Raw genomic sequence first — 57671 nt, 5'->3', positions numbered from 1 at the left:
ATCTATCCGCTGCTGTCGAACGCGCCGGGACTGGCGAAGACCCTGGGCTTCCCGTATTTCCCGATCACGCCGCTGTTCCCCTGGTTCGGCGTGCTCGGCATGATCCCGCTGCCGAGCAAGTGGATCATCGAGTTCGGCGAGGCGATCACGACCGACGAGCTGGGCGCACACGCGGCGGATGACCCCATGACGGTGTTCCAGATCACCGACCAGGTGAGGTTGACGATCCAGAACCGGCTGTACGCGTTGTTGGCGCAGCGTCCGGGGGTTTTTCTGTAGGGCGTGGGGTGGGTGTCCGGGAGCTTCGGTTTGCGGCTGGGACTGTGTGCATTGCGCCGCTCCGCGACGCGATCGGCCTCGCGCGCACGATCCGGTGTCTTCGGACACTCTTCGCGACGCGGCCAGGCGTGGATTCGAAGCCTGCGGTTCGTCGGTAGGCCGCGCCGCTCATCGGCCCTCCAGTCACCGGGCGCGCGAGTCCAGGCGGGGCTGGCCGGAACGTTCTCCGAGCGAGCGCCAGCGAGACGAGGAGCTGGGCCCTCCCGCGTTTGAGTCCCGAAAGGTTGTTTGAGGCTGTTCGAACCGACTCAAACCACCTTTCGGGACTCAAACCGCTGATGGGGCTGGTGTTGGCGAACGCTCCTGCAGTTCGAGTGCCGAAGTTGCGTTGGAGAGGGGTGCACCGTTCGCGAGGACAACTAGCACTCGCCAACTGCAGGACGGTTCGCCAACGGCCTGCGGGGCCGTCATTCGGGGCCGTCATTCGCCTGACGGCCGCGTACGCGTGTGGCACCCTGCATGCAGGCCGTCATCGGTACGCGGGGCCGCCATGTCGATGACGGCCTGGATTGACGGCCTGTGGGGCTCCTCGTCTCGCTGGCGCTCGCTCGGAGAACGTTCCGAGTCGATCTTCCTCGTCTCGCTGGTGGCTTCGACTCCTTCGTCGCTCAGCCGGCGTGGGGTCGTTCCTTGGCTCGCTGGTGGCTTCGACTCCTTCGTCGCTCAGCCGGCGTGGGCTCGGAAGGCCGAGGGTGGGGTGGGGTCCGGAGTTCGGTGAAGCGGCGTAAAGACGCCGCCGCCAAACGGGACCAAAGAACATTCGGCTCGGCGTCCAGCCGCAAACCGAAGCTCCCGGACCCCACCCCGCCCGCCACCCAAGAAAACCCCTACACCCGCGCCCGAAGAGCCCCCAACGCCAGCCCTCCCAGTGCCACCGCCGCGATCAACCGCCTCCGCCGCCCCGCTCCACGGAAGTCGTGCACCTCCCACCCGCGTTCCTCCGCGATCTCGCGCAGGTGGTGGTCGGGGTTGACCACGTGCGGGTGGCCCACCATCTCCAGCATCGGCAGGTCGTTGCACGAATCGCTGTACGCGTGGCACTGCGCCAGGTCATAGCCCTGCTCGCGGGCCACCGCCGCCACCTTCCGCGCCTTCGCCGGACCGTGCAGCAGCCCGTCGACCAGCCTCCCCGTGTAGGTCCCGTCGCGCTTCTCCGCCTGCGTCCCGAAGCCTCCGGTCAGCCCCAGGTGGGCCGCGGCCGCGTCGGCGATCTCGGTCGGCGCCGCGGTCATCAGCCACACCGGCACCCCGACGCGCAGGTGGCCGTCGGCGAGGGCGCGCGTCTGGGGCCAGATGCGGCCGGCGATGGACCGGTGATAGATCTCTGTGACGTCGTGGGCCAGTTCGTCGACGCCGCGGCCGGCGATGATGCCGAGGATGGTCTCGCGGGCCTCGACGATGTGGCCCTCGTGTTCCTTGCCGGACGCCCGGAAGATCGCCTCGAGCCACAACGCCCGCACGATGACGCGCAGGCGGAAATAGTGCCGGGCGTACAACCCCTTGCCCAGCTGGATCATCGACGTGCCGCGCACCAGCGTGTTGTCGAGGTCGAAGAAGGCCGCCGTGCCGGGGTCAGCGGGCGGCTCGGAATGCATGGAATCCACCCTAGGGCACCGCGCCCGGGAACCCCTGTGTAAAAGTGAGGGCATGGCCCCTGACCACCTCAACCTCGCCGAAGCCATCCGGCGCCACGCCACCGAGCGGCCCGACGCCGTCGCGCTCGTCGAGCGAGGGGAGGCGCGCCGCCAGGTCACGTGGGCCGAGTTCGACGCCATGGTCGATGAGTCCGCCGCCGCGTACGCAGCGCTGGGCCTGCGGGCCGGCCAGCGCCTGGGGGTCGTCATGACCAACACCATCGAAGGGGCCGTCGCCTGGTTCGCCGGGCTCCGCGGCGGCGTCGTCATCGTGCCGGTGAACCCCGGCCTCACCGACCCGGAGATCGCCCGCGCCCTCGCGCACGCCGGCGCCGGGGCCGCCCTGTGCGACGACGACCGGCCGCTGGGTGACGGCGTACGCCGGGTCGTGCTGCACGGCCACCGTGACCTAGCCGGACCGACGCGTGTGGAGTCGGTTCCCGACCCGGAGAGCCTCGCGGCGATCGTCTACACGTCGGGCAGCCAAGGCGAGCCGCGCGGGGCGATGCTGACGCAACGGGCCCTGCTGGCCTATTGCGATGCGGCCGCCGAGGCCGGCGTCTCGACCCCCGACTCGATCGCGCTCGGCATGTTGCCGCTGTTCCACGCCTATGGGCTCAACGCCGTGCTCGGGTCGGCGGTCCACGCCGGGGCCACGACCGTCCTGGTCGAGGGGATGCCCGACGACATCTGCCAGCAGATCTTCGACGAGCGCATCTCCCACCTGCCGGTGACCCCGTCGGTGCTCTATCGCCTCGTCCAGGACGACGGGCTGACCGCAGCGGCCGGGTCGCTGCGGCTGGTCAGCTCGGGTGCGGCCCCGATGCCGGCGGTGCTGGGGGAGCGATTCACCCAGCTCACCGGCCGCCGGGTCGAGCAGGGCTATGGCCTGACCGAGGCCTCGCCCGGCGTCACCACCACCGTTGGCCACGAGCTCCGCGGTCCCGGCCACGTCGGGCGGCCCCTGCCGTGCGTCGAGGTGCGTACGGCAGGCGGGGAGCGCAGCGAGCCCGGTGCGCTGTCCGTGCGGGGCGCCAACCTGTTCTCCGGCTATTGGCCCGACGGTGCAGGCGGGCCCGACGCCGAGGGCTGGTTCCCCACCGGCGACATCGGCTATCTCCACGGCGACGACCTGTTCCTCGTCGACCGCGAGCGCGAGATCGTCATCGTGTCGGGCTTCAACGTCTTCCCCAGCGAGGTCGAGGAGGTGCTCGAACAGCACGACTCCGTGGACGCCGCCGCGGTGATCGGCCAGCCCGACGAGCACACCGGCGAGCGCGTCGTCGCGTTCGTCCAGGGGAAGAAGGTCCAGCTCGCCGGCGTACGCGCCCACGCGCGCGCCCACCTGGCGCGCTACAAGGTGCCGAGTGAGTTCGTGGTGCTGAAGTCGCTGCCGCGCACGCCGACCGGCAAGGTCCGCAAGGGCGCCCTGCGGGACATGCTCGACCGGGTGGAGGAGGAGTCGTGACCCAGAACCGCGTACGCGTCCTCACGCGACCCGGCTGCCACCTGTGCGTCGACGCACTCGACACGGTCACGCGCGTGTGCGGAGAGCTGGGCGTGGGCTGGGAGGAGGTCGACATCGACCTCGACCCCGCCCTGCGGGAGCTCTACACCGACCAGGTGCCGGTGACGTTCGTCGATGGCTACCAGCACGATTTCTGGCGCGTCGACGAGACGCGCCTGCGCGCCGCGCTCGCGGGCTGACCGGCCTGTCACGTTCGTCACATCGCTTGTGCACGGATTCACAAGCGGCCTAGTCTGCTGGTGACCAGAGTGTGGACCACACGGTGACCAGTGGGGAGGCGAGCCTCGTGGAGGGCGAAGCGCTGCGCCGCACCGGAATCCCGACAGCCACGGTCGCCCGTCTCTCGTCCTATCTGGGCGTGCTGAACGCGCTGGCCGCCCAGGGCGTCACCACCATCTCGTCCGGCGAGCTCGCCGAGGCGGCGGGCGTGAACCCGGCCCAGCTCCGCAAGGACCTGTCCCACCTGGGCTCCTACGGCATCCGTGGTGTGGGCTACGAGGTGGCGTACCTCCGCTTCCAGCTCGACCAGCACATCGGCTCGGCCGAGCACTGGCCCGTGATCATCGTCGGCGTCGGCAACCTCGGCCGCGCGCTGGTCAACCACGCGGGCTTCGCCGCCCGCGGCTTCCGCGTCACCGCGCTGTTCGACGACGCGCCCGGGCTGCTCGGGCGCGAGGTCGAGGGCGTACGCATCCACGCGATCGCCGACATCGATGCGGTCGTCGCCGATCCCGACGCCACGATCGGCGTCATCGCGACCCCCGCCACGGCCGCGCAGGACGTGGCCGAGCGCCTCGTCGCGGCCGGCATCCGCTGCCTGTTGAACTTCGCGCCGATCAACCTCGTCGTCCCCGATGACGTGACGGTGAGGAAGGTCGACCTTGGCTCGGAGCTGCAGATCCTCGCGTACCATCGGCAGTTGTCGCTGGCCGACGAGATCCGCTCGGACCCCGAGCGGCCGGATCCTGTTCGCCGGGACCCGGTCCCCGGCTGACCGGAGCATTACCCGCACCATCCCCGAGCACCACCCGTACCACCCGAGAGAAGGCCGCAAGTCGTGAGCATCCTGGTCGTGAGCGTCTCCCACAAGACGGCCCCCATGGACCTGCTGTCCCGCCTGACCCTCGACCCCGCCGGCGTCGCCAAGTTCGTGGGCGCGCTCGTCGCCGACGAGCACGTCGAGGAGGCGGTGGTGCTGTCGACCTGCAACCGCACCGAGGTGTACGCGGCCGTCACCCGCTTCCACGGCGGGCTCGCCGCCACGACCGACGGGCTGGCGACCGCGACCGGCGTCGGCCTCGACGTGGTGCAGGACTCGTGTGCGGTCTTCTATGACGAGGCCGCGGTCAGCCACTGCTTCTCGGTCACCTCGGGCCTCGACTCGATGGTCGCGGGCGAACACCAGATCCTCGGCCAGGTGCGCTCGGCGCTCGCCGCGGCCCAGGCCGAGGGGACCGTCGGCACGGCCTTGAACTCCCTGTTCCAGCAGGCCCTGCGCGTCGGCAAGCGCGTCCACTCCGAGACGTCGGCGGGCTCGGCCGGCCGGTCGCTCGTGACCGCCAGCCTCGACCTGCTCGACCGGCTCGACCGCCGGGTCGAGGGCCGCCGTGTCCTCATCGTCGGCGCCGGCTCGATGGCCGCGCTGGCCGCCCACACCGTCGCCGACCGCGGCGGCGACCTCACCCTGGTCAACCGCACGTTCGAGCGCGCCGACCACCTCGCCAGGGCCGTCGGCGGCCGCGCCCGCACGCTCGTCGAGCTCGACGACGCGCTGGCCCACGCCGACGTGCTGATCACCTGCACGGGCGCGCGCGGGCTCGTCATCGGCCCCGATCGCCTGGCGGGTACGCCGGTGCGCGGCGTCATCGACCTCGCCCTGCCCGCCGACGTGGCCGACGAGGTCGGCGACCTCGACGGCGTCGAGCTGGTCAACCTCGGCCGCCTCCAGACCGAGGGCGGCTTCGACGCCGCCGGCTCGCACGAGCTCGGCGCGGCCCACGAGCTGGTCGGCGGCGAGGTCAAGGACTTCCTCGGCCTGCGGCGCGCGGCCCAGGTCGCGCCGACCGTCGTGGCCCTGCGCACCATGGCCAACCAGGTCGTCGGCGCCGAGATGGATCGCCTCGACCACCGCCTGCCCGACCTGGACCCCGCCGCCCGCGACGAGATCGCCCAGACCGTCCGCCGCGTCGTCGAGAAGCTCCTCCACCAGCCCACGGTGCGCGTCAAGGAACTCGCGGCGCTGCCGGACTCACCGGACTATGCGGCCGCCCTGCGCGAGCTGTTCGCCCTCGACCACCGGGCCGTCGAGCAGGTGTCGCGCGGGTCGATCGAGGGCCTGTCCAACCACGTGCTCGACCTGCCGGCGAGCATGCGGTGACGGCGGGACCCTCCGCGGCCCGGTCGGCCGGCGAACCCGTCCGCATCGGCGCCCGCCGCTCCCCGCTCGCCGTCGCCCAGGCCGAGGCCACCGCGGCCGCCCTGGCCCGCCTCGGCATCGACGCCGTCCTCGTCGGCATCACCACCGAGGGCGACACCAACCGCCGCCACCTGACCGAGATCGGCGGCACCGGCGTCTTCGCCATGGCCGTCCGCGACGCCCTCCACGACGGCCGCATCGACATCGCCGTCCACTCGATGAAGGACCTGCCGACCGCGCCCGCCGAGGGTCTGGTGATCGCCGCGGTGCCCGAGCGCGAGGACGTCCGCGACGTGCTCGTCGGCCTCGCCCTCGACGACCTCGCCGACGGCACCGTGATCGGCACCGGATCGCCACGGCGTCAGGCCCAGCTGGAGGCGTACGCGGCCGCCCGCGGCATCGCGGTCGAGTTCCGACCGGTCCGTGGCAACGTCGACACCCGGCTGGGGCTGGTCCGCAGCGGCGAGGTCGACGCGACGGTGCTCGCCGCCGCCGGTCTGCGGCGGCTCGGCCGCCTCGACGGGTTGGACGTGACCCACCAGGTGCTGGAGCCCGGCGTACTGCTCCCGGCGGCGTCGCAGGGCGCCCTCGCCATCGAGGTCTCCGCCGCGAACCCCCGCGTACGCGACCTCGTCGCCCGCCTCGACCACGCGCCGACGCGCGCCCGCGTCGAGGCCGAGCGCACGTTCCTGCGCACGCTGGAGGCCGGTTGCCTCGCCCCCGTGGGGGTGCTGGCGACGGTCCGCGATGCGGGTGATATGAAGGACGATTTGACTCTCGACGCCGTTATTGGGAGAACTTGGGGGAGCGATTCGTCTCGACCCGGGGACGGGGTCCCGCTGCTGCGGGTGTCGGCCACGGGCGTGGCCGCCGCGGCCGCACAGCTGGGGACGTCCCTGGCCCAGCGGGCGCTGGCCGAGATGGGGAGCCAGCCACCTTCAACCCAGTGGTGACGGGCCCGAGCGTGAGCGCGGACCCGCAGCACGAGGCAGGACGCGGAGACAACGTTGAGCAACTCATCGGCCCGCACGTCGGCAGGCACGACCTCGACCCCCGCGGCGCCCGTCGCCCGCGGCCGGGTGATCTTCGTCGGGACCGGGCCGGGTGATCCCGACCTGTTGACCCTCGGCGCCGTCGCCGCGATCGCCGACGCGAGCGCGGTGGTCCTCGACCGCGACCACCTCCTGCCCCTGTTCGACCACCCGCAGGTCGCCTGCGCGGAGGGTGTCGAGCCCCAGGTGCTGCCCCTCCAGCAGAACGGCAAGTTCCTGCCGCCGTCGCAGCGGGCCAAGACCGTCCTGCGCCTCGCCGAGGCGGGGGGGCGCGTCGTGCGGCTCGTCGCCGGCGACCCGTTCCTCGACGGCGGCATCGCCGACGAGGCCGCGGCGTGCGTGCGCGGCGGCATCGAGTTCGAGGTCATCCCGGGTGTCTCGACGATGATGTCGGTGCCGGAATACGCGGGCGTTGCGCTCAGCAACCCCGCCGGGACCCACTTCGTCCACGCGCTGGACCGCATCACCAAGACACAGTCGGCCCAGTGGGCGCCGACCGGCACGCTGGTGATCTCGACCCGCGTCGGCCTGATCGCCGACGCCGCCGACGCGGCCCTCGCGACGGGCCGCCCCGACGACGAGTCGTGCCTCCTGACGGTGTTCGGCGGCTCGACCGAGCAGGCCACGGTCGCGTGTCCGCTCTCCGACCTCGCCGACGCGGCCGCCGAGCTCCAGCTCGACGACGAGGAGGCCGCCCACCTGATGATCGGCCCCGCGGTGGAGCAGCGGGAGGACCTGTCCTGGTATGAGACGAAGCCCCTGTTCGGCTGGCGCGTCCTCGTCCCCCGCACCAAGGACCAGGCGGCGCCGATGGCGAACCGCCTGCGCAGCTATGGCGCCCATTCCGAGGAGGTCCCGACCATCTCGGTGGAGCCGCCGCGCTCGCCCCAGCAGATGGAGAAGGCCGTACGCGGCCTCGTGGAGGGCCGCTACGAGTGGGTCGCCTTCACGTCGATCAACGCGGTGAAGGCCGTCCGCGAGCGCTTCGAGGACTACGGCCTGGACGCCCGCGCGTTCTCCGGCCTCAAGGTGGCCGCGGTCGGCGACGTCACCGCCGGCGCCCTGCAGGCCTGGGGCATCGAGCCCGACCTCGTCCCGACGGGCGAGCAGTCGGCCGCGGGTCTTGCGGCCGAGTGGCCGCCCTACGACGAGGTCCTCGACCCGATCAACCGCGTCTTCCTGCCGCGCGCCGACATCGCCACCGAGACGCTGTCGGCCGGCCTGTCGGAGCTGGGCTGGGAGGTCGAGGACGTCACGGCCTACCGCACCGTACGCGCGGCCCCGCCGCCCGCCGAGACGCGCGAGGCGATCAAGACCGGCCGCTTCGACGCCGTGGTGTTCACCTCGAGCTCGACCGTGCGCAACCTCGTCGGCATCGCCGGCAAGCCCCACGCCGCGACCGTCATCGCGGCCATCGGCCCGGCGACGGCCCGCACGTGCGAGGAGCACGGCCTGCGCGTCGACGTCATGGCGGCCAAGCCGGGTGCGGTCGACCTGGCCGACGCGCTCGCCAACTTCGCGGCCGCGCGCCGCGACCAGCTCGTGGGTGCCGGCGAGGCCGTCACCAAGCCCTCGGACCGCAAGGGCAACGGACGGCGGAAGCAGTGATGCCGGGCTTCGAGACCGTGCGCCCACGGCGCCTGCGCTCGACGCCGGCGTTGCGGGCGCTGGTCGCCGAGACCACGCTCGAGCCGCGCCAGCTGATCTGGCCGCTGTTCGTCGGCGAGGGCTTCAGCGAGCCCCGGCCGATTGCGTCCATGCCGGGCGTGGTCCAGCACACCATGGACTCGCTCAAGGCCGCGGCCACCCAGGCCGCCGAGGCCGGGCTGGCGGGCGTCATGCTGTTCGGCCTGCCCGCCGAGAAGGACGCCGACGGGTCGGGCGCCCTGGCCGACGACGGCATCCTCAACGTCGCGCTGCGCGAGGTGCGCTCCGAGGTCGGCGACGCCTGCCTCGTGATGTCGGACGTGTGCCTCGACGAGTTCACCGACCACGGCCACTGCGGCGTCCTCACCGAGTCGGGCGCGGTCGACAACGATGCGACCGTCTCGATGTATGCGGAGATGGCCGTCATGCACGCCGAGTGCGGCGCCCACGTCGTCGCGCCGTCGGGGATGATGGACGGCCAGGTCGGCGCGATCCGCGGGGCGCTCGACTCGGCCGGGTTCAGCGACACCGTGATCATGGCGTACGCGGCCAAGTACGCGTCCGCCTTCTATGGCCCCTTCCGCGAGGCCGTCGCGTCGTCGCTCACGGGCGACCGGAAGACCTATCAGCAGGACCCGGCGAACCTCCGCGAGGCGCTCCGCGAGATCGAGCTCGACGTCGCCGAGGGCGCCGACATCATCATGGTGAAGCCCGCGCTGGCGTACCTCGACGTGATCCGAGCCGCGCGCGAGGTCACCGACCTGCCGATCTCGGCCTACAACGTGTCGGGGGAGTACGCGATGGTCGAGGCCGCCGCGGCGAACGGCTGGATCGAGCGCGAGCGCGCGATCGACGAGACGCTGCTGTCGATCCGGCGGGCGGGTGCCGACATGGTGCTGTCCTACTGGGCGCTGGAGTGGGCGACGCGGCGCTGGGCGTAGGCGTACGCCGTCGTGCGGGGCGAACCCCGACAGTCAGCGCGAACCCGCCGTCGTGCGGGGCGAACCCCGAGAGTCAGCGCGAACCCTGCATGTGGGGTTCGTCGTGCACCGCAGGGTTCGTGCTCGAGGTTCCGTGTGACGGCGAACCCCGGCGTTCAGCGCGAACCCGCGGGGGGCGCCGGCGTCAGCGGCCGAGGACGCGTACGTAGGGGGCGACGAGGTCGGCGAACAGGTCGTTGTCCTCGATGGTCATCATGTCGAGTTGCATGCCGCGGGGGTCATGCAGGTACGCGCGCTCGCGGAAACCGGTCGAGGTCATGTCCGTCGAGATGCGCGGGACGACGTGGCCCCAGCGGGCCTGCACGCGTGGGGTGCGTACGCCCTCGCGCGAGACCAGCCAGCCGCTGAAGTTCCACTCCTCGCCGCGCATCAGGGTCGCCTTCGCCTCGTCGAGCTCGGCCCTCCGCGCGACGAGTGCGGGCGCGAGGACGTCGGCGATGTCTGACCAAGTGGCGTCCGACACCACGATGACCCCGTCGGGTGCGGCCACCGTCCAGACGTGGGTGCGGCGCGGGAACTCGTGCTCGGACAGGCGCAGCTCGCGCCGTGACCGGCAATGAGGCGTCGGCCGTCGATCATGACCAGACCCCGCTCGTAGCGGCGTACCTCCAGCTTCCGATCCGCGGCTGCGGCCTGGAACAGGAGGTATCCGACGGTGATCACGGCGGCCAGGACCGCGCCCGCCGTCGCACCCTGCCCCCACGTGAGGTCTTCCTCGGACGCTCCGAACAGGGCGCCGAGCACGGCGAGTCCGGGAATGCCCCACACCATGGCGAGGTCAGGATTCTGCTTGTCCACCGCCACGAGCGTGCCGAGCCCGTGTTGGGCGGCGCTGGCGTCCGCGGCGGGGTGTCGGGGGAGCACCTGCTGCCGGCTGAGGGTGTTGGCCACGAAAGGAAGGGTAGGGCTCGGTGGGTCGGTCGGGGCGCGTACGCTCCGGACATGCCCGCCGATCGCCTGGCCGACCTCGCGCGGCTGCGGCGTGTCCGGGACCGGATCGATCGCGAGTACGCGGAGCCGCTCGACGTCGAGGCCCTCGCTCGGGGGGGGGGGGGGGGGGGGGCGCACATGTCGGCGGGTCACCTGAGTCGCGAGTTCAAGCGGGCGTTCGGGGAGTCGCCGTACAGCTATCTGATGACGCGGCGCATCGAACGCGCCATGGTGCTGCTGCACGCGACGTCGCTGCCGGTGACCGAGGTCTGCTTCGCGGTGGGGTTCTCGTCGCTCGGCACGTTCAGCACGCGATTCGCCGAACTGGTGGGGGTGCCACCCTCGGCGTACCGGCGCGGGGGCGAGGGGCCGGTGGACGCGCTCCCGCCCTGCGTCGGCAAACAGGTGCGCCGCCTGGTCAGGAATCGAGAAGCGGACGAGGTTGCGGAGTCCTAGCGTTGCGGCCATGGACATCACCATTCACCAGACCTTCCTCCCGCACACCGACCCCGAGCAGTCGCTGGCGTTCTATCGCGACGTGCTCGGCTTCGAGGTCCGCCTCGACGTGGGCCAGGGCACCTGGCGGTGGATCACCGTCGGGCCGCCGAACCAGCCCGGCACGGCGATCGTGCTGCAGCCGCCGACGGCGGCGCCCGGCCTGAGCGACGCCGAGAAGACCATGATCACCGAGCTCGTGGCGAAGGGGTCGCTGTTCGCGGTGAACCTGGTGCCCCACGCGCTGGACGCGACGTTCGCGACGCTGGTCGAGCGCGGGGCGGAGGTCGTGCAGGAGCCGACGGACCAGCCGTACGGGATCCGGGACTGTGCGTTCCGCGACCCGGCGGGCAACCTGGTGCGGATGCAGGAGCTGAAGGACTGAAGGGGGCTCGGAGCGAGGGTGGCTTCGACTCGCTGGCGCTCGCTCAGCCAACGTTGGGGTACGCGCGCTCGCTCAGCCAACGTTGGGGTACGCGCGCTCGCTCAGCCAACGTTCTCCGAGCGAGGCCGCCTGCGGCCGAGACGAGGAGCTCCTCGACTCGCTGGCGCTCGCTCGGAGAGCGTTGGGGTTCGCGCGCTCGCTCAGCCAACGTTCTCCGAGCGAGGCCGCCCGCGGCCGAGACGAGGAGCTCCTCGACTCGCTGGCGCTCGCTCGGAGAACGTTCGGGTTCGCGCGCTCGCTTCGAGAACGTAGACTCCACTGTCGTGATCACCGACCGTTCCGCAGCCCTGTTCGACCGCGCCCAGCGCGTGATCCCCGGGGGCGTGAACTCTCCGGTCAGGGCCTTCAAGTCGGTCGGTGGGACGCCCCGATTCATCACCCGCGCCTCGGGTCCCTACATCTATGACGCCGACGACAACCGCTATGTCGACCTCGTCTGCTCGTGGGGCCCGATGTTGCTCGGCCACGCCCACCCTGAGGTCCTCGCCGCGGTCGGCCGCGCCGCCGTCGACGGCACCAGCTTCGGCGCCCCGACCGAGGTCGAGGTCGAGCTCGCCGAGGAGATCATCGGGCGTACGCCGGTCGAGCAGGTCCGTCTCGTCAGCTCCGGCACCGAGGCGACGATGTCGGTGCTCCGCCTCGCCCGCGGCATCACCGGGCGCGACAAGATCGTGAAGTTCGTCGGCTGCTATCACGGCCACGTCGACGCGCTGCTGGTGCAGGCCGGCTCGGGCGTCGCGACGCTCGGCATCCCCGGCACGCCGGGCGTCACCGAGGCCACGACCCACGACACGATCGTGTGCGAATACAACGACCGGGAGGCCGTCGAGCGGGCCTTCGCCGAGCACGGCGACCAGATCGCCTGCGTCATCACCGAGGCCGCGGCCGGCAACATGGGCGTCGTCCCGCCCGGCGTCGTCGACGGCGTCGGCTTCAACCAGTTCCTCGCCGACCTCTGCCGCCGCCACGGCGCGCTGTTCGTTTCCGACGAGGTCATGACGGGCTTCCGCGTGACCCGCGAGGGCCAGTTCGGCGTCGACGGCGTCGTCCCCGACCTCATGACGTTCGGCAAGGTCATGGGCGGCGGGTTCCCCGCCGCCGCGTTCGGCGGCCGCGCCGAGCTGATGGCCCACCTCGCCCCGGCGGGTGAGGTCTACCAGGCCGGTACGCTGTCGGGGAACCCGGTCGCCGCGACCGCCGGCCTGACGACTCTGCGCCTCGCCACCGACGACGTGTACGCCCGCGTCGCCGCCACCTCCGACACGCTGCGCGCCGAGGCCTCCGCCGCGCTGACGAAGGCCGGCGTACCCCACGTCGTGCAGGGCTCCGGCACGCTGTTCTCGATCTTCTTCACCGACGCCGACGCGGTGCCGGACTATCGCACCGCCTCGACGCAGGACACGGCCGCGTACGCCGCGTTCTTCCACGCGATGCTCGACGGCGGGGTCTATCTGCCGCCGTCGGCGTACGAGGCGTGGTTCGTGTCGTCGACCCACGACGACGCCGCGATGACACGTATTGTGGAGGCGCTGCCCACCGCGGCCGCCGCCGCGGCCCGCGCCTGACCGCTCACAGTTCAACGAGACCCCTGCAGAAACCGGAGCCCCGATGTCGACCGCACTCGTCCACCTGATGCGCCACGGCCAGGTGCACAACCCCGACGGCGTGCTGTATGAGCGCCTGCCCGACTTCCACCTCTCCGACATCGGGCGCGCGATGGCCGAGCGCATGGGCGAACACACCGCCGAGTTCGACCTCGCCCACCTGCGCTGCTCGCCGCTGGAGCGCGCCCGCGAGACGATGGAGCCGATCGCGCGCCGCCGGCCCGACCTCGAGGTCACCCTCGACGACCGCGTCATCGAGGCCGGCAACAAGCTCGCCGGTCGCGTGTTCACCGGGAAGGTCTCCCAGCTGATGCAGCCGGCGGTTCTGCGTCACCTCTACAACCCGCTGAAGCCCTCGTGGGGCGAGCCCTATCCGAAGATCGTGACCCGCATGCAGGCCGCGATCCGCGACGCCGCCGAGGCCGCGAACGGCCGCGAGGCGCTCATCGTGTCCCACCAGCTGCCGATCTGGATCACGCGCCTGGCCGCCGAGGGCCGCCCTCTGGTCCACGACCCGCGACGCCGCGAGTGCACCCTCGCGTCGATCACCACGCTCGAGGTCACCGACGGCCGCATCACGCGGGTGTCGTACGCCGAGCCCGCCCTCGACCTCGTGCCCGTCAAGGACACCGAGAAGTCGAAGAAGTTCGTCGCGGGCGCCTGAGTTGTCCCCCGACGTTCTCCGAGCGAGCGCCAGCGAGACGAGGAGCGCCCTCCTCGCCGCTCTCTGCGCCGCCGTGCTCGCACTCACCGGGTGCACCACCGGCGGCGGCTCCGGCGGTCAGGAGGGCTTCGTGTCGGGCTCGACCGGGCTGACGCGTGTCGAGGTCGCCAAGCGGAAGCCGGCGCCCGTGGCCAAGGGGCCCGGGCTCGACGGGGGAGAGGTGACCACCGCACACCCCGGCAGGGTCGTCGTCGTGAACGTGTGGGGCTCGTGGTGTGCGCCGTGCCGCAAGGAGGCCCCCGACCTGCAACGCGCGGCCGAACAGACCCGCGACATCGCCCAGTTCGTCGGCATCGACACCCGCGACCCCGACCCCGCCCCCGCGCGCGCGTTCCAGCGGAGCTTCGGCGTGACCTACCCGTCGATCCATGACCCGCAGGCCTCCCAGCTGCTCGTGTTCTCGGGCGAGCTGCCGCCGTCCGGCATCCCGTCGACCCTCGTCATCGACCCCCAGGGCCGCGTCGCCGCGCGCGTGATCGGGGTCGTCGACACCACCACGCTCGTCGGACTTGTGCGCGACACGGCGGAGGGACGCTGATGGTCCCGCTCGACCTGTTCCTGCTCGCTCCCCTCGACGTGCACCTGCTCGCTCCGCTCGACGTGCACCTGCTCGCTCCCCTCGACGTCGGCCGCTGGGCCCAGGAGGTCGTCGGCGGCGGCAACCTGCTCGTCGCCCTCCCCGTCGCCGCGCTCGCCGGCCTCGTCTCGTTCTTCTCGCCCTGCGTGCTGCCGCTGCTGCCCGGCTACCTCTCCTACGCCACCGGGCTGTCCGCCGCCGAGGTCGTCGAGGGCCGCGGCGCCCGCGGCCGCATGTTGCTCGGCACCCTCGGCTTCGTCCTCGGCTTCGCCCTGGTGTTCGTCGCCTCGGGCGCCCTCGCGGGCACCCTGGGCAGCTTCCTCCTCGCGTACGCCCGGCCCATCACCATCGTGCTCGGCCTGCTGACCATCCTGTTGGGGCTGATGTTCGCGGGCGTCGTCCGGCTCGGCCAGCGCGACCTGCGGTTCCACCGCGTGCCGCGCGTCGGCGTCGCGGCCTCGCCGCTGCTCGGCGTCCTGTTCGGCCTCGGCTGGACGCCCTGCATCGGCCCGACCCTCGGCGTCGTCCTGTCCCTGTCCCTCAACGAGGGCTCGGCGGTGCGCGGCGGCGTCCTGGCCTTCGCGTACGCACTGGGGCTCGGCCTGCCGTTCGTCGTCGCGAGCCTGGCCTTCGTCCGCTTCGGCCGCGCCCTCGCCGTGGTGAAGCGCCATCAGGGCCTCGTGATGAAGCTCGGCGGCGCGACCATGGTGCTCGTCGGCCTGCTGCTCGTCACCGGGCTGTGGGACGTCCTGATGGCCGGCCTGCGCCAGTGGGCCGCCGGCTTCGGGACCGTCCTCTGATGGCGCGCCGCGACACCACGCCCGCGGAATCGCTGTCGCTGAAGGAGGCGCTGCGGTTCGGCTGGACCCAGCTGACGTCGATGCGGACGGCGCTGACGCTGCTGTTCGTCGGCGCGCTGGCGGCGATCCCGGGATCGCTGATCCCGCAGCGCCCGGTGTCGCCGATCCAGGTGCGCGACTTCATGGTGCAGCACCCGAACCTCGGCTGGGTCTACGACAAGGTCGGGCTGTTCGAGGTCTACACGTCTCCGTGGTTCTCGGCGATCTACCTGCTCCTGCTCGTCTCCCTGATCGGCTGCATCATCCCCCGCATCGGGGTGTACGCGAAGGCCGCGCGCGCCGAGCCCGTCGCCACGCCGCGCAACCTGCTCCGCCTGCCGGTGAGCGGGCGGGCGTACGCGCGGGACGACGCGCTCGACCGCGCCGAGGCCTTCCTGCGCGGCCGGCGCTTCCGCGTACGCCGGCTCGACGAGGGCGACGGCGTCGCGAGCGTCTCTGCCGAGCGGGGCTATCTGCGGGAGGCCGGCAACCTCGTCTTCCACGTGTCGCTGGTGACGCTGCTGCTGGGGATCGCGACCGGCGTGCTGCTGGGCTATCGCGGCACGTCGGTGGTGCTGGTGGGGCAGGGGTTCTCGAACACGCTGAGCCAGTACGACGACATCAGCTCCGGCGCGAGCTTCACCGACCGCGACCTCGAGCCGTTCACCGTGCTCGTCGACCGCTTCACGGTCCGGTTCGAGACGAGCCGCGTCAACACCGGCGCCCCCCGCGAGTTCACGGCGAACGTCCGCGTCGTCGAGAAGCCGGGCGCCGCCCCGCGCGCCGGCACCATCGAGGTCAACCACCCGCTCGAACTCGGCGCGACGCAGGTCCACCTGCTCGGCCACGGCTATGCGCCGCGCATGACCGTCCGCGACGGCGCCGGCCAGGTCGCGTGGTCGGGGCCGTCGATCTTCCTGCCGCAGGACGGCAACTTCACCTCCGCCGGCGTCGTCAACGCCGTCGACGCGCGGCCCGAGCGCATCGCGCTCGAGGGGTTCTTCCTGCCGACCGCGACGGTCGACCAGCGCGGCCCGCGGTCGCTGTTCCCCGACGCGTTCAATCCGGAACTGTTCCTCACGGCCTACCACGGGCCGCCGCTCGTCGAGACCGGAGTGCCCGAGAACGTCTATTCGCTGAACAAGCAGGGCCTGACCCAGTTCCAGCGCGACGGCCAGCCGCTGCGCATCCGCATGAAGCCCGGCGAGACCCTCGACCTGCCCGACGGCCGTGGCTCGGTCACGTTCGACGGCTATGAGCGCTGGGTGAAGCTCCAGATCTCCCACACACCGGGGCTGTGGCTCGTCCTGGGCTCGCTCGTGGTCGGCGTGACCGGGCTCTGCCTGAGCCTGTTCGTGCGCCCGCGGCGGGTGTGGGTCCGCGTACGCCCGGGTGATGCTGTCGACGGAACCGGCGTACGCATGGTGGAGGTCGCGGGTCTCGACCGCGCCGATGCGCGGGCCGGGCTGGACGACGAGGTCGAGGCGCTGGCCGCCGAGGTGGCGCGCGACGATGTCGCGATCGGGGCCGACGTGGGGGATGATCGCAGGACAGGCTCGGCGGAAGGGGAGCGCGCGTGAGGTTCATGGCGGAATATTCGATGCTGGCGATGGTGACCGCAGCGGTGGTCTATCTGTTCGCCGTGATCGCCCACGCCGCCGAATGGGCGGCCGCGCGCAACGCCGTGACGACCGTCGAGCGGCGCCGCCGGCGCATCCTGGTCGGCCCGGGCGGCGTGAACGAGCCCGTCGACGTGCCGGAGGCGGCGATCCCGGCTCCCGAGGTCGAGTCGCGGGAGACCGACGCCGACCGGCTGCGGACGGACAAGTGGGGCCGCATCGGCATCGCCCTCACGGTCGTCGGCCTTGCCTCCCACGTGTTCGCGGTCGTCGGCCGCGGCATCGCTGCGGGCCGCTGGCCCTGGGGCAACATGTATGAGTTCACCAGCTCGTCCCTGGTCTTCGTCGTCGCGGTCTATCTCGTGCTGGCCACGCGCTTCCGCATGCGGTGGCTCGGCCTTCCGGTGACCATGATCGCGTCGATCGGGCTGGGGCTCGCGGTGACGGTGTTCTATGTCGAGGTCGGTCCGCTGGTGCCGGCGCTCCACTCGGCCTGGTTCCTGTTCCACATCCTCGCCGCGACCGTCGCCTGCGCGGCGTTCACGATCGGCGGCATCGCCTCGATCCTCTATCTCGTGCAGCAGCGCGCCGAGGCCGACGGCGTCGTCCACGGCTATCTGGCGAAGGCCCCGTCGTCGGAGGCCATGGACCGCCTCGCGTACCGCACCCTGGCGTTCGCCTTCCCGCTGTTCACCTTCGTCATCGCGGCGGGCGCCATCTGGGCCCAGTACGCGTGGGGCCGCTATTGGGGTTGGGACCCCAAGGAGACCTGGTCGCTGATCACGTGGGCGATCTATGCCGCGTACCTCCACGCGCGCGCCACCGCCGGCTGGAAGGGCCGCCGCGCCGCGGTCATCGCCATCATCGGCATGGTGTCGTTCTGGTGGAACTTCGTGGGCGTGAACCTGTTCGTGCAGGGCCTGCACTCGTACGCGAAGTGAGTCCTTCCGAACGTTCTCCGAGCGAGCCCGCACGCTCTCCGAGCGAGCGCAGCGAGTCGAGGAGTCCGAGCGAGTCGAGGAGCGCGGCGTCCGCGCCCAGCCCCGCCGTCGTCACCCTGGCGCTCGCGGCGCTGTCGATGTATGGCCCCTTCACCACCGACACCGTCTTCCCCGGCTTCGCCCAGATGGGCGCCCAGTTCGGCGCCGACGACGCCGCGCTGCAACAGATCACGTCGGTCTATCTGCTGGCGTTCGCGATCGCGGGCCTGTTCCACGGGCCGATCTCCGACGCGGTGGGCCGCCGGCCGGTGATGCTGGCGTCGACGCTGCTGTATTCGCTGACCTCGGTGGGCTGCGCCCTGGCCCCGTCGCTGCCGGTGCTGCTGGTGTTCCGCGTCGCGCAGGGCGCGTTCGCGGCGGGCGGCCTGATCATGTCGCGGACGGTGGTGCGGGACCTGTACGCGGGGCCCGAGGCCCAGCGGCTGATGAGCCGCGTGGCGATGATCTTCGCCGTCGCCCCGGCCGTGGCGCCCATCATCGGGGGGCTGCTGCTCGGGCTCGGGCGCTGGCCGGTGATCTTCTGGTTCCTGGTCGCGTACGGGCTACTCACCTGTGCCTGCGCGGCGCTGCTGCCGGAGACCCACCCGGCGGACCGGCGTACGCCGTTGCGCTTGGGCACCCAGTTGGCGTCGCTGTGGCAGGTGGTCCGGCACGGGTCCTTCCAGCGCATCGCGTGGGCGTCGGCGCTGGGGTTCTCGGGCCAATTCCTCTATGTGGCGGCGGCACCGATCTTCGTGGTCTCGCTGCTGGGCAAGGGGGAGCGCGACTTCTGGATGTTCTTCGTGCCCATGATCACCGGCATGATGCTCGGCGCGTTCGCGCAGGGGCGGCTCGCGGGGCGGATGGCGGCGCCGAAGCTGGCGGGGATCGGGTTCGTGATCTCGGTGGTGGGGTGCGTGCTGAACGTGGCGCTGATGGCGGCGGGCCTGCAGGCGCTGCCGTGGCCCGTCGTGGCGCCCGCGATCATCGCGTTCGGCAACCAGCTGTTCTTCCCGATCACCCAGTTGTCGATGCTGGACCTGTTCCCGGAGCGGCGCGGGGCGGCGGCGTCGATGGGGTCGTTCGTGTCGCTGCTGATCTATGCGGCGGTGGCGGGGCTGGTGGTGCCGCTGGTGACGGGGTCGCTGGTGGTGCTGGCGGCGGCGAGTCTGGGGTTCGTGGTGGCGGGCTGGGTGCTGTGGAGCTGGCACCGGCGGTGGCTGGGGCGAAGCGGGGGCGCGGGCGCGACGGAGTGAGCCCGGCGGAGTCGAGCGCGAACCCTGAGATTCGGCGCGAACCCCGGGCCGCGCAGCGCGAACCCTGGGGTGCGGCGCGAACCCTGCATGCGGGGTTCGTGGCGAACGGTGGGGTTCGTGCTCGAGGGCGGGCGTGAGGACGAACCCTGCGGCGCACGGCGAACCCCGGCGTACGCGCCCTCGCGCCTGTGGATGATCGTCAACTCGCCGAAATTGCCCTGTGGATAACCGTTTCGAGCGGCGTCAACCCTGCTGGACTTGTCTGGTGCTGATTCACTCACGTGACCTGGAGGCCAGGGGCCTCACCCGTTCCGAAGTCCTGGCCCGCGTACGCCGGGGCGAGGCCCGACAAGTGCGACCAGGGGTCTGGTCGCTCGACGACCCCGACACCCCCGAGGGGCTCCACCGGGAACTCCTCGCCGCGACCGCGCCGGGCCTGCGCGACGGCGCGGTGCTGAGCCACGTGTCGGCGGCGGTGCTGCACGGGCTGCCGGTGCCGAAGGCTGCGCTCGATCGCGTCCATCTGACCCGGGCGGGGGAGGGCGGCAAGCGCTCGCGGTTCCTCCACCTCCACCGGGGAAAGGTTCCCGACGCCGACCTGGTCGAGCTGGACGGGTTCGTGGTGACCGGCCTCGAGCGCACCGCCGTCGACCTGGCACGCACGCTGTCGCCGATGGACGCGCTGGCGGCGGCCGACGTGGCCGTGGGGCTGGGGGTGGAACGTGACGCCGCCTTGGCGCGCATCGCGGCTATGCCCCGGTGGCCCGGCAATCCGCGCGCCCGCAACGCGTTCGTCCACGCCGACGCGCGCGCGGAGAGCCCGGGGGAGTCGTGGTCGCGGTGGCGGATGATCGAGTTGGGCGTTCCCCTGCCCGACCTCCAGGTCACGTTGTTCGACGCCGACGGGTTCGAGGTCGCGCGTCCGGACTTCCTGTGGAAGGAGGCGGGCCTCGTGGGCGAGTTCGACGGGGCGATCAAATATGGACGCTGCCTCAAGCCGGGACAGAGCATCGCCGACGTGATCATGGCCGAGAAGGAGCGCGAGGAACGCATCCGCCGCCTCGGCTATTGGATCGTGCGCTGGACGGCCGCGGAGCTGTTTCCCCCGTCGCGCTTCCGACGGCTTCTGCTGTCGGGATGGACGGCGGGGAAGCGCCCGGCGGCGTGACGCCGCGTACGCGAGGGTTCGTGCTGTACCCCGGGGTTCGCGCTTGGCCGACGAGACTCAGTCCCTCTTCCGCGGCTTCGCGAACGCCCTCGCAAGCGGCAGCGCCACGCGTACGGGCACGAGGCGATTCGCCTGCGCCAGCACCTCGTTCGCCGCCCCGTCGATCACCCGCGGCTCGTGGCGCGCCAGCGCGCGGAACGTCGACAGCACGACCTGGTCCGGCGTACGCCGTCGCTGCATCGCGTCGGGCTCGCCCGTCTTCACCCAGAACTCGGTCTCGGTGGGGCCGGGGCACACCGCGATCACGCGTACGCCATGGTCGAGGTTCTCCGACCACAGCGCCTGCGAAAAGCTGAGCACATAGGCCTTCGTCGCCGCATAGACCGCCATCGACGGGATCGGCTGGAACGCCGCCGTCGACGCCACGTTGATCACGACTCCATAGTGCCGCTCGCGCATGCCGGGCAGGAACAGCCGCGCGAGGTGGGTCACCGCGGCCACGTTGAGTTCGACCTCGTCGAGCGCGCGGTCGGGGTCGGTGGACGTGAACTCGCCGTGGGTCCCGAAGCCCGCGTTGTTCACCAACACGTCGATCGCCACGCCGCGCGCGGCCAGGTCGGCGGCCAGCTTCGCCCGCGCCGCCCGGTCGGTCAGGTCGGCCGGCACCACCGTCACCGCGCGGTTGTGGCGCTCGCGCAGGCGGGCGGCCAGGTCCTCCAGCACGTCGGTGCGGCGCGCGGTCAGCACGACGTCGAGGCCGCTGCGCGCGAGGAACTCCGCGTACGCGGCCCCCAGGCCCCCGGTAGCCCCGGTGACCAGTGCCGTGCCGTGCAGGTCGAATCGCTCGTCGCTCATGGCCCCGAGCCTAGCGAGTCGTGCGCCCCCGGTTTCCCCGCGCAGGAGCCCGGTGGGTGGCAGACTGTCGCCCATGTCGACCTTCGCCGTGCACTACACCTACATCGATGACGCCGACCGCCGCCAGGAGATCCGACCGGCCCACCGCGAGTTCCTCGGACGGCTCGCCGAGCAGGGCATCTGCCTCGTCGCGGGGGCGTACGCGCCCCACGAGCAGCCCGGCGGCCTGCTGATCTTCCGCCACGAGTCGGCTGACGGGCTCGCGGCGCTGCTCGCCGACGACCCGTTCTCTCGGGAGGGGATCATCACCGACACCCGCATCGTGGAGTGGGGCCCGGCCGTCGGGCCGTACGCGGGGGACCTGGCCTAGTCTTCGACTCGTTCCTCGCTCAGACAACGTCGACTCGTTCCTCGCTCAGACAACGTCGACTCGTTCCTCGCTCAGACAACGTCTGATCTGGACCGTTGTCCCGCCGTGGAAGGATGGGGGACATGGACTCGACCCTGCCCCACTATGACCTTGTCGTGATCGGTTCCGGCTCCGGCAACTCGTTGCTCGACGAGCGGTTCGCCGACCAGAAGATCGCGCTCATCGACAAGGGCATCAACGGGCACTTCGGCGGGACGTGCCTCAACGTGGGCTGCATCCCGACCAAGATGTTCGTCCATCCCGCCGACCTCGCGATCACCCACCGCGAGGCCTCCCGGCTGGGCGTCGAACTCCAGGCCGGCACCGCCGACTGGCCCGCCATCCGCGATCGTGTGTTCGGCCGCATCGACGCCATCTCCTCCGCGGGCCGCGACTGGCGCGTTCAGAACGAGCACATCACGCTGATCGAGGGCGAGGCCCGCTTCACCGGCCCGAAGACGCTCGGCGTCGCGGGCGGCAAGATCACCGCCGACCGGTTCGTGATCGCCGCCGGCTCGCGCCCGCGGCCCCTCACGGTGCCGGGCGCCGACGAGGTCGAGGTCCACACCTCCGACACGGTCATGCGGCTCGAGTCGCTGCCCGCGTCGATGACGATCATCGGCGGCGGGTTCATCGCGGCCGAGTTCGCCCACGTGTTCTCGGCGTTCGGCACGAAGGTCACCATCGTCAACCGCTCCGGCGCCCTGCTGCGCCAGGAGGACGAGGACGTCTCGCGTCGCTTCACCGAGCTGATGGGCCGCCAGGTCCCGGTGCGGCTCGACCAGGACCTCGTCCGCCTCGAACAGGGCGACGGCGAGATCGTGGTGGTGACGACCGACCCCGACGGGGTCGAATACGAATACGGGGCCGAGGTCGTCCTGAACGCCACCGGCCGCATTCCCAACGGTGACACCCTGAACCTCCAGGCCGCCGGCGTCGAGATCGGCGACGGGGGCTATGTCGTCGTCGACGAGTTCCAGCGCACCACCGCCGACGGCATCTTCGCGATGGGTGACGTCTCGTCGCCGTGGCAGCTCAAGCACGTCGCCAACCACGAGACCCGCGTCGTCCAGCACAACCTGCTCCACCCGGACGACCTGGTCGCGAGCAACCACACGGCCATCCCCCACGCGGTGTTCTCCAACCCCCAGATCGGCGCGGTGGGCACGACGGAGCAGGAGCTCCGTGAGGCCGGCCGCCCCTACGTACGCGCGGTCCAGGACTACGGCTCGGTCGCGTTCGGCTGGGCGATGGAGGACTCCGACCACTTCTGCAAGCTGCTCGCCGACCCCGAGACCGGCCAGCTGCTCGGCGGCCACATCATCGGCCCCGAGGCGTCGGTGCTGATCCAGCCGGTGATCCAGGCGATGTCGTTCGGGCTGGGTGTGCGCGACATGGCCCGCGGGCAGTACTGGATCCACCCCGCCCTCACCGAGGTCGTCGAGAACGCCCTGCTGGCGCTGCCGCTGGAGGCCAACTCGTAGTCTGGGTCGGTGCATCTTCGCCTGCTGACCCTGCTCGCCCTCGCCCCGCTCGCCGCCTGCGGTACGCCGCCGCCCGAGTCCGCGCGTACGCCGGCCCCCGACGGTCCGGCCCCCACGGCGACCACGCGTACGCCGACGCCCAGCCCCACGCCGGCCGAGCCGACGTGCGCGAGCGTGGTCGCGGCCATGTCGCCCGACGACCGCGTGGGGCAGCTGTTCATGGTCGGGAAGCCCGCCACGTCGGCGGTCGACGCCGACTACCGCGCGATGCTCGCCGAGACTCGCACGGGCCAGGTGATCCTGCTGGAGAACACGTCCGCGGGCGCGACCGGGGTGAAGAAGTTGGCCGATGACGTGCGCGCGGGCTCGGTCTCACCGGGCGGCGTACGCCCGCTCGTGGCCGCCGACCAGGAGGGCGGGCTGGTGCAGCGGCTGAAGGGGAGCGGGTTCACGACGATCCCGAGCGCGGTCGAGCAGGCCGCGATGGCGGACGCCGACCTGCAGCGCGCCGCGGAGGGCTGGGGACGCGAGCTCAGGGCCGCCGGCATCGACGTCGACCTCGCGCCGGTCACCGACACCGTGCCGAGTGACGTGGGACGCGCGAACGAGCCGATCGGGGCGCTGCGGCGCGGCTATGGCGCGACGCCCGACAAGGTCACCCCGAAGGCGAACGCGTTCATCCGCGGCATGGACGCCGCGGGCGTGGCGACCTCGGTCAAGCACTTCCCGAACCTCGGCCGCGTGAAGGGCAACACCGACCTGCAGGCGAACGTGACCGACGCGACGACCACGCGTACGGACGCGGCGCTGGCGCCGTTCCGCGAGGGCATCGCCGCGGGGGCCGATATGGTGATGGTGTCGACGGCGGTCTACAGCCGCATCGACCCGGGCACGCCCGCGACGTTCTCGAAGGTCGTCATCGGCGACATGATCCGGGGCGACCTCGGCTTCGACGGCGTCGTGATCTCGGACGACATGGGGGCGGCGAAGCAGGTCGCGTCGGTGAAGCCTGGAGACCGCGCCGTACGCTTCGTCGCGGCCGGCGGCGACGTGGTGATCAACGGGGACCCGTCGTTGCAGAGGGCGATGGTCACGGCGGTCCGGGAGAGGGCGGCGTCGGACCAGGCGTTCGCCGCGCAGGTGACGCGGTCGGCCGGGCGCGTGGTCGCGTACAAGGCGCAACACGGGGCGGCGAGCTGCCGCTGACGCCGGCTGAGCGCGCTCCCGAGTTGAGTCACGCTGGCTGAGCGACGGAGTCGAGTGACGCTGGCTGAGCGACGGAGTCGAGTGACGCTGGCTGAGCGACGGAGTCGAGTCACGCTGGCTGAGCGACGGAGGAGTCGAAGCTATCCCTCCACCCGCAGGTCCGCCATCGCCTGACGCGCCGGTGCGACCCATTGGGGCGACGTGTCGGGGATCGACGCATAGAACAGGCTGGCCTCGCCCTCACCGGTCGCCACGATCATCACGATCAGCAGCTCGCCCTTGGTCTTCAAGCCCTTGATGTCGAAGCTGAGCTGCGACTCGACGAGCCATGCCTCCTTGCCGCCGACGGTGGCCGCGCGGTTCACGGTGTCCTTGCGGGTGACCTTCGAGTTGCCGTAGAACGACCCGACGATGCAGGTCACCACGATCTCCGAGCCCTGCTGGGGGGTGTAGAACCCGTCTCCCGCGACCAGTTTCGCGATCAACACCGAGGCGACCCAGGCCGTCCAGTCGTGGGTCGGATTGGTGGACTGCTCGACGAGGATGGACTGGTGGTGGACGTCGCGGCCGAAGGGCACCCGGGTGTCGCCCGACGCGGAGGACCAGGGGGCCGGCAGCGTCGGATAGGACAGTTTGCCGCCGTAGACGCGGCCGTCACGGGTGCCGCCCGTGCCCGGCGTCGGGGTCGCGGTCGCCGTGGTGCGGGGGCAGGTCTCGCGTGTCGACTGGCCCGAGGGGCCGGGGGGCCCGCCGGTGACGGTGTCGGCGACCTGGCGTACGCCCCAGGCGATGAGGAGCACGAGGGCGAGCGCGGCAGCGATGCCGGCGACCCACCAGAGCTTGTTGGGGCCGCGCTGGGCGCCGGGGGAGCCTCCGGTGCCGTGCCGGGTGGGGGTGGGGTTGCCGGGGTGGCCTGGGCCGGGGTGGCCGCCGGGGTGGCCGGGGCCGCCCTGGCCGTTCAGCGGGCGCGTCGGGTCGAACCCGCCGCCGCCGGGGCCGGTGCCGCCGGGCGGACCCGCGGTCGGCGTCGGCGACACGGTGGGGGACCAGCTCTGGCCGTCCCAATAGCGGAACATGCCCTTCTGGCCGCCTGGATCGGGATACCAACCGGGTGCGCTCACGCGGCCAGTGTAGGCGGCCAGCGGCCCCCTTTCGACCGTCATGGACACGTCGCGGACGGGGCCCGGGTCAGGGGGAACCCCGGGACGTCCCACCTGCATGTGGACACGACTCGCCAAGGGAATCGCCGTCGCCGCCGGTCTCGGCCTGCTGACGGGTGGAATGGTCGGCTGCGGCCAGGCCGACGCGTCGGACACCCTCGACCGCCGCTACTGCGTCGAGGTCGCCACCGACAAGCGCGTGGAGGACCGGCTCTGCGAGCCCGACAACGACCCGGCGTACGCCTGGGTCTGGGTGGAGCGGCAGACGCATCGGCCGGGTCACGGCTATGCGGCCCACTATCCGACCTATCGCTATCCGATCGACGAGAGCGGCCGCCGGGTCGAGGACCGTCGGCGCAGCACCCCGCGTACGACGGTGGCGCAGGGACCGGCGTCGCAGGGGCCGGCGTCGGGAGAGTCGAAGTCCTGGCCCACCTACCCGCGTACGCAGCAGACCAGCGGCCCGCAGGACCCGGCCCCCACGAAGCGGTCGACCACGAGCACGCGATCGGACACCACGACGCGGGGCTCCGGCACGGGTTCCACCTCGGGAGGGTCGAAGTCGGGGTCGATGTCGGGAGGGTCGAAGTCGGGCTCGGGGACGAAGTCGGGCGGCTCGGCGGGGCGCCGCTGACGCCGGACCGTGGGGCGCGAGGCGTGTCGTGTGCGCAAGTTGCGTCGACACGCCGGCCACGCACCCCAACTCATGCACCCGGGTGCGCAAGTTGCGTCGACACGCCGGCCACGCACCCCAACTCATGCACCCGGGTGCGCAAGTTGCGTGAACGCACACACCCGCACGCACAGCGGCCCCGCCGGATCGAAATCCGGCGGGGCCGCGGCGCGTTCAGCGGGGGAGGATCATCCGAACTTGCCGGTGATGTAGTCCTCGGTGGCCTTTTCGTCGGGGTTGGAGAAGATCTTGCCGGTCGGGCCGATCTCGACGAGCTTGCCCGGCTTGCCGGTCGCCGCGAGGTTGAAGAACGCGGTCTGGTCGGACACGCGCGACGCCTGCTGCATGTTGTGGGTCACGATGACGACGGTGAACTTCTCCTTGAGCTCCTGGATCAGGTCCTCGATCGCCAGCGTGGAGATGGGGTCGAGGGCCGAGCAGGGCTCGTCCATGAGCAGCACCTGGGGCTCGACCGCGATGGCGCGGGCGATGCAGAGGCGCTGCTGCTGGCCGCCGGACAGGCCGATGCCGGCCTTGTCGAGGCGGTCCTTGACCTCGGTCCACAGGTTGGCGCCCTTGAGCGAGCGCTCGCACGCCTCGTCGAGGACCTTCTTGCTGGACACGCCGTTGAGGCGCAGGCCCGACACGACGTTGTCATAGATCGACATCGACGGGAACGGGTTGGGGCGCTGGAAGACCATGCCGACGAGCCGGCGCACGGCCACGGGATCGACGCCCTGGCCATAGAGGTCGACGCCGTCGAGCTTGACCGAGCCCTTCGAATAGGCGCCGGGGATGACCTCGTGCATGCGGTTGAGGGTGCGGAGCACCGTCGACTTGCCGCAGCCCGACGGGCCGATGAAAGCCGTCACCGTGCGGGGCTCCACCCGCAGCGAGACGCTGTCGACGGCGTGGAAGTTGCCGTAGTAGATGTTGAGGTCTTCGACATCGATGCGCTTTGCCATGTTGGTTCAGGTCCTTACTTGTTCTTGACCTTGCCGACATTGGCAAGGGCTCGGGCCAGGAGGTTCAGGCCCATGACGAGGATGATGAGGGTCAGGGCCGCGCCCCACACGCGGGCATAGCCGGGCATGCTCTCGGCCTGCGTACGCCCGTCGTTGATCATGGTGGGCAGGGTGCCCATCACGCTGCTGTTGGGGTTGGTGTTGGTTCCCTGCGCATAGCCCACGAGGATCAGCAGCGGCGCGGTCTCGCCCATGACGCGGGCGAGGCCGAGGACGATGCCGGTCGCGATGCCGGAGAACGCGGTCGGGATGACGATGTTCAGGATCGTCTTCCACTTGGGTACGCCCAGCGCGTACGACGCCTCGCGCAGGCTGTCGGGGACGAGCTTCAACATCTCCTCGGTCGAGCGGAGCACGACCGGCAGCATCAGCAGCACCAGCGCCACCGCCGCGGCGAATCCGGAGCGACCCTGGCCGAGGATGGTGATGAACAGCGCGAACACGAACAGCGCCGCCACGATCGACGGGACGCCGCTCAGGATGTCGACCATGAAGGACACCACGCGGGCCCACCGGGTTCCGCGGGCGTATTCGATCAGGAAGATCGCCCCGAGGATGCCGAGCGGAACGGCGATGACGGCGCAGATCAGGCCGATCTCGAGCGTGCCGATGATCGCGTGGAGCGCGCCGCCGCCCGCGCGGCGGAACGTGATGCCGGTGAGGTCGTCGATCCACCAGTTGGCGTTGAGGATGACCGGCAGGCCTTGGCTGATGACGGCGAACAGGATCCAGACCAGTGGGATGAGGGCCAGCAGGCCGCACGCATAGACGAACACCGTCGTGGCGGTGTTCTTGGCCGCGCGGGCGCCCTTCGGCTTCGAAAGGTCGAACTTGCCGACATGCTCGGTGGCTTCGGTTGCGGTGCTCATGACTTGACCCCTCCGCGGTCGGCGATGATGCGGGCCATGGCGTTCACCGCGAAGGTCACGATGAACAGGACCAGGCCCGCGGCGATGTAGGCGCCCGTCTTGGACGGGGTGTCGAACTCGGCGGCGTTGTTGGCGATCTTCGACGCGAACGTCTCACCGCCGGCGAACAGCGACGGGTTGAACGGGGACCCGGGGGCCTCCTGGGCCAGGATGATCATCACGGCGACCGTCTCGCCGAGCGCGCGGCCGAGGCCGAGCATCGACGCCGAGATGACACCCGAGCGGCCATAGGGGAACACCGCGGTCTTGATGACCTCCCACTTCGTGGCGCCCAGCGCGAGGGCGGCCTCGATGTGGTCACGCGGGGTCTGGGCGAACACGTCGCGCGACATCGAGGTGACGATCGGCAGGATCATGATCGCGAGCACGACCGACGCCACGAACGCGGTGCCGGTCGACGACAGCCCCTTGCCGAGCAGCGGGAACCAGCCGAACGTGTTCTGGAGCCACAGCGTCATGGGGTTCAGGAAGGGGGCGAGCACCTTGATGCCCCACAGGCCGAAGATGATCGACGGCACGGCGGCCAGCAACTCGACCACGAAGCCGAACGGGCTCGCGACTCTCTTCGGCAGGAACATCGTGATCAACAGGGCGCAGCCGACCGCGATCGGCACGGCGATCATCATGGCGACCACCGACGTGAGCACCGTCGTCCACAGCAGGCCGGCGATGCCGAAGGCGAGCTGCTCGCCGCCGACGTTCCATTCGCGCGAGGTCAGGAAGTTGGCCTGGTTGGCCATCAGGCTCGGCAGCGCCATCGACAGCAGGAAGAGACCGACGAACGCGACGACCGCCACGATCAGGACGGCCGACGTGACCGACAGGCCGAGGAAGACCTTGTCGCCGGCCTTGCCGACCTTGGCCAGGCGTACGCGGCCCCCGTCGCCCTCGGTCGCGGGACTGTCGGGGCGGGCCTCGCGTGCGGCCACCTTGGGGACGGGCGGGGCGGCGTGGGAAGGGTGGTGTTCGCCCGCCACGGCGACCGGCGAGACGGACGCGTCGGCGGGGGCGTGGTCGTCGAGGGGGCGGCCGAGGTCATCGGTCGAGGTCGACTTCAGCGGTTTGCCGAAGTCATCGGTGTTCGACATCTTTCTCCCTGTTACGGGCGTGGCCTTCCCGTCGCGAGGACGGGAAGGCCAAGCACTTCGTGCAAATTGTAAGGGGTTTCAGTCACGATCGCCGAGGCGAACGGTCACTGGATCGCCTTGACGGCGGCCTGGACCTTCGTCTGCAGCTCGGTGGGGAGCGGCGCGTAGCCGATGGCCTCGAGGGCCTTCTGCTGCTCGGTCGACGACATGAACGTCAGGTAGTCCTTGACCAGGGCGGTCTTCTCGGCGGGCAGGCCCTTCGAGCAGACGATCTCGTAGGTGACGAGGTTGATCGGGTAGGCGCCCTCGCCCGTGCCCGCGTACTTCAGCTCGAGCTTGAGGTCGTTGCCCTGGCCCGCGATCTTCGACTCGGCGACTGCCTTGGCGACGTTCGCCGCGGAAAGCTCGACCGCGCCCTTGCCGTTGTCGATGGCAGCCATCTTGAGCTGGTTGTCCTTGGCGAACGACCACTCCATGTAGGAGATCGAGTTCTTGGTGGCCTTGACACCCTCGGCGACACCGGAGGACTTCTGCTTGCCCTCGCCCTTGCCCTTCCAGGACTTCGAGACCTTGTCCTTCGCCCAGGTGCCGTCGCCGGCGGCCTTGTTGAGGAACGAGGTGACGTTCTCGGTCGTGCCGGACTCGTCGGAACGGAAGAAGACCGTGATCGGGGCGTCGGGCAGTTTCGCGCCCGAGTTGATCGCGGCGATCTCGGGGGCGTTCCACTTGGTGATGGTGCCGTCGAAGATCTTCGCGAGGACCTGGGGGGTCAGCACGAGCTTGTCGACGCCGTCGACGTTGTAGGCGATGGCGACGGGCCCGACGACCATCGGGAGGTTCCAGGCATCGTTGCCCTCGCACCGCTCCTTGGCCTTGTTGGCCTCGACGATGCCGTCCTTCTCGGTGGTCTTCAGCGCCGAGTCGGAGCCGGCGAAGTCGACGAGCTTGTTGTAGAAGGCCTTGATGCCGGCGCCGGAGCCGGTCGGGTTGTATTCGACGGTCGCCTTGCCCTTGCACTCCTCGCCGTAGGCGGCCGAGGTCTCCTGGATCGCGTTGCCCTGGGCCGACGAGCCCTCGGCGGAGAGCTTGCCCGAGGGGCAGGCGTACTTGCCGGCGGGCTTGGAGGCCTCGCCCGGGCCCTGCGGGTTGGCAGCGCCGCCGCTGTTGCAGGCGGTGAGCGCGAGCGTGCCGACCGCGGCCAGAGTGGCCAGCTTGGCGAACTGGTTCATCGTCACAATGTTTCCTTCTCGATCGAGGGAGGTTTCCCTGTGGTGGGCCCCGTGAAGGCCCTCGTGCGAGAACCGGAGAAGTCCCGCTGAACCGGAAGGTAGGAGGAAGACGTGACGCAGAAAGCCCTATTCGGTAAACGGAAGGTTAACGCCACCGGGACATGTTGAAATCGTTATGGAACGAGCGTCCCACTTGGTCCCGATGGCCGGGATCAGGAGAGCGTGCGGATGCGTTCGGCGGCGTGAACGCCGTAGTCAGCGGTCAGATGCACCACGGCCGACTCCCCGGTCCGAAACGGCTGGTTCGGCAGCCCCAACCCCGCAAGCATCGCCGGCAGGACCGGCCGATGTCCGCACACCACCGTGGGCGCGGCGTTGTCCACCGCCGACCGGGCGAGCGCCCTCATGTAGGCCCCCACCTCGTCGGGGGAGTCCTTGCCGCGCTCCTCCGACAGGATCGTCGCGCGCTCGATCGGCGCGTGGCGCAGGGTCGCGTACGGGAGCACGGTCGACACGCAGCGGTTCGAGCTCGACGACGCGATGCGGCGTACGCCGAACGCCGCGAGGACCCTCGCGACCTCGCGGGCCTGGTGGCGGCCCCGGTCGGTGATGGGCCGCGCGGGATCGCGGTGGGCCCAGCGCTTGCGGTCCATGGCCTTCCCGTGGCGGGTGATGATGAGCGCCGTGGTCGGCGGCGCCGCGGCGGCCGCCCGCACCAGCGCCGCCTCGGCGGGATAGCTCAACACGTCGCCGACGTCGGCGAGGCCGACCCAGCGCACCTCGTCGACCTCGGGGCCCTGCGGCGCACCGACCATGGTCTCGACGCCCGCACGCCAGAAGTGGACGCGCTTGGCGCGCCCCTTCACCTTGTAGTCGGTGGTGCCGAGCGGGATGTCGAGCCGCACCACGGCGCCGGTCTCCTCCGCCACCTCGCGCGTCGCGCACACCGGCAGCAGCTCGCCGCCCTCCAGCTTGCCCTTGGGCAGCGACCAGTCGTCGTGGTGGGGGCGATGGACCACCAGGACCTCGCGGAACGACCCCTCCCCGCGGAGCACGACGGCTCCGGCGGCGAGGATGCGATCGTTCGCCATGGCTCAGCCCTCCCTGGTGCGGCGCTTCCCGGTCACCTCGATGAGGTGCTCCTGCAGGTCACGCAGCGGTTGGCCCTCGGCGTCGGTCGTGTGGGCCTGCCAGCCGTCGGGGGTCAGCCACCACGAGACCGTGCCATCGTCGAAGGCCAGGTCGAACAGCGTCTCGATCTCGGCGATGTGGGCGCGATTGGTGATCGACACCACGACCTCGACGCGGCGGTCGAGGTTGCGGTGCATCATGTCGGCCGACCCGAGCCCGACCGTGGGTCGGCCGTCGTTGGCGAACCAGAACAGCCGCGAGTGTTCGAGGAACCGGCCCAGGATGCTGCGTACGCGGATGTTCTCGCTCAGACCGGGTACGCCCGGCTTGAGCGCGCAGATGCCGCGTACCCACAGGTCGACGGGTACGCCGGCGTTGGACGCCCGGTAGAGCGCGTCGAGGATGGGCTCGTCGACGATGGAGTTGACCTTGATGCGGATGTGGGCGTCCTTGCCGACCTGCTTGTTGCGGATCTCGTTCTCGATGCGCTCGATCAGGCCGCGGCGGATGGAGTGGGGCGCGACGAGCAGGCGACGATATTGCGTCTCCTGGCCCATGCCGGACAGGTGGTTGAACACGCGCGCGACGTCTTCGGTGATGATCGGGTTGGCGGTGAGGAGGCCCATGTCCTCATACATCCGCGCGGTCTTCGGGTTGTAGTTGCCCGTGCCGATGTGCGCATAGCGGCGCAGCCCCTCCGGCTCGTCGCGCACGACCAGCGACAGCTTGCAGTGGGTCTTCAGCCCGACCATGCCGTAGACGACGTGGACGCCGTATTTCTCCAGCTTGCGGGCCCACGCGATGTTCGCCTGCTCGTCGAAGCGGGCCTTGATCTCGACCACCGCGAGGACCTGCTTGCCGGCCTGGGCCGCCTCGATCAACGCGTCGACGATGGGGGAGTCGCCCGACGTGCGATAGAGCGTCTGCTTGATCGCCAGCACGTGGGGGTCGGTCGCCGCCTGCTCGATGAACCGCTGCACCGACGTCGCGAACGAGTCATAGGGGTGCTGCAGCAGCACGTCGCGCTTGCGGACCTGGGTGAACACGTCGACCGGCGCGGCCGTCTCGACCTCGGCGAGGCCCGGGTGGGTCTGGGGCAGGAATTTCGGGTAGGACAGGTCGTCGCGGTCCACCGACGCCAGCGAGAACAGCCCGGTGAGGTCGAGCGGGCCGTCCATGCGGAAGACCTCGCGCGCGTCGATGTCGAGCTCGGAGACCAGCAGGTCGAGCATCGTCTCGTCGATGTCGTCCTCGACCTCGAGCCGCACCGGCGGCCGGCCGACCTTGCGGCGCAGCAGCTCCTTCTCGAGCGCGAACAGCAGGTTCTCGGCGTCGTCCTCCTCGACCTCCACGTCCTCGTTGCGCGTCACGCGGAAGACGTGGTGCTGCAGCACCTGCATGCCGGAGAACAGCTGGTCGAGGTGGCGCGCGATCACGTCCTCGAGCGACACGAACCGGCCCTCGCCGAGCTCCAGGAAGCGCGGCAGGATGTTCGGCACCTTCACGCGCGCGAACTGGCGTACGCCGGTGGTCGGGTTCTTCAGCAGCACCGCGAGGTTGATCGACAGCCCCGAGATGTAGGGGAACGGGTGGCTGGGGTCGACCGCGAGCGGCGTCAGCACCGGGAAGATGCGGTCGGCGAACAACTGCCTCATGCGGTTCTTCTCGGTCGCCTGGAGCTGGTCCCACCGCAGGATCTCGATGCCCTCCGCGGCCAGGGCCGGGCGTACGTCGGTGGCGAAGACGCGGTGCTGCTCCCCGACCAGTTCGCGGGTGCGCTGGAGGATGGTGTCGTGGAGGTCGCGCGGCAGGAAGCCCGACACGCTGGGCACGGCGACGCCCGCGGCGATGCGGCGCTTGAGACCGGCGACGCGGACCATGAAGAACTCGTCGAGGTTCGACGAGAAGATCGCGAGGAACTTGGCGCGCTCGAGCAGCGGGACGCGGTCGGCGTCCATCGCGAGCTCGAGGACCCGCTGGTTGAACGCCAGCCACGAGAGCTCGCGATCGCCGAACCGGTCGTCGGGGAGCCCGTCGGACGTCCGGGAAGGCTGGGTCTGGCTCACGGGGCGGGCTCCTCGGTCGGGTGGGCGCTCGGGTCCGGGGCTTGCAGGACGGGGGCGTGTAGGACGTCGCGGTGCGCGATCCCAAATCTAGCGGAGAGATAGAGGTCCACGACGCGGGTCTGGTCGGCCTCGACATAGAGGATCACGCGCTGCACGCCCTGGTCGCGCAGGTGGGCGAGCCCGGCGTACAGCAGTTGGCGACCCAGCCCCCCGCCGCCATGGTCGGGGTCGACGGCGATGACATAGACCTCGCCGGTGCGCTCGTCGTGGACCTTGGTCCAGTGGAAGCCGATGACCTCGCCGTCGCGCTCGGCGATCAGGAAACCGGCGGGATCGAACCACGGCTCGGCCATGCGGGCGCGCAGGTCGGGCTCGGAGACCATGCCCTGCTCGGGGTGGTGGGCGAACGCGCGCGCGTTGACCCGCAGCCACGGCTCGGCGTCGGCGTCGGTGAACCCGCGGACGCGTACGCCGGCCGGGAGCTGGGGCTCCGGGATGTCGGCGACGTCGCGTTCCATGATCAACAGCTCGCGCGAGGGGGCGTACGCGAGGGCGTGCGCGGCCGCGCGGGCTGGCTCGAGGTCACCGAACGACCACAGCTTGAGCACCTGGCCGCGATCGCGCCGGCTCGCGCCCTCGGGGGAGCGGGGGTCGAAGCCGAGCGCGCCGAGCATGGCCGACGCGACGCCGCGGCGACGCCGGTCGGGGGCGACGACGAGCTGGGCGGTCGGGTCGTCGGTGGAGGAGTCGAGGTGGGCATAGCCGACGAGGTCACCGCCCTCGCCGCCGCGCTCCCCGAGCTGGTGGGCGATGCCGTCGCGGGCGTCGCCCCGGACGTCGAGTTCGGCCTGCTCGTTGAGGGGGCGTACGCCGTCGGCGCGCTCGGCGGCGTCGACGAGGGCGAGGACGCGGGCCCGGTCGGGGGCCTCGAGGCTGCTGAGGACGCGGGTGACGACCGGCTCTGTGGACATGGCCCCACGGTAGTCTGGCCGGAGCCCGGGCTCCACCGGGACGACGCGATTCGAGGGGGACACCGTGGGCCGACATGACTATGCGGTGACGGACATCGGCGCCTATGGCGTGCCCGCCCAGCCGGCCGTCGTGGCCCGCATGCGGCCCCACCTGATGATGACGCGCGTGGGGGTGGGTGCGGCCGTGGTCGCGCTGGTGGCCGGGATCGCGTCCCTGTTGACTTTCGCCCAGTTCACCGACTGGGCCTGGCTGTGGCCGGTGCTGGTGCTGGGCGCCTCGGTGGTGATGGTGGCGATCTGTGCGCTGCAAGCCTGGGTGTGGCACCAGGCGATGGCCGAGTGGAGCGGACTCCGCGACGTGAACCTCGCCGGGTTCATGACGCCGTCGTGGGCGGCCCACCTGCTGTCGTACGCGGCGGTGCTCGCCGGGCTGGTCGGGGCGCTGTTCATGATGGGCGACACGGGAGCAGGCGCGGCGTCGTTCTGGTGGTCCTTGGTCGCCGGGGTCTCGCTGGTCGTGGCGCAGCTGACGGCGGCGGTGGAATACCTGCGGCTGGACGGCCCGCCCGGGACTCTGCCGGCGCACTTCCGGCGGCTGCTCAAGCGGGAGAACCCGGGGTCGTCGGCGGGCCGCGCCGCGGCGTCGGGGATCTTGCGTACGGGCGACGACGAGGCCGACGGGGCCACGCGGGCGGAGACCGAGAAGACGTGAGGACTTCGCCTCAGCCGAACCGATAGCCCACGTTGCGGACGGTCGAGATCAGGCCGTCCGACTCGCCGAGCTTCGCACGGAGCCGGCGTACGTGCACGTCGACGGTGCGCGTGCCGCCGTAGTAGTCATAGCCCCACACGTCCGACAGCAGCTGCTCGCGGGAGAACACCTTGCCGGGGTGGCGCACGAAGAACTTCAACAGCTCGAACTCGGTGTAGGTCAGGTCGAGCAGGCGGCCGTCGACCTTGGCCGCGTACGCCTCCTCGTCGATCTCGACGCCGCGGCTCGACAGGGGCTCGACTGTGGTGGTCGAGGCGTGGGTGGTCAGCCGCAGGCGAGCCTCGACCTCGGCGGGGCCCGCGTGGCTCAGCACGAACTCGCGGGGCGCCCAGTCCGGGGACAGGGCCGGGAGACCGGCGTCGGTCACGACGAGCATCAGCGGCACCTCGATCTGGGCCGCCGCCAGCGTGCGACACAGCGAGCGGGCGCCGACGAGGTCGGTGCGGGCGTCGATGAGCACGACGTCGGGGTCGGCGTTCAGCAGGCTCGCCGACTCGGCGCGGGCGACCCTGACCTGGTGGGAGAGCAGGGCGAGCGAGGGGAGCACCGCGGCGGACTGGCCGGGGTCGGGGGTCAGCAGCAGCACGACCGCCATACCGCACCTCCCGCTGCGACTAGGATCGCGCCATGGTTGACGTGTCGATCCGCTATTGGGCCGGGGCCGCTGCGGCTGCCGGCGTCGACGGAGAAACTATCGCGGCGCCGAGTGTGGCCGCGGCGCTGACCAGTGCGCGGACGGCCCACGAGGGACGGCTCGACGGGGTCCTGGCGGTGTCGTCGATCCTGGTGGACGGGCGCGCGACGCGGGGCGAGGCGCTCGAGGCGCCGCTGACCGGACCGGTCTCGGTCGAGGTGCTGCCGCCGTTCGCGGGGGGCTGAGAGACTGCGACTCTTCGCTCATCAGTGACGATCTCGATGCCCGTGGCGGCCTCGAGATGGCCACTGATGAGCGAAAAGTCACGCTCACCCCTCGATCTCCATCACCAGGGTCACGGGTCCGTCGTTGACCAGCGCGACCTGCATGTCCGCCCCGAACCGTCCCGTTTCGACGTGGGCCCCGAGGGTGCGCAGCGACGCCACGAAGGCCTCGACGAGTGGCTCGCTCACGGGCCCGGGTGCGGCCGCGCTCCACGAGGGACGCCGGCCCTTGCGGGTGTCGGCGTACAGGGTGAACTGCGAGACGACGAGCAGGGGCGCGCCGGTGTCGGAGGCCGAGCGCTCGTCGGCGAGGATGCGCTGGTTCCAGACCTTCTCGGCCAGCCGGGCCGCGATCTCCGCGGTGTCGCCGTGGGTCACGCCCACCAGCACGACGAGCCCGGGGGAGGGGAGGCGGCCGACGACCTCGCCGGCGACGGTGACGGAGGCCTCTGTGGCGCGCTGCACGACGACTCGCATGCCCGCAGGCTAGCGGGAACATCCTTGCGTACGCCGTGGTTGCACCCGGGGTGATCGCCCCTAGAGTGGAACGGTGATCACTCTTGCCTCGCAGGACGTCTGGACCGGCGTCCTGATCGCCGCCGCGGTGATCGTGGCCCTGTTGGGCCTGGTCACCGTGGTGCGCGAACTGCGCCGCGCGGGCCGCCCGCGCGCCGCCGAGACCGCCGCTCCCGGGGCGACCCGGGCCGAAGGACAGGACGACTGATGGACGCAGAGACCGGCAGCAACCTCGACTACACGTTCCCCGAGGGCCTCCACCCCGCGCTGAACGGGCTCGGCTGGCTCGTCGGCCACTGGGAGGGCTTCGGCCAGACGCAGTGGCCGAACGAGAAGGACCAGCGCGTGCTCGAGCAGGTCGACTTCTCCCACAACGGCGAGCCCTATCTGCACTACCTGCTGCAGACGTTCGTCGACGACGACGGTGCGCCGGGGGACCCGGTCTCGATGGAGTCCGGCTTCTTCATCCCGGGCGAGGGGAACGAGCTGATGGTGGTCGTGACCAATCCGACCGGCGTGGCCCAGAAGTGGCACGGCACAGTGACGGGCCTGAAGTCGACGCCCGGCACGGAGCTGGCGACGAAGATCGAGATCACCACCGACGCCGTGGTGTCGCAGGGCACCCATACGGCCGGCCATCGCCTGTTCGGCTATGTGCAGGGCAAGCTGATGTTCGCGTTCGACCGCGCCGACCAGGACGTGCCGCTCGGCCCGTGGCTGACCGGCGAGCTGGAACGGCGCTGACCATGGGCGCTGCGGTCGAGCTCGAGGCGGGTCCCGACGCGGGCGCCGTCTGGCACTTCGGCAACCCCGTCGCCGAGCAGCGCCTGCTCGAGCGCGGCGAGGGCGCGGTGGTGCTGGGCCACCGCGACGTGCTGTCGATCAGCGGCCCGGATCGCCTGCCCTGGTTGCATTCCCTGACCTCGCAACACCTGGAGGGGTTGGCGCCGGGGGAGGGGACGACGGCGTACGTCCTGTCGCCGCAGGGCCACATCGAGCACGTGCTAAACCTCGTCGACGACGGCGAGGTCACCTGGGTCCACACCGAACCCGGTCACGGGGCGGATCTCGTGGCCTGGTTGGAGAAGATGGTGTTCATGCGGCGGGTGGAGGTGGCGTTGCGTACGCCGCTGCTCGCCGTGGTCTGGCAGCCCGGCCCGGCGCCCGAGGGCCCGCGCATCACCCGCGCGGCCGCCGATTCGCTGGGCGGCCACGAGTCGTTCGTCCCGCGGGACCACCTCGACGATTTCCTTGCGGGCAAGGAACTCGCCGGCATGTGGGCGTACGAGGCGCTGCGCATCGCCGCGGGTGTCCCGCGCGTGTTCGTCGACACCGACCACCGCACGATCCCCAACGAGCTGGGCGTTCCCGGGGCGGCGGTGCACCTCGACAAGGGGTGTTATCGCGGCCAGGAGACGGTCGCGCGCGTCCACACGCTGGGGCGGCCGCCGCGGCGGCTGACGCTCCTGCACCTCGACGGCTCGGTCGACCACCTGCCGGCCGTGGGCTCGCCGGTTCTCAACGGGGACAAAGAATGCGGTGTGGTCGGGTCGTCGGCGCGCCACCACGAGCTCGGCCCGATCGCGTTGGCGCTGGTGAAGCGCAACGTGCCGGTCGAGGCGACGCTGGTGGTCGACGGCGTGGCGGCGTCGCAGGAGCCGATCGTCGACCCGGAGATCGGCCTGCACGTGCGTACGCGCCTGCGCTGAGGCCCCGCGTACGGTCCCGTCCCGGCTCCGCGTACCCCGCTCGTCCCGGCTCCGCGTACCCCGCCCGTCCCGGCTCCGCGTACCCCGCCCGTCCCGGCCCCGCGTACCCGCCCGTCCCGGCTCCGCCGGGAACCCAACTTGTGCACACGTGTGGGCGAGTTGCGCGTTTTGCCTCGGCGTGTCGACCCAACTCGTGCAGTCGTGTGCACAAGTTGCGGCGAGGGCGAAGCCCGAGCCCGAGCCGAGGGCGACGCCCGTGCCGAAGGGAACCCAGCCCCGCCCACGTCCCATGACAGATGTCACCGGCGCCCCGGGACGGCCTCACCCCAACCCGTGACCGTACGCACCGCTCTGCCGCCATTCTGGGCCCCAGAGTGGAGGCATGACCACGCACCCCATGCCCCAGACCTCCGTCGCACCGATGCCGCCGCCAACGGTGAGCCCCGTCGACACCCCGGCCGCCTACGGCCTTCAGGCCCGGCGATCCCCGTGGTGGAAGGGGGTCCTGTCCATCGTGGCGATCGCCGTCGCGTACGTCGTCGCCAGCATCGCCTTCATGATCCCCGCCGGCATCGTCGGCAACCTCCTCGGCCTCCAGGGCACCGTCAACGCCGCCACCCTCGCCGGCCTGAACCTCGCCTGGGGCGCCATGATCGTGCTCGCGCCCCTCATCATGCGCCTGGTCCACGGCGTCCCGCGCGGTGCGATCGGCTCCATCCGCGGCGGCTTCCGTTGGGGCCGCATGGCGAAGGCGCTGATCTGGGTCGTCCCCCTCTATCTCGCGTCCACCGTCGTCCTCGCCCTCGTCGGGCCGTCCATGGGCAACGGCGTCATCACCCCCGCGCTCCTCGCGATCTTCGGCGTCGTGCTGCTCACCACCCCACTCCAGGCCGCCGGCGAGGAGTTCGCCTTCCGCGGCGCCGTCAACGTGTCGGCCGCCTCCTGGGGTCGTACGCAGCGCTCCGCCATGATCATCGGCGCGGTCGTCTCGTCGCTCGTCTTCGGCGCCGCCCACGGCGCCACCGACCCGTGGCTCGCGGTCTACTACACCGCGTTCGGCTTCGGCTGCTGGATCATCACCCGCCTCACCGACGGCCTGGAGGTCTCCACCGCCATCCACGTGTTCAACAACGTCATCTCCTTCGCCTCGAGCGTCGTCATGGGCGTGGACCCCAACACCATGTTCGACCGCTCGGCCGGCAAGGGCGGTCCGTTCGTGTTGCTCCCCATCGCCGCCATGGCGATCGCCTGCCTCATCACCTGGCTGCTCACGCGCCGCGAGCGCGCCACCCGATGACTACCCCCGCGTATGCGTCCGCCGCGCCGAAACTGCGCGCGGCGGGCGACGCACGTCATGATGGACCCATGACCCACGGCGATGCCCCCGGCTCGACCGCCCCCCACGCCCACGCGACCGAAGCCCACGTGGACCACGCCGACCACGGCTACGGCCGCCAGACCGCCCACTCCCCGTGGTGGAAGGGCCTCTTCTCGACCGTCCTGATCCTGGCCGTCTGGGCGATCCTGACGACCGTGTTCACGGTCGCCGCGGGCCCGCTCGGCCGGGCCGCCGGCTTCACCGGCGCGATGAACCCCGCCACCTTCGCCGCGATCAACCTGTCCTGGGGCGCGATGATCTTCCTGTCCCCGCTGATCATGCGCCTGGTCCACGGCCTGCCGCAGGGCCGGATCAGCTCCCTCGACGGCGGCCTGCGCTGGCCCCGCATCGGCCGCGCCCTCCTCTGGGTCATCCCGCTCTATCTCGCGTCCAACGCCCTCTGGATCGTGTTCGGGCCCAAGGTCGGCAACGGCGTCATCACGCCCATGCTGATGGTCTTCATGGTCGTGACCATCCTCACCTCACCGCTGCAGGCCGCCGGCGAGGAATACACCTTCCGCGGCGGGATCTTCACCTCCCTCGGCGGCTGGGGATCGCCCCGCGTCGGCCTGGTCGTCGGCGCCGTGGTGTCGACGCTCGCGTTCACCGCGCTGCACGGCGCGTCCGACCCCCTGTTGATCGCCTTCTATCTCACCTTCGGTCTGGGTGCCCTCTTCGTCACCCGCCTCACCCGCGGCCTCGAGTTGGCCATCGCCCTCCACGCGGTCAACAACACCCTGACCTTCCTCGTGAACTGCCTGCGCGGCTTCAACCCCGATGTCGCCGGGCCCTCCCACCCCGCCCTCGCCATCACGATCGCCGTGAACGTCGCCTTCTGCGTCATCGCCTGGCTCCTGCACCGGCGCGAGGCCACCACCCTCCGATAAGGACCCCATGACCACCGGATCGCCCGAGACCGCCACCGCCCGCAATGCCCGGCGGTTCGAGACCTACGTCCGCTGGTCGCTGTATGCCTTCGCCCTCCTCGAGGCCACCTACCTCGTCCAGACCATCACGATGGTCAGCTATGAGCTGGCCTGGCTGGTCTGGGCGGGGGTCGGTGTCGGCCTCGTCCACGTCGTCCTCGACGTGTTCGTCGGCAGCTGGGCCTTCACCCACCTCCGTACGCCGGGCTCCCTGCCGAGGCGCCTGCTGGGCGCCTGGGTCGCCACCGGGGCGGTGACCGTTCTCTGCTTCCTGCCCTGGACGTCCCCGCGTACGCCGTGGCCCATCATCGTGCCCGCCGTCGTCGTCGTCTCGCTGTGCATGGTCACGCCGCTGATGTCGCTGCGCACCGCCCTGGCCTCGGCCGCCGGACTGGCGGTCCTCGGCGTCGCGCTCGGCCTGGCCATCCCCATGCCGTGGGGCTATCGGGTCGGCTACATGCTGGTGATCGCCGGCATGGCCGCGTTCTTCGTCATCACCGCCTGGTCGCTGGTCTGGATGCTCAAGGTCCTGTTCCAGCTCCAGGACGCCCAGGAGGCCCAGGCCCGCCTCGCCGTCGCCGACGAGCGACTCCGCATCTCCCGCGACCTCCACGACGTCTTCGGTCGCACGCTCGCCACCATCGCTGTGAAGTCCGAGCTCGCCGCCGAGCTCGTCCGCCGCGAGCGGTCGGCCGAGGCCGCGGCCGAGCTGACCGAGATCCGCGCGATCGCCGACTCCGCCGGCAAGGAGGTACGCACGGTCGTGCGCGGCGAGTCGGCCGTCGGGCTGGCCCAGGAGCTGGCCGGCGCCAGGGCCCTGCTCGCCTCCGCCGGCATCGCCACCACCGTCGCCGGCAACGCCGCAGCAGTCCCGCCCGCCGCCTCCGACGTCCTCGCCTGGGTCGTCCGCGAGGCCGTCACCAACGTCCTGCGCCACAGCGCGGCGAGCCAGGCGTCGGTCTCGGTCGCGGTCGACCACGAGGCCACGACGCTCATGGTCGCCAACGACGGCGCCGACCTGACCGGCACGTCGGGCTCACGCACCGGCGTCGCCTCGATGCGCGACCGCCTCGCCCCCCTGGGCGGCACGCTCGAGGTGACCCACGACGGCGGCTGGTTCACGCTCGTGGCGACCGTGCCGGCCCACGCGCCCGGGGCAGACCCCAGCACCGCCGCGAACCCGACCATGTCCACCACGACAGGGGAGTGACCATGATCAAAGTCCTGCTGGCCGATGACGAGAACCTGATCCGCGACGCGCTCGCGGGGCTGCTCGCGCTCGAGGACGACCTCGACGTCGTGGCTCGCGCCGCGTCCGGCTCCGAGGCGCTCGCGGCCGCGCGGAAGCACCGTCCCGACGTCGCCGTGCTCGACCTCCAGATGCCGGCGCCCGACGGCATCGAGACCGCGCGCCTGCTGGCTGACGAGTTGCCCGACTGTCGCTGCATCATCGTGACGTCCCACGGCCGTCCCGGCTATCTGAAGACCGCGCTCGCCGCGGGCGTGAAGGGTTTCCTGCCGAAGACCGTGTCGGCGAGCGTCCTCGCCAAGGTCGTCCGCGACGTCGCCGCCGGCGGCCGCTATGTCGACCCCGAGCTCGCCGCCGAGGCCATCGGCGCGGGCGACTCGCCGCTGTCGCCGCGCGAGGCCGACGTCCTGGCGCTCGCTGCGGAGGGTGACCCGATCGAGGACATCGCCCGCCGCGCGAGCCTGTCGCCGGGCACCGTCCGCAACTACCTCTCCGTCGCTACGACCAAGCTCGGCGCCGCCAACCGCCACGAGGCGGCGCGGAAGGCCCGCGAGCGCGGCTGGATCTGACCGCGGTCGACCCGGGGTTGTCACGAAACGTCCACTCGATCGCCCCAGCGGGCCAGATCGGCCGCCCTGGGCCATCGAGTGGACGATCCGTGACACTCGCTACGCTCGCTCCGTGACCACCGATCCCTTCGCAGCCGATCCCATCGTCCTCGACGTCGTCCGCGAGGGCTTCGTCGAGTCGGTCCACCGCGCCCGCATCGTCGTGACCGCGCCCGACGGGTCGATCCAGCACGCGATCGGCGCCGTCGACGCCCCCATGTATCCCCGCTCCTGCGCCAAACCCATGCAGGCCGTCGGCATGCTCCGCAGCGGCCTCGACCTCGACGGCCGCCTGCTCGCGCTCGCCGCCGCGTCCCATTCGGGCGAGGAGATCCACCGCGAGGGCGTCGTCGAGATCCTGTCGGGCACCGGCCTGACCCTCGACGCTCTGCAGACCCCGCCCGACTGGCCGATCGACGAGACCGCGCGCGTCGAGTGGATCGCCGCCGGCCACCAGCGCGAGTCGATCACGATGAACTGCTCCGGCAAGCACGCCGCGATGCTGCGGACCTGCGTCCGCGCGGGCTGGTCGACCGACGACTACCGCGACCCCGACCACCCGCTGCAGCGGGCCATCCGCGACGCCATCGCCGACCTCGCCGGCGAAGAGGCCGCCGCGCCCACCACCGACGGCTGCGGTGCTCCGCTGTTCGCGGTCTCGCTCGCCGGACTGGCGCGCTCGTTCGGCCGCATCGCCGCCGCCGGAGAGGGCACCGACGAGCGACGCGTCGCCGACGCCTACCGCGCCCACCCCGAGTACGCCTCGGGCACCCGCCGCGACGAGGTCGCCCTCCACCGCGCCGTCGACGGGCTCGTCTGCAAGGCCGGCGCCGAGGCCTGCTTCGGCGTGGGCCTGCCCGACGGCCGCGGAATCGCCGTCAAGATCGATGACGGCACCCCCCGCGGCAGCGCGATCATCGTCGCCGAGACCCTGCGCGCCCTCGGCTTCGACCACCCCGAACTCACCCGCCTCAGCACCGTCCCCGTCCTCGGCCACGGCCGGCCCGTCGGAGAGATCCGGCTGCGCGCGGGCTCCCTCGACGCGCTCGCCGCCCACTGAGGGAAACCCAGACCCGATGTGGATCCCGGACCGCTTCGACCTCCCGCTCGACGAGGCGTACGCCGTGCTCGGCGACCTGGGCGCCGCCGACCTGCTGACGCCCGCGACCGGCCCCGACGGCACCTCCGCGATCGAGGCCACCTTCCTCCCGCTGCTGTTCCATGACGACGGACACCGGCAGGTCCTCCGCGGCCACCTCGCCCGCCAGAACCCCCACGCCGACGCGCTCCGCCTGGCCACCGCGCCCTCACTGGTGATCGCCCACACCACCGACGCCTACATCTCGCCGAACTTCTATCCCTCCAAGCAGACCAACCCGCGCACCGTGCCGACCTGGAACTACACGACGCTCCACGTCCACGGCCGCGTCACCCTCCACGACGACACCGCGTGGCTGCTCGACCACCTCCGCGCGCTCAGCGACCACCACGAGCAACCGAACGAGACCCCGTGGTCGATCGACGACGCCCCCGCCGACTACATCGCCGGCATGGCCCGCGCCATCGTCGGCGTCGAACTCACCATCGAGCGCCTCGAGGCCAAGGCCAAGCAGTCCCAGAACAAGGCACCCGAGGACGTCGCCGGCGTCGTCGCCGGCCTCCGCGCGCTCGGCGACCACGGCGCGGCCGACGCCGTCGCCGTCGCCAACCGCGACAAGACATGGCCGCCGCCCCGCCTCAAATATCGGTGAGCGACCCGCCCCCGCCACCTGACCGGCCCGAAACTTCTTCGCTACCGTGGAGTTCATGAGCCGAGACCAGATCGACTGGACCGAGATCGACGCCTGCCTGTTCGACCTCGACGGGGTGCTGACCCCGACCGCGGAGGTCCACATGCGGGCCTGGTCGTCGATGTTCAACGCCTTCCTCTCCTCCCGCGGCGTCGAAGCCCCCTACACCGACCGCGACTATTTCGACCACGTCGACGGCAAGCCCCGCTACGAGGGCGTCCAGTCGTTCCTCGAGTCCCGCGGCATCGACCTGCCCCACGGCGACCCGTCCGACCCGAACGACGCCGAGACCGTCTGTGGCCTCGGCAACCGCAAGGACCAGGCCTTCAACGAGGTCCTTGAGCGCGACGGCATCGCCCCGTACGCCACGTCGCTCGCCTACCTCGACCACGTGCGCGAGCGGGGGTGGCGTACGGCCGTGGTCTCCAGCTCGAAGAACGCCCGCGCCGTGCTCGACATGGCCGGCATCGCCGACCGCATCGAGGTCATCGTCTCCGGCAAGGAGGCCGCCGAGCTCGGCCTGCCCGGCAAGCCCAGGCCCGACACGTTCCAGCACGCCGCCGACGAGCTCGGCGTCGCCCACGACCGCGCCGTCGTCTACGAGGACGCCCTGTCCGGCGTACGCGCGGGCGCCGCCGGCGGGTTCGCGGGCGTCGTCGGGGTCGACCGCGGCACCGGCGCCGACCGCCTCACCGAGGCCGGCGCGACCGTCGTCGTCACCGACCTCGACCAGCTGATCTGACGCGCCCCGCGCCCGGACCACCTCACCTGCACCATCCGACCCAAGGCATCCATGACCCACGACAGCGACATCAGCCCCTCGACGCTCCACGACCCGACCGCGGAGCCACCCGAGTCCAGCGAGGGGCCGGGCGCCCACGGCCACGACGCCAATGCGCCGTCGGAGGGCCGCGTCAACCAGGACCCGTGGCTGTTCTCCGAGCACGAGCCCGAGGAGCCCGGCCCCCGCGACGCGCCGCCGGCGCCGACCGACCCGCTGGACCGCGGCCGCTTCCCGCTCGACGAGTGGCGCCTGGTCGAGACCGAGCACAGCAGCGACGACCTCGGCACGACCGAGACGCTGTTCGCGGTGGCGAACGGCTATCTCGGCATGCGCGGCAATCCCGAGGAGGGCCGCGACGCCCACGCCCACGGCACCTTCATCAACGGGTTCCACGAGACCTGGCCGATCCGCCACGCGGAGGAGGCGTACGGCTTCGCGCGCGTCGGCCAGACGATCGTGAACGTGCCCGACACGAAGGTCATGAAGGTCTATGTCGACGACGAGCCGCTGCTGCTGTCGGTGGCGGACCTCGACGACTACGAGCGCTCGCTCGACCTCCGCTCCGGCGTGCTGCGCCGCCGCGTGATCTGGCGGACGTCGGCCGGCAAGCGCGTGCTCATCAACACCACCCGCATGGTCAGCTTCGCCCAGCGCCACCTCGCCGTGATGACGATGGACATCACGATGCTCGACGGCGACGCGCCCGTCGTCGTCAGCTCGCAGGTGATCAACCGCCAGGACGGCCAGGACGACTACGCCGGCTCGCCGTCGCCCGGCACCACCGACCCGCGCAAGACCGAGAAGGTCGACCGCCGCGTGCTGGACCCGGTGTCGCAGTGGTGCGGCGACGGGCGCATCATGCTCGGCTATCGCACCCACGACTCCAAGATGACCCTCGCGGTCGGCGTCGACCACCTGATCCGCACGGAGAACGCCTACGAGGACTCCGTGTCCGCCGAGGGCGACTCCGGCAAGCAGGTCTTCAAGGTCACGGCGAAGCAGGGCGTCCCCATCCACATCGAGAAGCTCGCGGCCTACCACACGTCGCGCTCGGTGCCGGTGCGCGAGCTGTCCGACCGGTGCCGGCGTACGCTCGACCGCGCCCGCCAGCAGGGCGTCGAGGCCGTCCACGACGACCAGCGCGACTGGCTCGACACGTTCTGGGAGCGCTCCGACGTCGAGGTCCCGGGCCAGCCCCACCTCCAGCAGGCGATCCGCTGGAACCTGTTCCAGGTGGCGCAGGCGAGCGCGAGGGCGGAGGCGTACGGCATCGCGGCGAAGGGAGTCTCGGGGTCGGGCTATTCCGGCCACTATTTCTGGGACACCGAGATCTATGTGCTCCCGTTCCTGACCTACACGAACCCGCAGGCGGCGCGGTGTGCGCTGCGGTTCCGCTACACGATGCTGGACGCGGCGCGGAAGCGCGCGACCGAGATGGCCCAGCTGGGCGCGCTGTTCCCGTGGCGCACGATCAACGGCGAGGAGGCGTCGGCCTACTACGCCGCCGGCACGGCGCAGTACCACATCGACGCCGACATCGCGTACGCCCTCGGCAAATATGTCGACGCCACGGGCGACCTCGACTTCCTCCTCCACGAGGGCATCGAGATCCTCGTCGAGACCGCCCGCATGTGGGCCGACCTCGGCTTCTGGCGCGCCAACGGCGACGACCGGTTCCACATCCACTCGGTGACGGGGCCGGACGAATACACGACGGTGGTGAACGACAACCTGTTCACCAACGTGATGGCGCGGTTCAACCTCGCGAAGGCCGCCGACACCGTGCGCGAGCTGCAGGTCGCCCGCCCCGCCGCGTACGCCCGGCTCGTCCGCCGCCTCGACCTCCGCGACGGCGAGGTGGAGGAGTGGGCGCGGTGCGCCGAGGCGATCTCGATCCCGTTCGACGAGCGGCTCGGTGTCCACCCGCAGGACCTCCACTTCCTCGAGCGCGAGGTGTGGGACCTCGAGCACACGCCGCACGACCGGCGGCCGCTGATGCTCCACTACCACCCGCTGGTGCTCTATCGCTTCCAGGTGTTGAAGCAGGCCGACGTCGTGCTGGCGATGTTCCTGCAGGGCGACCACTTCACCGCCGAGGAGAAGCGGGCGAACTTCGAATACTACGACCCGATCACCACCGGCGACTCGACGCTGTCGGCGGTCGTCCAGTCGATCATGGCGGCCGAGGTCGGCTATCACGAGATGGCGCTGCGCTATTTCTATGCCGGCCTGTTCGTCGACCTCGACGACCGCCACGCCAACACCGCCGACGGCGTCCACGTGGCGTCGACCGGCGGCGTGTGGTCGGCGCTGGTCTATGGCTTCGGCGGCATGCGCGACACCGGCGGCGACCTCACCTTCGACCCGCGCCTGCCCGTCGGCTGGGACCAGCTGGTGTTCCGCGTACGCCTCCGCGACACCCACCTGCGGGTCGTCGTGGAAGAGTCGTCGATCACGTTCCACGTGGATCGTGGGCCCGGCGTGCGGGTCGGCGTACGCGGGGTCGCGGTCGACCTCGACCCGGAGCGCCCGGTCTCGGTGGAGCTCGACGGCCAGGGGCGTGACCTCACGGGCGACGTGGGGCGCTCGCCGATGGTGGGCGGCCGCAATGACACCGGCGAGGTCATCACGGCCAGCGTGCCGAGGTCGAGGGAGGACTGAGTAGGCTTCGGGCTAACGGATCTGGATCAGGAGGAAACATGACGGAGAAGAAGAAGGACGTCGCCGGGGGGCAGCCTCTCCTGGAGACCAGCATCAGGGCGCTCTATGTCGCCGCCGGGGTGACCGACGTGCTGGCGGAGCGGCTGAAGGAATACGCCGAGCAGAAGCAGGACGCCGCCCGCGTGAAGCGCGAGCGCCGCAACGAGCAGATCGCCCAGGCCTCGGGCCTCGCGCGCGAACTGCCGAAGCGCGCCCAGTCGCTCGTGGCCGACGCGCCCCACCTGGCCAAGGAGCTGCCGGAGCAGGTCCAGGCCCAGCTCGAGGCGCTGCTGACCGAGCTCAACCTGACGTTCGAGGAGATGGCCGCGCGCGGCGAGCTGCGCATCAACGAGGTCCGCCACACCACCGCCGCCACCGCCCGCCGCGGCGCGCGGACGACGTCGTCGGCCGCCGACGAGGCCCAGTCCGACTTCGTGGACGCGGTCGACACCGTGGCCGAGGCGATGGAGGCCGAGGACCAGTCCGACGTGACCGAGCCGGTGGCGCCGAAGGCGTCGACGACGCGGCGCGCGACGAAGGTGACCACGAAGAAGGCACCGGCCACCGGTGCGGCGCCGAAGCGCGCCGCCAAGGCGCCGGGCGCGAAGCCGCCGGTGGCCCAGGCCCCGGTCGAGCCGCCGTCGGTGGTCAAGCCGTCCGCCGCGAAGGCGCCGGGCGCGAAGGCGCCGTCGGTCGAGGCCCCGATCCCGCCGGCCGCGAAGAAGGCGCCGACCAGGCGCGGCCCGAAGGCCTGAACCCGCGTACGCAGCGCCCCGGTCCCGTTGGACCGGGGCGCTGCTGCGTTTCGGGAGGGTGCCGGGTGCGTACGCGGGTTCCGAGTCGCCCGCCCCGGCCACTTGGAACCTGCGCTGCCACTTGGCGGCCTCCATGCGGGGTCCCGGGTGCGTACGCGGGTTCCGAGTCGCCCGCCCCGGCCACTTGGAACCCGCGCTGCCACTTGGCGGCCTCCATGCGGGGTCCCGGGTGCGTACGCGGGTTCCCAGTCGCCCTCCCCGGCCACTTGGAACCCGCTCCGGCACTCGGCACCTCATCCCGCCCGGTGATCTGACGGCCACACGTCCGCCATCAGCTGGCGGAACCGCTCGGCCGGATGCAGGTCTCGCGTCGCCCACCGGACCATCCAATAGCCGCGGCGGCGGATCCGCTCTTCCCGGTCCTTCTCCGCCCGGATCACGTCGGCGAGGTCCTGGCCGGGCTTCAGCAGGCGCCCATATTTGACCTCACCGTCGAACTCACCCACGAGCTTCTGCCGCTCCCACAGGAAGTCCGGCCGCGCGATCTCCTGCCCCGCATCGTCGAACAGCCTCACCTGCAGGTTCGGCAGCGGGATCCCCAGCTCGATCATCCGCCACCGCGACCACGACTCGCCGGGGCTCTCCGCCCGCGCGTCCCCGTGGACGAACGCCGCCCGCGCCCGCGCGTTGTGCGGCCGCCGGGCCGCCCTCGCGACCTCCTCGAGCGCCTGATCCCGGTCGATCCCCAGCGCCAGCCCCCGGTCGACCACCGCGAGCGCGTCCATGGGGGACAGCGCCCGCGCCAGGTCCACCGCCGTACGCAGCAGCGACGTCACCGCCATGCCATCGAACAGCACCACCTCCGACGCGTCGACCACGTCCCGGTGCACGTGCAGGAACCCCGACCGCTTCCCGCCACGCCCGGGCCGCAGCACGTGCACCCGATCGAGCCCCCGCTCCGGCACCGGCAGCCCGTGCAGCACCGCGGCCGACGCATGACTCACGACCGCGCCGCCCCGCAACCCTGGCACCGTCGCGGACATCAGCTCCCGATGCCGCTCCTCCGGCGAGCACACCTCGGCCAGAGACCACACGCCGGGCCTCACCTGCCTGGCCTCGCCCCGGCGTACGAGCCCCAGCATCTCCGACCGCGTGAGGCCGCGGGCCTCCACTTCTGATGAGCGAATCAACATGGCTCAATCCCAGCGGAATCCGCGACCCGAAAACCGCGGAGACCCGACTTATCCACAACCCAATCGCGCCCCCCGCAGAAACAAACAGCGCCCCGACCATCCGGCCGGGGCGCTGCGGGTCAGTCCAACGGGCTGATCACCAATACACGACGACCTTGTCGCCGAGCTTCACCTGCGTGTCATAGAGCCACTGGATGCCGTCCCAGTCGCGGATGTTCACGCAGCCGTGCGAGGCGAACGCCGTCTTCGAATAGCCGTACGTCGCGAAGTCGTACGAGTAGTGCACGGCCTCGCCGCCCGAGAAATACATGGCGAAGGGCATCGGGGTGTTGCCGTACAGGTAGGAGACCTCGTCGCGGACCTTCGAGAACACCTTGAACTCGCCCTCGCGCGTCGGGGTGCCGGCGGCGCCGAAGCGGGCGTCCATCTCCTTGATGACGCGGCCGTCGATCATCCAGCGGAGCTTGCGCTCGGCCTTGCTGATGCACATGACGCGCCCGGTGCGGCAGCGCGCGTCGACGTTGGGGCCGGGCCACACGATGTTCATGCGGCCGTTCACGAACGTCAGGCGGCCGTGCTCGAAGTCCTGGGCGAAGCCGCCGGCGATCGGGAACTCATTGGTCGTCGGGGCGCCGAGGGCGCCGCCCTCGTAGCCGTTGGCCGCATAGCCGCTCAGCAGCGCGCCGCGCACCGCGAAGGCACCCGTGCGGCCCGTCCAGACCATCAGGCCGTGGGCGAAGCGGTTCACGCGGGCGCCGTTGCGGCCGGCGAACTCGTCGGAGGTCGGCACGCCGAGCGGGCCGCCCTCGTAACCCAGCGCGCCGTACTCCTGCGCGATCGCACCCTGCACGCTGTTCGCGCCGGTGGAGCCGGTGAAGATGATCTGGCCGTTGGCGAAGTTCTGCACGCGGGCGCCGTTGGCGCCGCCGAACTCCGAGGTGAGCGGAGCGCCGAGCGCGCCGTTCTCGAAGCGGAGGGCCGCGTACTTGTCGAGGATCGCGCCGTGGACGCCGTGGGCGCCGGTGGCCGGCGTCCAGATCATCAGGCCGCGCTCGAAGCGCTGTACGCGGGCGCCGGTCGCGCCGTTGAACTCGCCGCTGGTCGGTCGGCCGAGGGGGCCGCCCTCCCAGCCGAGGGCCGCGTACTCGCGGGCGATCGCGCCGTAGACGGCGTGGGCACCGGTCTGCGCCGACCAGATGATCTGGCCGTTCTCGAAGTTGACGACGCGCGCGCCGGCGCCGGTGAACTCCGACGTGATGGGCTTGCCGAGCACGCCGCCCTCGAAGCCGAGGCCGGCGTACACCTTGGCGATGGCGCCATAGACCGCGTGGGTGCCGGTCTTGGGCGACGAGATGATCTGGCCGCCCTCGAAGTTCACGACGTGAGCGCCGGTCGAGCCGATGAAGTGCGACGTCACGGGGCGGCCGAGGACGCCGGTCTCGTGGCCGAGGCGCGAGAACTCGGTGTGGATCGCGCCATGGACCGCGTGGGCGCCGGTCTGCGGCGACCAGATGATCTGGCCGCGCTGGAAGTCGGTGATGCGGTCGCCGTTGGCGCCGACGTATTCGCTCGTGGTGGGAAGGCCGAGGTCGCCGTTCTCCCAGCCCAGGCGGGCATATTCACCGAGGATCGCACCCTGCACGAAGTGGGTGCCGGTGGCGGACGACGACAGCGCGAGCGCGTTGGTGAAGCGCTGCGCGATCGGTCCGGTGGCCGTGGTGAACTCGTCGCTGGTCGGGAAGCCGAGCGGCGAGGCGGGGCCGCCCGCGGCGTCGTAGGCCGCGAGGATCTTGCCCTTCACGATGAACGCGCCGGTCGCCTGCGACCAGAAGATCGTGCCACCCGCGTACGCCTGCTTCTGTCCGCCCGCGACGGCCTGCTCGCCGCCGATGGGCGCGCCGAGCCAGGCGTTCTGCGCGTACTTCGCGGCGATCGCCGGCGTGGCCAGCGGGCTGGCGGGAGCGCGGTTCGCCGTGGCGGACGGGCTCACCGACGCGGTGGGCGCGGCGGGCGTCGAGGACGCCTTCGCCGACGGGGTCGGCGTCGCGCTCGGGGTGGCCGAGGCGGTGGCCTTCGGGGTGGCGGTGACCGAGGGGGTCGCCGTGGGGCTCGGGGTGGGGGCGGCCTGGGCCAGGCCGGGCATCGACAGCGCCAGGGCGGCGACAGTCAGTCCCACAGCCGACGAAACGACTGGCTTCATGGTGTTCCTTCATTCGGTTTCGTGCGGGGTGGGAAGGTGCCCCGGGCCTTGCGGACAAGACTCGAACACACCGTACGTTGCGCACGGGCGGTTGGAGAAATCGTGACCAACGGGCGGATGGAGATGGGAAAACTCACCCCCGGCCGCCCGCCGGAGGTCAGTAGACGACGACCTTGTCGCCGGAGCGGACCGTGGTGAACAGGGCCTGCATGGTGGCGCGGTCGCGCGTGTTCACGCAGCCGTGCGACGCGCCGTTGTAGCCGCGGGCCGCGAAATCGGGGGAGTAGTGGACGGCCTGGCCGCCGGAGAAGAACAGCGCGTACGGCATCGACGTGCCATAGAGCGTCGAGTGGTGGTTGCGCGACTTCCAATAGACGCGGAACGTGCCGTTGCGGGTTGGCGTACGCGAGCTGCCGAATCGGGCGTCCAGCGACATCTGGACCGAGCCGTCGACGACCCAGCGGACCTTGTTGTCGCGCTTGCTGATGCAGAGGACGCGGCCGGACATGCAGCGGGAGTCGAGGCCCTTCGCGGCCGGCTTCGACGTGGAGGCCGAGGCGGCGTTGATGGTGCCGGTCGTGGTGACGAGCCGGTTCCAGGTGCGGATGTCGACGCGGCCGGTGATCGGCAGCCTCTCGCGGCGCTGGAACGCCTTCACCGCGTTGCGCGTGAGCGAGCCGAAATAGCCGGTCGTGTAGCGCGACTGCAGGACCCCGGCCTTCACCAGGCGCTGCTGGAGCGCCTTGACGCCGGCGCCGGACTGGCCGACCTTCGGCGCCGTGTAGGCCGTGGGCACGGGAGCCGCGGCCGCGGTGGTGGTCGCGATGCCGGTGAGGGCGGCCATCGAGACGACGGCGACGGCGATGCGCTTGGAAGCCTTCATGATCTTCTCCTTCGAACGGACAAAACACCTGGGGGATGTTTCGGAGCCGTCGGCCTGAAGGGGAAGAAGTTCGGGCCGGATCCTTGCGAACCATCCTTTCCCGAACAGAGCTCGCTGGGGAGGGGAAGGTTCCAGAGGGGTGATAACGAAGGCGTAACGCTCCCTACGTTGGCTGAGCGAGCGCAGCGCCACTTACGTTGGCTGAGCGAGCCCGCACTCCCTTACGTTGGCTGAGCGAGCGCGCACTCCCTTACGTTGGCTGAGCGAGCGCGCACTCCCTTACGTTGGCTGAGCGAGCGCAGCGAGTCGAAGCCTCAGCACCCCGGCGTCGCCAGCACGCTCTCTTACGTTGGCTGAGCGAGCGCACGCTCTCTTACGTTGGCTGAGCGAGCGCAGCGAGTCGAAGCCTCAGCACCCCGGCGTCGCCAGCGCCTTCACGAACGCCCCGACCTCGTAGAGACCCGCGTACGTCCACGCCCGCTTCCCGTTCTCGGTGTCCACCGCCGTCATGCGGATCTCGCCGCTGAAGCAGCGCCCCATCAACAGGCGCGTGCGGCTGATGTGGGACGTGTGGGTCACCACGGTGGCCGACCGCCAGCCGCGCTCGGCGGCGAGGCGGCCGAGGTTGCGCGACTCGCCCTGGGTGGTCTCGGGGTCGGGATGGACGCAGATCACGGTGCGATCGGTACGCGCGCACGCGCGCTGGTAGTCGGGCATCGCCAGCAGTTGTGCGGTGACCGACAGGACCACGGGAATGTCGGCGGGGATGGTGTCGATGCCGCGCTCGACGGCGCGCATGCCGCCGGGGGAGGCGAGCAGATAGACCGCGTCGGTACGCCGGGGCGGGTCGACCATGGGATACCGCAGGACCTTGATCACGAACGCCGCGCCGCCGACCACGAGGGCCAGCAGCACGGCGAACACGACGATCCCGCGCCTCATGCCATTCCCCCCTACGTTCCCGATGCGATTCGCGCGCCCACACGTTCTCCGAGCGAGCGCCAGCGAGACGAGGAGTCACCTGTGCCCCCACGTTCTCCGAGCGAGCGCCAGCGAGACGAGGAGTCAGCCCTGCTTGTTCTTGTTCCGCGTCTTCGCCCGGTCGTTCGCGAGCAGCTGGACCTTGCGGATGCGTACGTGGGTCGGCGTGACCTCGAGGCACTCGTCCTCGCGGCAGAACTCCAGCGCCTGCTCCATGTTCAGCAGTTTCGGCGGGATCAGGCGCTCGAGCTCGTCGCCCGTGGAGGAGCGCACGTTGGTGAGCTTCTTCTCCTTGGTCGGGTTGACGTCCATGTCGTCGGGGCGGGAGTTCTCGCCGACGATCATGCCCTCATAGACCTCCGTGGTCGGGCCCACGAACATCGTGCCGCGCTCCTGCAGGTTGAACAGCGCGTACGACGTGACCACGCCGGTGCGGTCGGAGACGAGGGCGCCGGTGTTGCGCGTACGCAGCTCTCCGGCCCACGGCTCGTACGACTCGAACACGTGGTGCATGAGGCCGGTGCCGCGGGTCTCGGTGAGGAACTCGGTGCGGAAGCCGATGAGGCCACGCGCCGGCACGATGTATTCCATGCGCACCCAGCCCGTGCCGTGGTTCACCATCTGCTCGAGGCGCGACTTGCGGGTGCCCATCATCTGGGTGACGGTGCCGACGAACTCGTCGGGGATGTCGATGGTGAGGCGCTCGAACGGCTCGTGGCGCTTGCCGCCGATGTCCTTCGTGACGACCTGGGGCTTGCCGACGGTGAGCTCATAGGACTCGCGGCGCATCATCTCGACGAGGATCGCGAGCTGCAGCTCGCCGCGGCCCTGCACCTCCCACGTGTCGGGGCGCTCGGTCGGGTTGACGCGGATCGACACGTTGCCGATGAGCTCGGTGTCGAGGCGCGCCTTCACGAGGCGGGCGGTGAGGTTCTTGCCCGACTTGCCGGCGAGCGGGGAGGTGTTGATGCCGATGGTCATCGAGATCGACGGCTCGTCGACGGTGATGAGCGGCAGCGGCTTGGGGTTCTCCGGATCGGACAGCGTCTCGCCGATGGTGATCTCGGGGATGCCGGCGATGGCGACGATGTCGCCGGGGCCTGCGGAGTCGGCGGGCTTGCGCTCGAGCGCCTCGGTCATGAGGAGCTCGGACAGCTTCACGTTCTGGACGGTGCCGTCCTGCTTGCACCACGCGACCATCTGGCCGCGCTTGAGCTCGCCGGCGACGATGCGGCACAGCGCGAGGCGGCCGAGATAGGGCGACGCGTCCAAGTTGGTCACGTGGGCCTGGAGGGTCGCGCCCTCTTCGTACGCGGGGGCCGGGATGTGGGTCATGATCGTCTCGAACAGCGGCTCGAGGTCCTCGGAGTCCGGCATGCCGCCGTTCTCGGGGCGGTTGGTCGACGCGCGGCCGGCCTTGGCGGAGGCGTAGACGACGGGGAAGTTCAGCACGTCGGTGGAGTCGTCGTCGATGAGGTCCATGAAGAGCTCGTAGACCTCCTCCTCGACCTCTTCGATGCGGGCGTCGGGGCGGTCGACCTTGTTGATGACGACGATGATCGGCATCTTCTTGTGGAGCGCCTTGCGCAGCACGAAGCGGGTCTGGGGCAGCGGGCCCTCGGACGCGTCGACGAGAAGGGCGACGCCGTCGACCATCTCGAGGCCGCGCTCGACCTCACCGCCGAAGTCGGCGTGGCCGGGGGTGTCGATGATGTTGATGGTGACGTCGTTGCCGTCGGCCATGCGGTGGAGGACCGCAGTGTTCTTGGCGAGAATGGTGATGCCCTTCTCGCGCTCGAGGTCCATCGAGTCCATGACCCGGTTGTCGACGTCGGAGCCTTCGCGGAACGCGCCCGACTGCCAGAGCATGGCATCGACCAGCGTGGTCTTGCCGTGGTCGACGTGGGCCACGATGGCGACGTTGCGCAGGTCATTGCGGATGGGCATGCAGGTCTCTCCAGACTGTGGTGGATTACGCAGCAACTCTAGGGGGAGTACGGTGATTCGCCGCAATCGCGCGAAATGACGCACTCCGAGCGAGCGGAGCGAGACGAGGAGCTCCCGTTCACTGAGCGGGCCCCCACGTTCTCCGAGCGAGCGCAGCGAGACGAGGAGCTCACGTTCTCCGAGCGGCGCGCCCATGTTCTCCGAGCGAGCGCAGCGAGACGAGGAGCTCACGTTCACCGAGCGGCGCGCCCACGTTCTCCGAGCGAGCGGAGCGAGTCGAGGAGTGGGTTGCGTTCGCTGAGCGGCGCGCCCACGTTCTCCGAGCGAGCGGAGCGAGTCGAGGAGTGGGTTGCGTTCGCTGAGCGAGGCCGCCTGCGGCCGAGTCGAAGTGTCGCGACCGCGAACCCCGCGGTCCACCGCGAACCCCGGAATCGTCACCCCGAACCCCGCGGTTCACCGCGAACCCCGGAATCGTCACCCCGAACCCCATGGTTCACCGCGCACCCCGCATGCGGGGTGCGCGCTGCACCTCGGGGTTCGCCCTCGAGGGCCTCCGTGACCGCGAACCCTGTCGGTCACCGCGAACCCTCGCGTGGCGTTATCCACAGCCCGTTCGTTAACCCAGTGTTTGCCGTCGCGTCGCGAATGGCGGCCCGGGCGCCGACCAGAATGGCGGGGGTTGAACCGCTGGTCGAATCCCCGGGATCTTGGAGGAAGTGTGCGTCACGTCGCCGTAGGCCTTGCCGCCGCGCTGCTGCTCGCGAGCGCGTGCACCCCGAAGGACGACGGGGGTACGCGGGACCCCTCCATCACGTATGGCAACCCGACCCCGACGCAGACCTCGAGTACGCCGACTCCGACCGCGAGCCCGACGCCATCGACGGAAGAGTTGGTACGCCAGACACAGGCCGCCTACAAGATCGCGTTCGACGAGTTTGAGCGCCTGTCCTGGGCGGGGGGTGCGGACGAGCCGTCACCGAAGCTCAAGGAAGTGGCTGAGGGCGTGTATTTGGAGAAGATCATGGCTCTCCTCCGCGACCAGAAGAAGAGCGGCTTCCGCATCGAGGGCAAGGTCTCCGTCACTCGGGTGACGTCGGCGCCGGGATACGCCAGTAGGGATTCCGACCCAACTCTCACTCTGTTGATCTGCGAAGATCGCCGCGAGGTGACACTGGTCGAGCGTGACGGGAAGCGATCATCTGGGACTTTGGCTGAGGGCTACGCCTACGCGAAAAGGGTCAATGGTCGCGTCAAGCTCGTCGACATCCGCACACAGGATGCTTCCAAATGCACGTGAAACTCGGCGCGGTCCTTGTAGCGGCCGCCATCGCCCTTGTTGGTCCGGAAGCCGCGGCCAACCCGACGAGAGGCCTCCCGCCACCTCCCCCCGATGAAGTTGTCGGCCAAGGGCGAAAGAAGGTGGTCGCCGCCCCCACCGGCGGCGGGGTCGGTGTCTCTGCCGGCGAGAATGAGCAGAAGAAGTGGGTGGCTGAACTTCCAGCCAAGAACAATCCCGGTGGCTCGAGCAACTCCAGGCCGGGCGGGGGAGCGGGTGGGAATGCGCCTGTTCGTCCGGCGCCGTTGGATCCGATTGATCAGGATCGTGTGCGGCGGGGTTTGTTGCCCCGTGAGTCCTGTGGTGGGTTGACCGCTGCCGCGGGAAGTGGAGCCGGGTGCTCGGCCCCGACTGGTCCTGGTCCGGGTGGCGCTCCTGCTGCGCCTCCGCCTCCTGATCCTGTGGTGGTGGCGCGGCGGGCGGTGGCGGAGTTGAAGCTTCCGGCGGGGCGGCCGCTGGTGGGGCCTGATCCGAGTGTGAATGAGTGGAACATGGTGGCGGTGGGGTATCCGATCTGGTTGTGGACCGATGATCCCGCTACGCAGT

General features: G+C 71.0%; 55 protein-coding genes (1 of these 55 running past the window's edge). 37 read left to right on the top strand and 18 right to left on the bottom strand.

All coding sequences use genetic code 11. The features are described 5' to 3' along the window. Positions 1-279, top strand: partial view of a lysophospholipid acyltransferase family protein gene (locus ACYVAG_RS14935; RefSeq protein ID WP_460770943.1) — the 3' end only. Its footprint begins 732 nt before the window's first position; only the last 279 of its 1011 coding nucleotides appear in the window; its start codon lies beyond the left edge, outside the window; the stop codon is at positions 277-279. An 887-nt stretch (positions 280-1166) separates the two neighbouring features. Here ACYVAG_RS14935 and ACYVAG_RS14930 read toward each other — a convergent pair. Next, complete coding sequence (locus tag ACYVAG_RS14930; protein ID WP_460770941.1) at positions 1167-1934, bottom strand: HAD family hydrolase; 768 nt, start codon at positions 1932-1934, stop codon at positions 1167-1169. Positions 1935-1986: 52 nt separating this feature from the next. On the opposite strand from ACYVAG_RS14930, the gene ACYVAG_RS14925 reads away from it, so the two are divergent. The 7 genes from ACYVAG_RS14925 (at position 1987) to hemB (ending at position 9557) form a co-directional block, all read left to right on the top strand. After that, positions 1987-3441 (top strand): class I adenylate-forming enzyme family protein, encoded by a 1455-nt coding sequence (locus ACYVAG_RS14925; RefSeq protein WP_460770939.1) that lies wholly within the window; start codon positions 1987-1989, stop codon positions 3439-3441. After that, a complete protein-coding gene (locus ACYVAG_RS14920) occupies positions 3438-3680 on the top strand; it encodes a glutaredoxin family protein (RefSeq protein ID WP_460770937.1) in 243 nt (80 codons plus the stop codon). The genes ACYVAG_RS14925 and ACYVAG_RS14920 overlap by 4 nt, the downstream gene beginning before the upstream one ends. Positions 3681-3787: 107 nt before the next feature. Continuing rightward, positions 3788-4495, top strand: a complete 708-nt coding sequence (locus ACYVAG_RS14915) for a redox-sensing transcriptional repressor Rex (RefSeq protein ID WP_460770935.1) — start codon at positions 3788-3790, stop codon at positions 4493-4495. Between the two features lie 63 nt (positions 4496-4558). Then, on the top strand, positions 4559-5878 hold the full coding sequence (locus ACYVAG_RS14910; RefSeq protein WP_460770933.1) for a glutamyl-tRNA reductase: 1320 nt from the start codon (positions 4559-4561) through the stop codon (positions 5876-5878). Beyond that, on the top strand, positions 5875-6870 hold the full coding sequence (gene hemC / locus ACYVAG_RS14905; RefSeq protein ID WP_460770931.1) for a hydroxymethylbilane synthase: 996 nt from the start codon (positions 5875-5877) through the stop codon (positions 6868-6870). Before ACYVAG_RS14910 ends, hemC begins: the two co-directional genes overlap by 4 nt. A gap of 54 nt (positions 6871-6924) precedes the next feature. Beyond that, entirely contained in the window at positions 6925-8577 is a 1653-nt protein-coding gene (locus ACYVAG_RS14900) for a bifunctional uroporphyrinogen-III C-methyltransferase/uroporphyrinogen-III synthase (RefSeq protein WP_460770930.1), read from the top strand. Then, positions 8577-9557, top strand: a complete 981-nt coding sequence (hemB, locus tag ACYVAG_RS14895; protein ID WP_460770927.1) for a porphobilinogen synthase — start codon at positions 8577-8579, stop codon at positions 9555-9557. Before ACYVAG_RS14900 ends, hemB begins: the two co-directional genes overlap by 1 nt. A 184-nt stretch (positions 9558-9741) precedes the next feature. Here the strand turns inward: hemB and ACYVAG_RS14890 are convergent, their stop codons facing one another. Further along, positions 9742-10107 (bottom strand): hypothetical protein, encoded by a 366-nt coding sequence (locus ACYVAG_RS14890; protein WP_460770925.1) that lies wholly within the window; start codon positions 10105-10107, stop codon positions 9742-9744. Positions 10108-10559: 452 nt separating this feature from the next. Between ACYVAG_RS14890 and ACYVAG_RS14885 the strand changes: the two genes are divergently transcribed. From ACYVAG_RS14885 to ACYVAG_RS14840, 10 genes are all read left to right on the top strand, one after another. Then, on the top strand, positions 10560-11003 hold the full coding sequence (locus tag ACYVAG_RS14885) for a helix-turn-helix transcriptional regulator (RefSeq protein WP_460770923.1): 444 nt from the start codon (positions 10560-10562) through the stop codon (positions 11001-11003). Positions 11004-11013: 10 nt separating this feature from the next. Continuing rightward, entirely contained in the window at positions 11014-11427 is a 414-nt protein-coding gene (locus ACYVAG_RS14880; protein WP_460770921.1) for a VOC family protein, read from the top strand. 323 nt (positions 11428-11750) lie between these two features. After that, positions 11751-13052: a glutamate-1-semialdehyde 2,1-aminomutase gene (gene hemL / locus ACYVAG_RS14875; RefSeq protein WP_460770920.1), complete on the top strand. Its 1302-nt coding sequence runs from the start codon at positions 11751-11753 to the stop codon at positions 13050-13052. Between the two features lie 43 nt (positions 13053-13095). Then, positions 13096-13755 carry a histidine phosphatase family protein gene (locus ACYVAG_RS14870; RefSeq protein WP_460770918.1) on the top strand — a complete coding sequence of 220 codons (660 nt, stop codon included), beginning with the start codon at positions 13096-13098 and terminating at the stop codon, positions 13753-13755. Between the two features lies 1 nt (position 13756). Next, on the top strand, positions 13757-14353 hold the full coding sequence (locus tag ACYVAG_RS14865) for a TlpA family protein disulfide reductase (protein ID WP_460770916.1): 597 nt from the start codon (positions 13757-13759) through the stop codon (positions 14351-14353). A gap of 125 nt (positions 14354-14478) precedes the next feature. Beyond that, positions 14479-15192, top strand: a complete 714-nt coding sequence (locus ACYVAG_RS14860) for a cytochrome c biogenesis CcdA family protein (protein WP_460771019.1) — start codon at positions 14479-14481, stop codon at positions 15190-15192. After that, the gene (gene resB, locus ACYVAG_RS14855; protein ID WP_460770915.1) at positions 15192-16811 is read left to right on the top strand and encodes a cytochrome c biogenesis protein ResB; all 1620 of its coding nucleotides are present in this window, start codon (positions 15192-15194) and stop codon (positions 16809-16811) included. The genes ACYVAG_RS14860 and resB overlap by 1 nt, the downstream gene beginning before the upstream one ends. Positions 16812-16816: 5 nt before the next feature. Next, positions 16817-17791 carry a c-type cytochrome biogenesis protein CcsB gene (gene ccsB / locus ACYVAG_RS14850; RefSeq protein ID WP_460771017.1) on the top strand — a complete coding sequence of 325 codons (975 nt, stop codon included), beginning with the start codon at positions 16817-16819 and terminating at the stop codon, positions 17789-17791. Next, complete coding sequence (locus ACYVAG_RS14845; protein ID WP_460770913.1) at positions 17788-19086, top strand: multidrug effflux MFS transporter; 1299 nt, start codon at positions 17788-17790, stop codon at positions 19084-19086. The genes ccsB and ACYVAG_RS14845 overlap by 4 nt, the downstream gene beginning before the upstream one ends. Positions 19087-19351: 265 nt before the next feature. Continuing rightward, positions 19352-20254 (top strand): hypothetical protein, encoded by a 903-nt coding sequence (locus ACYVAG_RS14840; protein ID WP_460770912.1) that lies wholly within the window; start codon positions 19352-19354, stop codon positions 20252-20254. Positions 20255-20311: 57 nt separating this feature from the next. On the opposite strand, the gene ACYVAG_RS14835 is transcribed toward ACYVAG_RS14840, so the two are convergent. Further along, complete coding sequence (locus ACYVAG_RS14835; protein ID WP_460770911.1) at positions 20312-21109, bottom strand: SDR family NAD(P)-dependent oxidoreductase; 798 nt, start codon at positions 21107-21109, stop codon at positions 20312-20314. 73 nt (positions 21110-21182) lie between these two features. On the opposite strand from ACYVAG_RS14835, the gene ACYVAG_RS14830 reads away from it, so the two are divergent. The 3 genes from ACYVAG_RS14830 (at position 21183) to ACYVAG_RS14820 (ending at position 24208) form a co-directional block, all read left to right on the top strand. Continuing rightward, entirely contained in the window at positions 21183-21479 is a 297-nt protein-coding gene (locus ACYVAG_RS14830) for a YciI family protein (RefSeq protein WP_460770909.1), read from the top strand. 134 nt (positions 21480-21613) lie between these two features. Then, positions 21614-23002, top strand: coding sequence for a mycothione reductase (locus tag ACYVAG_RS14825; protein ID WP_460771015.1), 1389 nt, complete (start codon positions 21614-21616; stop codon positions 23000-23002). Between the two features lie 9 nt (positions 23003-23011). Next, positions 23012-24208: a glycoside hydrolase family 3 N-terminal domain-containing protein gene (locus ACYVAG_RS14820; protein WP_460770907.1), complete on the top strand. Its 1197-nt coding sequence runs from the start codon at positions 23012-23014 to the stop codon at positions 24206-24208. 140 nt (positions 24209-24348) lie between these two features. Here ACYVAG_RS14820 and ACYVAG_RS14815 read toward each other — a convergent pair whose 3' ends face one another. Then, positions 24349-25329, bottom strand: coding sequence for a DUF2510 domain-containing protein (locus ACYVAG_RS14815; protein ID WP_460770906.1), 981 nt, complete (start codon positions 25327-25329; stop codon positions 24349-24351). A gap of 97 nt (positions 25330-25426) precedes the next feature. Here ACYVAG_RS14815 and ACYVAG_RS14810 point away from each other — a divergent pair, with 97 nt between their 5' ends. Next, positions 25427-26002: a hypothetical protein gene (locus ACYVAG_RS14810; RefSeq protein ID WP_460770904.1), complete on the top strand. Its 576-nt coding sequence runs from the start codon at positions 25427-25429 to the stop codon at positions 26000-26002. 227 nt (positions 26003-26229) lie between these two features. On the opposite strand, the gene pstB is transcribed toward ACYVAG_RS14810, so the two are convergent. From pstB to mshD, 7 genes are all read right to left on the bottom strand, one after another. Beyond that, positions 26230-27006 (bottom strand): phosphate ABC transporter ATP-binding protein PstB, encoded by a 777-nt coding sequence (gene pstB, locus ACYVAG_RS14805; RefSeq protein WP_460770903.1) that lies wholly within the window; start codon positions 27004-27006, stop codon positions 26230-26232. Between the two features lie 14 nt (positions 27007-27020). Beyond that, positions 27021-27935: a phosphate ABC transporter permease PstA gene (gene pstA, locus ACYVAG_RS14800; RefSeq protein ID WP_460770901.1), complete on the bottom strand. Its 915-nt coding sequence runs from the start codon at positions 27933-27935 to the stop codon at positions 27021-27023. Further along, the gene (pstC, locus tag ACYVAG_RS14795) at positions 27932-28861 is read right to left on the bottom strand and encodes a phosphate ABC transporter permease subunit PstC (protein WP_460771014.1); all 930 of its coding nucleotides are present in this window, start codon (positions 28859-28861) and stop codon (positions 27932-27934) included. The genes pstA and pstC overlap by 4 nt, the downstream gene beginning before the upstream one ends. A 326-nt stretch (positions 28862-29187) precedes the next feature. Beyond that, positions 29188-30312, bottom strand: coding sequence for a phosphate ABC transporter substrate-binding protein PstS (gene pstS, locus ACYVAG_RS14790; protein WP_460770899.1), 1125 nt, complete (start codon positions 30310-30312; stop codon positions 29188-29190). Positions 30313-30524: 212 nt separating this feature from the next. Further along, the gene (locus tag ACYVAG_RS14785; protein ID WP_460770897.1) at positions 30525-31403 is read right to left on the bottom strand and encodes an NUDIX hydrolase; all 879 of its coding nucleotides are present in this window, start codon (positions 31401-31403) and stop codon (positions 30525-30527) included. Between the two features lie 3 nt (positions 31404-31406). Next, complete coding sequence (locus tag ACYVAG_RS14780) at positions 31407-33509, bottom strand: RNA degradosome polyphosphate kinase (protein ID WP_460770895.1); 2103 nt, start codon at positions 33507-33509, stop codon at positions 31407-31409. Beyond that, complete coding sequence (mshD, locus tag ACYVAG_RS14775) at positions 33506-34480, bottom strand: mycothiol synthase (protein ID WP_460770893.1); 975 nt, start codon at positions 34478-34480, stop codon at positions 33506-33508. Before mshD ends, ACYVAG_RS14780 begins: the two co-directional genes overlap by 4 nt. Positions 34481-34544: 64 nt before the next feature. Between mshD and ACYVAG_RS14770 the strand changes: the two genes are divergently transcribed. After that, positions 34545-35192 carry a hypothetical protein gene (locus ACYVAG_RS14770; protein WP_460770891.1) on the top strand — a complete coding sequence of 216 codons (648 nt, stop codon included), beginning with the start codon at positions 34545-34547 and terminating at the stop codon, positions 35190-35192. Between the two features lie 10 nt (positions 35193-35202). Here the strand turns inward: ACYVAG_RS14770 and ACYVAG_RS14765 are convergent, their stop codons facing one another. Then, positions 35203-35847, bottom strand: coding sequence for a response regulator transcription factor (locus ACYVAG_RS14765; RefSeq protein ID WP_460770889.1), 645 nt, complete (start codon positions 35845-35847; stop codon positions 35203-35205). A gap of 32 nt (positions 35848-35879) precedes the next feature. Between ACYVAG_RS14765 and ACYVAG_RS14760 the strand changes: the two genes are divergently transcribed. Then, on the top strand, positions 35880-36131 hold the full coding sequence (locus ACYVAG_RS14760; RefSeq protein ID WP_460770888.1) for a MoaD/ThiS family protein: 252 nt from the start codon (positions 35880-35882) through the stop codon (positions 36129-36131). A gap of 84 nt (positions 36132-36215) precedes the next feature. Here ACYVAG_RS14760 and dtd read toward each other — a convergent pair whose 3' ends face one another. After that, a complete protein-coding gene (gene dtd / locus ACYVAG_RS14755) occupies positions 36216-36647 on the bottom strand; it encodes a D-aminoacyl-tRNA deacylase (protein WP_460770886.1) in 432 nt (143 codons plus the stop codon). 73 nt (positions 36648-36720) lie between these two features. Here dtd and ACYVAG_RS14750 point away from each other — a divergent pair, with 73 nt between their 5' ends. From ACYVAG_RS14750 to ACYVAG_RS14695, 12 genes are all read left to right on the top strand, one after another. Then, positions 36721-36894, top strand: coding sequence for a hypothetical protein (locus ACYVAG_RS14750; protein WP_460770884.1), 174 nt, complete (start codon positions 36721-36723; stop codon positions 36892-36894). After that, positions 36894-37430: a heme-binding beta-barrel domain-containing protein gene (locus tag ACYVAG_RS14745; RefSeq protein WP_460770882.1), complete on the top strand. Its 537-nt coding sequence runs from the start codon at positions 36894-36896 to the stop codon at positions 37428-37430. The genes ACYVAG_RS14750 and ACYVAG_RS14745 overlap by 1 nt, the downstream gene beginning before the upstream one ends. Before the next feature lie 2 nt (positions 37431-37432). Then, positions 37433-38395, top strand: a complete 963-nt coding sequence (gene ygfZ, locus ACYVAG_RS14740; protein WP_460771012.1) for a CAF17-like 4Fe-4S cluster assembly/insertion protein YgfZ — start codon at positions 37433-37435, stop codon at positions 38393-38395. Positions 38396-38777: 382 nt separating this feature from the next. Beyond that, entirely contained in the window at positions 38778-39692 is a 915-nt protein-coding gene (locus ACYVAG_RS14735; RefSeq protein ID WP_460770880.1) for a lysostaphin resistance A-like protein, read from the top strand. A gap of 68 nt (positions 39693-39760) precedes the next feature. After that, positions 39761-40660 carry a lysostaphin resistance A-like protein gene (locus ACYVAG_RS14730; RefSeq protein WP_460770878.1) on the top strand — a complete coding sequence of 300 codons (900 nt, stop codon included), beginning with the start codon at positions 39761-39763 and terminating at the stop codon, positions 40658-40660. Positions 40661-40667: 7 nt separating this feature from the next. Beyond that, the gene (locus tag ACYVAG_RS14725; protein WP_460770876.1) at positions 40668-41909 is read left to right on the top strand and encodes a sensor histidine kinase; all 1242 of its coding nucleotides are present in this window, start codon (positions 40668-40670) and stop codon (positions 41907-41909) included. 2 nt (positions 41910-41911) lie between these two features. After that, complete coding sequence (locus ACYVAG_RS14720; protein WP_460770875.1) at positions 41912-42517, top strand: response regulator transcription factor; 606 nt, start codon at positions 41912-41914, stop codon at positions 42515-42517. Positions 42518-42629: 112 nt separating this feature from the next. Beyond that, a complete protein-coding gene (locus ACYVAG_RS14715; RefSeq protein WP_460770873.1) occupies positions 42630-43616 on the top strand; it encodes an asparaginase in 987 nt (328 codons plus the stop codon). Between the two features lie 16 nt (positions 43617-43632). Next, positions 43633-44307 (top strand): FMN-binding negative transcriptional regulator, encoded by a 675-nt coding sequence (locus tag ACYVAG_RS14710; RefSeq protein WP_460770871.1) that lies wholly within the window; start codon positions 43633-43635, stop codon positions 44305-44307. Positions 44308-44362: 55 nt separating this feature from the next. Beyond that, positions 44363-45088, top strand: coding sequence for an HAD family hydrolase (locus tag ACYVAG_RS14705; RefSeq protein ID WP_460770869.1), 726 nt, complete (start codon positions 44363-44365; stop codon positions 45086-45088). Positions 45089-45139: 51 nt separating this feature from the next. Then, a complete protein-coding gene (locus ACYVAG_RS14700) occupies positions 45140-47791 on the top strand; it encodes a glycoside hydrolase family 65 protein (protein ID WP_460770867.1) in 2652 nt (883 codons plus the stop codon). 38 nt (positions 47792-47829) lie between these two features. Beyond that, on the top strand, positions 47830-48585 hold the full coding sequence (locus tag ACYVAG_RS14695; RefSeq protein WP_460770866.1) for a hypothetical protein: 756 nt from the start codon (positions 47830-47832) through the stop codon (positions 48583-48585). Between the two features lie 293 nt (positions 48586-48878). On the opposite strand, the gene ACYVAG_RS14690 is transcribed toward ACYVAG_RS14695, so the two are convergent. From ACYVAG_RS14690 to typA, 5 genes are all read right to left on the bottom strand, one after another. Beyond that, positions 48879-49778, bottom strand: a complete 900-nt coding sequence (locus ACYVAG_RS14690; protein ID WP_460770864.1) for a hypothetical protein — start codon at positions 49776-49778, stop codon at positions 48879-48881. Positions 49779-49914: 136 nt separating this feature from the next. Next, positions 49915-51978: a L,D-transpeptidase family protein gene (locus ACYVAG_RS14685; protein ID WP_460770862.1), complete on the bottom strand. Its 2064-nt coding sequence runs from the start codon at positions 51976-51978 to the stop codon at positions 49915-49917. A 157-nt stretch (positions 51979-52135) separates the two neighbouring features. Beyond that, positions 52136-52861, bottom strand: a complete 726-nt coding sequence (locus tag ACYVAG_RS14680; RefSeq protein ID WP_460770860.1) for a L,D-transpeptidase family protein — start codon at positions 52859-52861, stop codon at positions 52136-52138. Positions 52862-53269: 408 nt separating this feature from the next. After that, positions 53270-53803: a hypothetical protein gene (locus ACYVAG_RS14675; RefSeq protein ID WP_460770858.1), complete on the bottom strand. Its 534-nt coding sequence runs from the start codon at positions 53801-53803 to the stop codon at positions 53270-53272. Positions 53804-53926: 123 nt separating this feature from the next. Further along, a complete protein-coding gene (gene typA, locus ACYVAG_RS14670) occupies positions 53927-55789 on the bottom strand; it encodes a translational GTPase TypA (RefSeq protein ID WP_460770856.1) in 1863 nt (620 codons plus the stop codon). 718 nt (positions 55790-56507) lie between these two features. Here typA and ACYVAG_RS14665 point away from each other — a divergent pair. Then, positions 56508-57086, top strand: coding sequence for a hypothetical protein (locus ACYVAG_RS14665; RefSeq protein WP_460770854.1), 579 nt, complete (start codon positions 56508-56510; stop codon positions 57084-57086). Positions 57087-57671: the final 585 nt, after the last annotated feature.

Source organism: Mariniluteicoccus flavus, from assembly GCF_054776655.1.
The sequence above is the reverse complement of the archived record's forward strand: the minus strand, read 5'-3'. Positions and strand labels throughout refer to the sequence as shown.

Excerpts from the sequence above, each read along its gene's own strand:
- ACYVAG_RS14885 (WP_460770923.1), top strand. The coding sequence starts at position 10,560 with ATGCCCGCCGATCGCCTGGCCGACCTCGCGCGGCTGCGGCGTGTCCGG.
- ACYVAG_RS14765 (WP_460770889.1), bottom strand. The coding sequence starts at position 35,847 with ATGGCGGTCGTGCTGCTGCTGACCCCCGACCCCGGCCAGTCCGCCGCG.
- ACYVAG_RS14695 (WP_460770866.1), top strand. The coding sequence starts at position 47,830 with ATGACGGAGAAGAAGAAGGACGTCGCCGGGGGGCAGCCTCTCCTGGAG.
- ACYVAG_RS14830 (WP_460770909.1), top strand. The coding sequence starts at position 21,183 with ATGTCGACCTTCGCCGTGCACTACACCTACATCGATGACGCCGACCGC.
- hemB (WP_460770927.1), top strand. The coding sequence starts at position 8,577 with ATGCCGGGCTTCGAGACCGTGCGCCCACGGCGCCTGCGCTCGACGCCG.
- pstS (WP_460770899.1), bottom strand. The coding sequence starts at position 30,312 with ATGAACCAGTTCGCCAAGCTGGCCACTCTGGCCGCGGTCGGCACGCTC.
- ACYVAG_RS14675 (WP_460770858.1), bottom strand. The coding sequence starts at position 53,803 with ATGAGGCGCGGGATCGTCGTGTTCGCCGTGCTGCTGGCCCTCGTGGTC.
- ACYVAG_RS14735 (WP_460770880.1), top strand. The coding sequence starts at position 38,778 with ATGACCACGCACCCCATGCCCCAGACCTCCGTCGCACCGATGCCGCCG.
- ACYVAG_RS14810 (WP_460770904.1), top strand. The coding sequence starts at position 25,427 with ATGTGGACACGACTCGCCAAGGGAATCGCCGTCGCCGCCGGTCTCGGC.
- ACYVAG_RS14835 (WP_460770911.1), bottom strand. The coding sequence starts at position 21,109 with ATGAGCGACGAGCGATTCGACCTGCACGGCACGGCACTGGTCACCGGG.
- ygfZ (WP_460771012.1), top strand. The coding sequence starts at position 37,433 with ATGGGCGCTGCGGTCGAGCTCGAGGCGGGTCCCGACGCGGGCGCCGTC.
- dtd (WP_460770886.1), bottom strand. The coding sequence starts at position 36,647 with ATGCGAGTCGTCGTGCAGCGCGCCACAGAGGCCTCCGTCACCGTCGCC.
- ACYVAG_RS14785 (WP_460770897.1), bottom strand. The coding sequence starts at position 31,403 with ATGGCGAACGATCGCATCCTCGCCGCCGGAGCCGTCGTGCTCCGCGGG.
- resB (WP_460770915.1), top strand. The coding sequence starts at position 15,192 with ATGGCGCGCCGCGACACCACGCCCGCGGAATCGCTGTCGCTGAAGGAG.
- ACYVAG_RS14680 (WP_460770860.1), bottom strand. The coding sequence starts at position 52,861 with ATGAAGGCTTCCAAGCGCATCGCCGTCGCCGTCGTCTCGATGGCCGCC.
- ACYVAG_RS14700 (WP_460770867.1), top strand. The coding sequence starts at position 45,140 with ATGACCCACGACAGCGACATCAGCCCCTCGACGCTCCACGACCCGACC.
- ACYVAG_RS14930 (WP_460770941.1), bottom strand. The coding sequence starts at position 1,934 with ATGCATTCCGAGCCGCCCGCTGACCCCGGCACGGCGGCCTTCTTCGAC.
- ACYVAG_RS14880 (WP_460770921.1), top strand. The coding sequence starts at position 11,014 with ATGGACATCACCATTCACCAGACCTTCCTCCCGCACACCGACCCCGAG.
- ACYVAG_RS14685 (WP_460770862.1), bottom strand. The coding sequence starts at position 51,978 with ATGAAGCCAGTCGTTTCGTCGGCTGTGGGACTGACTGTCGCCGCCCTG.
- ACYVAG_RS14870 (WP_460770918.1), top strand. The coding sequence starts at position 13,096 with ATGTCGACCGCACTCGTCCACCTGATGCGCCACGGCCAGGTGCACAAC.
- ACYVAG_RS14690 (WP_460770864.1), bottom strand. The coding sequence starts at position 49,778 with ATGTTGATTCGCTCATCAGAAGTGGAGGCCCGCGGCCTCACGCGGTCG.
- pstA (WP_460770901.1), bottom strand. The coding sequence starts at position 27,935 with ATGAGCACCGCAACCGAAGCCACCGAGCATGTCGGCAAGTTCGACCTT.
- pstB (WP_460770903.1), bottom strand. The coding sequence starts at position 27,006 with ATGGCAAAGCGCATCGATGTCGAAGACCTCAACATCTACTACGGCAAC.
- ACYVAG_RS14925 (WP_460770939.1), top strand. The coding sequence starts at position 1,987 with ATGGCCCCTGACCACCTCAACCTCGCCGAAGCCATCCGGCGCCACGCC.
- ACYVAG_RS14710 (WP_460770871.1), top strand. The coding sequence starts at position 43,633 with ATGTGGATCCCGGACCGCTTCGACCTCCCGCTCGACGAGGCGTACGCC.
- ACYVAG_RS14720 (WP_460770875.1), top strand. The coding sequence starts at position 41,912 with ATGATCAAAGTCCTGCTGGCCGATGACGAGAACCTGATCCGCGACGCG.
- ACYVAG_RS14705 (WP_460770869.1), top strand. The coding sequence starts at position 44,363 with ATGAGCCGAGACCAGATCGACTGGACCGAGATCGACGCCTGCCTGTTC.
- ACYVAG_RS14745 (WP_460770882.1), top strand. The coding sequence starts at position 36,894 with ATGGACGCAGAGACCGGCAGCAACCTCGACTACACGTTCCCCGAGGGC.
- ACYVAG_RS14760 (WP_460770888.1), top strand. The coding sequence starts at position 35,880 with ATGGTTGACGTGTCGATCCGCTATTGGGCCGGGGCCGCTGCGGCTGCC.
- ACYVAG_RS14730 (WP_460770878.1), top strand. The coding sequence starts at position 39,761 with ATGACCCACGGCGATGCCCCCGGCTCGACCGCCCCCCACGCCCACGCG.
- mshD (WP_460770893.1), bottom strand. The coding sequence starts at position 34,480 with ATGTCCACAGAGCCGGTCGTCACCCGCGTCCTCAGCAGCCTCGAGGCC.
- ACYVAG_RS14725 (WP_460770876.1), top strand. The coding sequence starts at position 40,668 with ATGACCACCGGATCGCCCGAGACCGCCACCGCCCGCAATGCCCGGCGG.
- typA (WP_460770856.1), bottom strand. The coding sequence starts at position 55,789 with ATGCCCATCCGCAATGACCTGCGCAACGTCGCCATCGTGGCCCACGTC.
- ccsB (WP_460771017.1), top strand. The coding sequence starts at position 16,817 with ATGGCGGAATATTCGATGCTGGCGATGGTGACCGCAGCGGTGGTCTAT.